At 38.1% G+C, this 57,671-nt stretch carries 63 protein-coding genes, 1 other RNA gene, 1 pseudogene and 2 other annotated features (1 of these 67 running past the window's edge); of the genes and pseudogenes, 24 read left to right on the top strand and 41 right to left on the bottom strand.

All coding sequences use genetic code 11. The features are described from left to right. On the top strand, positions 1-114 hold the 3' portion of the coding sequence (locus PZE06_RS12330; protein WP_150915872.1) for a hypothetical protein. It extends 180 nt beyond the left edge of the window; only the last 114 of its 294 coding nucleotides appear in the window; the start codon falls outside the window, past its left edge; its stop codon occupies positions 112-114. 172 nt (positions 115-286) lie between these two features. On the opposite strand, the gene PZE06_RS12325 is transcribed toward PZE06_RS12330, so the two are convergent. Then, positions 287-1,306, bottom strand: a complete 1,020-nt coding sequence (locus PZE06_RS12325) for a DUF3231 family protein (RefSeq protein ID WP_150915873.1) — start codon at positions 1,304-1,306, stop codon at positions 287-289. A gap of 305 nt (positions 1,307-1,611) precedes the next feature. On the opposite strand from PZE06_RS12325, the gene PZE06_RS29545 reads away from it, so the two are divergent. Continuing rightward, positions 1,612-2,748 (top strand): hypothetical protein, encoded by a 1,137-nt coding sequence (locus tag PZE06_RS29545; protein ID WP_306421199.1) that lies wholly within the window; start codon positions 1,612-1,614, stop codon positions 2,746-2,748. 403 nt (positions 2,749-3,151) lie between these two features. On the opposite strand, the gene PZE06_RS12310 is transcribed toward PZE06_RS29545, so the two are convergent. Then, positions 3,152-3,898, bottom strand: coding sequence for a MerR family DNA-binding transcriptional regulator (locus tag PZE06_RS12310; RefSeq protein ID WP_150915874.1), 747 nt, complete (start codon positions 3,896-3,898; stop codon positions 3,152-3,154). Between the two features lie 389 nt (positions 3,899-4,287). Here PZE06_RS12310 and uvrA point away from each other — a divergent pair, with 389 nt between their 5' ends. Beyond that, positions 4,288-6,711 (top strand): excinuclease ABC subunit UvrA, encoded by a 2,424-nt coding sequence (gene uvrA / locus PZE06_RS12305; protein ID WP_150915875.1) that lies wholly within the window; start codon positions 4,288-4,290, stop codon positions 6,709-6,711. A 296-nt stretch (positions 6,712-7,007) separates the two neighbouring features. Here the strand turns inward: uvrA and PZE06_RS12300 are convergent, their stop codons facing one another. The 6 genes from PZE06_RS12300 to PZE06_RS12275 form a co-directional block, all read right to left on the bottom strand. Further along, a complete protein-coding gene (locus PZE06_RS12300) occupies positions 7,008-7,619 on the bottom strand; it encodes a response regulator transcription factor (RefSeq protein ID WP_150915876.1) in 612 nt (203 codons plus the stop codon). Continuing rightward, positions 7,616-8,707 (bottom strand): sensor histidine kinase, encoded by a 1,092-nt coding sequence (locus PZE06_RS12295; RefSeq protein ID WP_191963703.1) that lies wholly within the window; start codon positions 8,705-8,707, stop codon positions 7,616-7,618. Before PZE06_RS12295 ends, PZE06_RS12300 begins: the two co-directional genes overlap by 4 nt. 14 nt (positions 8,708-8,721) lie before the next feature. Next, a complete protein-coding gene (locus tag PZE06_RS12290) occupies positions 8,722-9,408 on the bottom strand; it encodes an ABC transporter permease (protein ID WP_150915878.1) in 687 nt (228 codons plus the stop codon). Continuing rightward, positions 9,405-10,136, bottom strand: coding sequence for an ABC transporter permease (locus PZE06_RS12285; RefSeq protein ID WP_150915879.1), 732 nt, complete (start codon positions 10,134-10,136; stop codon positions 9,405-9,407). The genes PZE06_RS12290 and PZE06_RS12285 overlap by 4 nt, the downstream gene beginning before the upstream one ends. Continuing rightward, the gene (locus PZE06_RS12280) at positions 10,133-11,080 is read right to left on the bottom strand and encodes an ABC transporter ATP-binding protein (protein ID WP_150915880.1); all 948 of its coding nucleotides are present in this window, start codon (positions 11,078-11,080) and stop codon (positions 10,133-10,135) included. The genes PZE06_RS12285 and PZE06_RS12280 overlap by 4 nt, the downstream gene beginning before the upstream one ends. A 742-nt stretch (positions 11,081-11,822) precedes the next feature. Beyond that, positions 11,823-12,452, bottom strand: coding sequence for a phosphatase PAP2 family protein (locus PZE06_RS12275; RefSeq protein ID WP_150915881.1), 630 nt, complete (start codon positions 12,450-12,452; stop codon positions 11,823-11,825). A 98-nt stretch (positions 12,453-12,550) separates the two neighbouring features. On the opposite strand from PZE06_RS12275, the pseudogene PZE06_RS12270 reads away from it, so the two are divergent. Beyond that, positions 12,551-12,837, top strand: a pseudogene (locus tag PZE06_RS12270) (transposase). A gap of 548 nt (positions 12,838-13,385) precedes the next feature. On the opposite strand, the gene PZE06_RS12265 reads toward PZE06_RS12270, so the two are convergent. The 3 genes from PZE06_RS12265 to PZE06_RS12255 form a co-directional block, all read right to left on the bottom strand. Continuing rightward, entirely contained in the window at positions 13,386-14,033 is a 648-nt protein-coding gene (locus PZE06_RS12265; protein WP_137743930.1) for an ABC transporter ATP-binding protein, read from the bottom strand. Beyond that, positions 14,034-16,547, bottom strand: coding sequence for an ABC transporter permease (locus PZE06_RS12260; RefSeq protein ID WP_150915882.1), 2,514 nt, complete (start codon positions 16,545-16,547; stop codon positions 14,034-14,036). Between the two features lie 76 nt (positions 16,548-16,623). Then, the gene (locus PZE06_RS12255) at positions 16,624-17,043 is read right to left on the bottom strand and encodes a hypothetical protein (protein WP_150915883.1); all 420 of its coding nucleotides are present in this window, start codon (positions 17,041-17,043) and stop codon (positions 16,624-16,626) included. Between the two features lie 357 nt (positions 17,044-17,400). Here PZE06_RS12255 and PZE06_RS29855 point away from each other — a divergent pair, with 357 nt between their 5' ends. The 3 genes from PZE06_RS29855 (at position 17,401) to PZE06_RS12245 (ending at position 19,322) form a co-directional block, all read left to right on the top strand. After that, entirely contained in the window at positions 17,401-17,487 is an 87-nt protein-coding gene (locus PZE06_RS29855) for a hypothetical protein (RefSeq protein ID WP_225315198.1), read from the top strand. A 303-nt stretch (positions 17,488-17,790) separates the two neighbouring features. Beyond that, complete coding sequence (locus PZE06_RS12250) at positions 17,791-18,453, top strand: MOSC domain-containing protein (RefSeq protein WP_150915884.1); 663 nt, start codon at positions 17,791-17,793, stop codon at positions 18,451-18,453. 73 nt (positions 18,454-18,526) lie between these two features. Further along, positions 18,527-18,747 (top strand) — a binding site (T-box leader). A 50-nt stretch (positions 18,748-18,797) separates the two neighbouring features. Continuing rightward, a complete protein-coding gene (locus PZE06_RS12245) occupies positions 18,798-19,322 on the top strand; it encodes a GNAT family N-acetyltransferase (protein WP_306421198.1) in 525 nt (174 codons plus the stop codon). A gap of 367 nt (positions 19,323-19,689) precedes the next feature. Here the strand turns inward: PZE06_RS12245 and tyrS are convergent, their stop codons facing one another. The 4 genes from tyrS to PZE06_RS12225 form a co-directional block, all read right to left on the bottom strand. After that, complete coding sequence (gene tyrS, locus PZE06_RS12240) at positions 19,690-20,904, bottom strand: tyrosine--tRNA ligase (protein WP_150915885.1); 1,215 nt, start codon at positions 20,902-20,904, stop codon at positions 19,690-19,692. Between the two features lie 86 nt (positions 20,905-20,990). Beyond that, positions 20,991-21,246 (bottom strand) — a binding site (T-box leader). A 138-nt stretch (positions 21,247-21,384) separates the two neighbouring features. Beyond that, on the bottom strand, positions 21,385-21,603 hold the full coding sequence (locus tag PZE06_RS12235; protein ID WP_150915886.1) for a hypothetical protein: 219 nt from the start codon (positions 21,601-21,603) through the stop codon (positions 21,385-21,387). A 481-nt stretch (positions 21,604-22,084) separates the two neighbouring features. Further along, positions 22,085-22,483: a DUF2500 domain-containing protein gene (locus PZE06_RS12230; RefSeq protein ID WP_095310864.1), complete on the bottom strand. Its 399-nt coding sequence runs from the start codon at positions 22,481-22,483 to the stop codon at positions 22,085-22,087. A 414-nt stretch (positions 22,484-22,897) separates the two neighbouring features. Further along, on the bottom strand, positions 22,898-23,740 hold the full coding sequence (locus PZE06_RS12225) for a hypothetical protein (protein ID WP_095310865.1): 843 nt from the start codon (positions 23,738-23,740) through the stop codon (positions 22,898-22,900). 130 nt (positions 23,741-23,870) lie between these two features. On the opposite strand from PZE06_RS12225, the gene PZE06_RS12220 reads away from it, so the two are divergent. Further along, complete coding sequence (locus PZE06_RS12220; RefSeq protein ID WP_225315199.1) at positions 23,871-24,812, top strand: zinc-binding dehydrogenase; 942 nt, start codon at positions 23,871-23,873, stop codon at positions 24,810-24,812. Positions 24,813-24,824: 12 nt separating this feature from the next. After that, the gene (locus PZE06_RS30095; RefSeq protein WP_170943604.1) at positions 24,825-25,064 is read left to right on the top strand and encodes a nucleotide-binding domain-containing protein; all 240 of its coding nucleotides are present in this window, start codon (positions 24,825-24,827) and stop codon (positions 25,062-25,064) included. A gap of 240 nt (positions 25,065-25,304) precedes the next feature. Here PZE06_RS30095 and PZE06_RS12215 read toward each other — a convergent pair whose 3' ends face one another. Then, positions 25,305-25,868 (bottom strand): dihydrofolate reductase family protein, encoded by a 564-nt coding sequence (locus PZE06_RS12215; RefSeq protein WP_150915888.1) that lies wholly within the window; start codon positions 25,866-25,868, stop codon positions 25,305-25,307. Positions 25,869-25,987: 119 nt separating this feature from the next. On the opposite strand from PZE06_RS12215, the gene PZE06_RS12210 reads away from it, so the two are divergent. Then, positions 25,988-26,929: a helix-turn-helix transcriptional regulator gene (locus tag PZE06_RS12210; RefSeq protein WP_225315193.1), complete on the top strand. Its 942-nt coding sequence runs from the start codon at positions 25,988-25,990 to the stop codon at positions 26,927-26,929. 420 nt (positions 26,930-27,349) lie between these two features. Here PZE06_RS12210 and ssrA read toward each other — a convergent pair. The 4 genes from ssrA to PZE06_RS12190 form a co-directional block, all read right to left on the bottom strand. After that, positions 27,350-27,709, bottom strand: a transfer-messenger RNA (tmRNA) gene (gene ssrA, locus PZE06_RS12205). Between the two features lie 267 nt (positions 27,710-27,976). Further along, positions 27,977-28,444, bottom strand: coding sequence for an SsrA-binding protein SmpB (gene smpB, locus PZE06_RS12200; RefSeq protein WP_095310152.1), 468 nt, complete (start codon positions 28,442-28,444; stop codon positions 27,977-27,979). Positions 28,445-28,679: 235 nt separating this feature from the next. Next, the gene (gene rnr / locus PZE06_RS12195; RefSeq protein ID WP_150915890.1) at positions 28,680-30,980 is read right to left on the bottom strand and encodes a ribonuclease R; all 2,301 of its coding nucleotides are present in this window, start codon (positions 30,978-30,980) and stop codon (positions 28,680-28,682) included. Between the two features lie 19 nt (positions 30,981-30,999). Continuing rightward, positions 31,000-31,746 carry an alpha/beta hydrolase gene (locus PZE06_RS12190; protein WP_137744339.1) on the bottom strand — a complete coding sequence of 249 codons (747 nt, stop codon included), beginning with the start codon at positions 31,744-31,746 and terminating at the stop codon, positions 31,000-31,002. Positions 31,747-31,976: 230 nt separating this feature from the next. On the opposite strand from PZE06_RS12190, the gene sigY reads away from it, so the two are divergent. Genes sigY through PZE06_RS12160 form a run of 6 tightly spaced genes read left to right on the top strand, consistent with a single transcriptional unit; the run spans position 31,977 to position 34,890 of the window. Then, the gene (gene sigY, locus PZE06_RS12185) at positions 31,977-32,510 is read left to right on the top strand and encodes an RNA polymerase sigma factor SigY (RefSeq protein WP_095310160.1); all 534 of its coding nucleotides are present in this window, start codon (positions 31,977-31,979) and stop codon (positions 32,508-32,510) included. Next, entirely contained in the window at positions 32,507-32,824 is a 318-nt protein-coding gene (locus PZE06_RS12180) for a YxlC family protein (protein ID WP_095310162.1), read from the top strand. Before sigY ends, PZE06_RS12180 begins: the two co-directional genes overlap by 4 nt. Then, positions 32,817-33,023 carry a transcriptional regulator gene (locus tag PZE06_RS12175; protein WP_137744341.1) on the top strand — a complete coding sequence of 69 codons (207 nt, stop codon included), beginning with the start codon at positions 32,817-32,819 and terminating at the stop codon, positions 33,021-33,023. Before PZE06_RS12180 ends, PZE06_RS12175 begins: the two co-directional genes overlap by 8 nt. Before the next feature lies 1 nt (position 33,024). Further along, complete coding sequence (locus tag PZE06_RS12170; RefSeq protein WP_137744342.1) at positions 33,025-33,216, top strand: PLD nuclease N-terminal domain-containing protein; 192 nt, start codon at positions 33,025-33,027, stop codon at positions 33,214-33,216. A gap of 16 nt (positions 33,217-33,232) precedes the next feature. Beyond that, entirely contained in the window at positions 33,233-34,117 is an 885-nt protein-coding gene (locus tag PZE06_RS12165) for an ABC transporter ATP-binding protein (RefSeq protein ID WP_150915891.1), read from the top strand. Continuing rightward, positions 34,114-34,890 (top strand): ABC transporter permease, encoded by a 777-nt coding sequence (locus PZE06_RS12160; protein ID WP_150915892.1) that lies wholly within the window; start codon positions 34,114-34,116, stop codon positions 34,888-34,890. Before PZE06_RS12165 ends, PZE06_RS12160 begins: the two co-directional genes overlap by 4 nt. 202 nt (positions 34,891-35,092) lie before the next feature. Here the strand turns inward: PZE06_RS12160 and secG are convergent, their stop codons facing one another. Then, positions 35,093-35,326 carry a preprotein translocase subunit SecG gene (secG, locus tag PZE06_RS12155; protein WP_095310171.1) on the bottom strand — a complete coding sequence of 78 codons (234 nt, stop codon included), beginning with the start codon at positions 35,324-35,326 and terminating at the stop codon, positions 35,093-35,095. Between the two features lie 122 nt (positions 35,327-35,448). Between secG and PZE06_RS12150 the strand changes: the two genes are divergently transcribed. Next, a complete protein-coding gene (locus PZE06_RS12150; protein ID WP_150915893.1) occupies positions 35,449-36,405 on the top strand; it encodes a nuclease-related domain-containing protein in 957 nt (318 codons plus the stop codon). A 199-nt stretch (positions 36,406-36,604) separates the two neighbouring features. Here PZE06_RS12150 and eno read toward each other — a convergent pair whose 3' ends face one another. The 10 genes from eno to PZE06_RS29850 all read right to left on the bottom strand — a co-directional run bounded on the left by eno (position 36,605) and on the right by PZE06_RS29850 (position 47,240). Beyond that, positions 36,605-37,900: a phosphopyruvate hydratase gene (gene eno / locus PZE06_RS12145; RefSeq protein WP_095310188.1), complete on the bottom strand. Its 1,296-nt coding sequence runs from the start codon at positions 37,898-37,900 to the stop codon at positions 36,605-36,607. Between the two features lie 19 nt (positions 37,901-37,919). After that, positions 37,920-39,455: a 2,3-bisphosphoglycerate-independent phosphoglycerate mutase gene (gene gpmI / locus PZE06_RS12140; RefSeq protein ID WP_150915894.1), complete on the bottom strand. Its 1,536-nt coding sequence runs from the start codon at positions 39,453-39,455 to the stop codon at positions 37,920-37,922. Beyond that, the gene (tpiA, locus tag PZE06_RS12135; RefSeq protein WP_095310191.1) at positions 39,448-40,209 is read right to left on the bottom strand and encodes a triose-phosphate isomerase; all 762 of its coding nucleotides are present in this window, start codon (positions 40,207-40,209) and stop codon (positions 39,448-39,450) included. The genes gpmI and tpiA overlap by 8 nt, the downstream gene beginning before the upstream one ends. Before the next feature lie 134 nt (positions 40,210-40,343). Next, entirely contained in the window at positions 40,344-41,528 is a 1,185-nt protein-coding gene (locus PZE06_RS12130; protein WP_150915895.1) for a phosphoglycerate kinase, read from the bottom strand. Positions 41,529-41,736: 208 nt separating this feature from the next. Continuing rightward, a complete protein-coding gene (gene gap / locus PZE06_RS12125) occupies positions 41,737-42,744 on the bottom strand; it encodes a type I glyceraldehyde-3-phosphate dehydrogenase (RefSeq protein ID WP_095310195.1) in 1,008 nt (335 codons plus the stop codon). Positions 42,745-42,817: 73 nt separating this feature from the next. Continuing rightward, on the bottom strand, positions 42,818-43,840 hold the full coding sequence (locus tag PZE06_RS12120) for a sugar-binding transcriptional regulator (RefSeq protein WP_095310197.1): 1,023 nt from the start codon (positions 43,838-43,840) through the stop codon (positions 42,818-42,820). A 118-nt stretch (positions 43,841-43,958) separates the two neighbouring features. Further along, the gene (locus PZE06_RS12115) at positions 43,959-44,219 is read right to left on the bottom strand and encodes a glutaredoxin family protein (protein ID WP_150915896.1); all 261 of its coding nucleotides are present in this window, start codon (positions 44,217-44,219) and stop codon (positions 43,959-43,961) included. 25 nt (positions 44,220-44,244) lie between these two features. Then, a complete protein-coding gene (rpoN, locus tag PZE06_RS12110; protein ID WP_150915897.1) occupies positions 44,245-45,579 on the bottom strand; it encodes an RNA polymerase factor sigma-54 in 1,335 nt (444 codons plus the stop codon). Between the two features lie 93 nt (positions 45,580-45,672). After that, a complete protein-coding gene (locus tag PZE06_RS12105; RefSeq protein ID WP_150915898.1) occupies positions 45,673-46,356 on the bottom strand; it encodes a DUF554 domain-containing protein in 684 nt (227 codons plus the stop codon). Positions 46,357-46,421: 65 nt separating this feature from the next. Next, positions 46,422-47,240 (bottom strand): MerR family transcriptional regulator, encoded by an 819-nt coding sequence (locus PZE06_RS29850; RefSeq protein WP_150915899.1) that lies wholly within the window; start codon positions 47,238-47,240, stop codon positions 46,422-46,424. Positions 47,241-47,499: 259 nt separating this feature from the next. Between PZE06_RS29850 and PZE06_RS12095 the strand changes: the two genes are divergently transcribed. Next, complete coding sequence (locus tag PZE06_RS12095) at positions 47,500-47,955, top strand: ImmA/IrrE family metallo-endopeptidase (RefSeq protein WP_170943579.1); 456 nt, start codon at positions 47,500-47,502, stop codon at positions 47,953-47,955. Positions 47,956-48,071: 116 nt separating this feature from the next. On the opposite strand, the gene PZE06_RS12090 is transcribed toward PZE06_RS12095, so the two are convergent. Both PZE06_RS12090 and PZE06_RS12085 read right to left on the bottom strand, forming a co-directional pair. Further along, complete coding sequence (locus PZE06_RS12090; protein WP_150915900.1) at positions 48,072-49,079, bottom strand: aminoglycoside phosphotransferase family protein; 1,008 nt, start codon at positions 49,077-49,079, stop codon at positions 48,072-48,074. A gap of 324 nt (positions 49,080-49,403) precedes the next feature. After that, on the bottom strand, positions 49,404-49,634 hold the full coding sequence (locus tag PZE06_RS12085; RefSeq protein ID WP_225315194.1) for a DUF3951 domain-containing protein: 231 nt from the start codon (positions 49,632-49,634) through the stop codon (positions 49,404-49,406). Positions 49,635-49,825: 191 nt separating this feature from the next. Here PZE06_RS12085 and PZE06_RS12080 point away from each other — a divergent pair, with 191 nt between their 5' ends. From PZE06_RS12080 to PZE06_RS12060, 5 genes are all read left to right on the top strand, one after another. Continuing rightward, positions 49,826-50,314, top strand: a complete 489-nt coding sequence (locus PZE06_RS12080) for an SRPBCC family protein (RefSeq protein WP_095310210.1) — start codon at positions 49,826-49,828, stop codon at positions 50,312-50,314. Positions 50,315-50,634: 320 nt separating this feature from the next. After that, on the top strand, positions 50,635-50,742 hold the full coding sequence (locus PZE06_RS29845; RefSeq protein ID WP_142946935.1) for a DUF4177 domain-containing protein: 108 nt from the start codon (positions 50,635-50,637) through the stop codon (positions 50,740-50,742). Positions 50,743-51,809: 1,067 nt separating this feature from the next. Beyond that, complete coding sequence (locus PZE06_RS12070; protein ID WP_150914195.1) at positions 51,810-51,998, top strand: hypothetical protein; 189 nt, start codon at positions 51,810-51,812, stop codon at positions 51,996-51,998. Next, the gene (locus PZE06_RS12065; RefSeq protein WP_150915901.1) at positions 51,995-53,110 is read left to right on the top strand and encodes an FtsK/SpoIIIE domain-containing protein; all 1,116 of its coding nucleotides are present in this window, start codon (positions 51,995-51,997) and stop codon (positions 53,108-53,110) included. The genes PZE06_RS12070 and PZE06_RS12065 overlap by 4 nt, the downstream gene beginning before the upstream one ends. A gap of 15 nt (positions 53,111-53,125) precedes the next feature. Next, entirely contained in the window at positions 53,126-53,731 is a 606-nt protein-coding gene (locus PZE06_RS12060) for a hypothetical protein (protein WP_225315195.1), read from the top strand. Between the two features lie 13 nt (positions 53,732-53,744). On the opposite strand, the gene PZE06_RS12055 is transcribed toward PZE06_RS12060, so the two are convergent. Continuing rightward, positions 53,745-53,948 (bottom strand): helix-turn-helix transcriptional regulator, encoded by a 204-nt coding sequence (locus tag PZE06_RS12055; RefSeq protein WP_150915902.1) that lies wholly within the window; start codon positions 53,946-53,948, stop codon positions 53,745-53,747. Positions 53,949-54,074: 126 nt separating this feature from the next. Here PZE06_RS12055 and PZE06_RS12050 point away from each other — a divergent pair, with 126 nt between their 5' ends. Then, positions 54,075-54,650 (top strand): DUF5067 domain-containing protein, encoded by a 576-nt coding sequence (locus PZE06_RS12050; protein ID WP_150915903.1) that lies wholly within the window; start codon positions 54,075-54,077, stop codon positions 54,648-54,650. A 45-nt stretch (positions 54,651-54,695) separates the two neighbouring features. Here PZE06_RS12050 and PZE06_RS12045 read toward each other — a convergent pair whose 3' ends face one another. From PZE06_RS12045 to PZE06_RS12015, 7 genes are all read right to left on the bottom strand, one after another. Then, entirely contained in the window at positions 54,696-54,929 is a 234-nt protein-coding gene (locus tag PZE06_RS12045) for a phage holin (RefSeq protein WP_150915904.1), read from the bottom strand. A 1-nt stretch (position 54,930) separates the two neighbouring features. Beyond that, a complete protein-coding gene (locus PZE06_RS12040; RefSeq protein WP_150915905.1) occupies positions 54,931-55,725 on the bottom strand; it encodes an N-acetylmuramoyl-L-alanine amidase in 795 nt (264 codons plus the stop codon). After that, on the bottom strand, positions 55,725-55,925 hold the full coding sequence (locus PZE06_RS12035; protein ID WP_150915906.1) for a BhlA/UviB family holin-like peptide: 201 nt from the start codon (positions 55,923-55,925) through the stop codon (positions 55,725-55,727). Before PZE06_RS12035 ends, PZE06_RS12040 begins: the two co-directional genes overlap by 1 nt. Before the next feature lie 219 nt (positions 55,926-56,144). After that, positions 56,145-56,300, bottom strand: coding sequence for a hypothetical protein (locus PZE06_RS12030; RefSeq protein WP_191963705.1), 156 nt, complete (start codon positions 56,298-56,300; stop codon positions 56,145-56,147). A 1-nt stretch (position 56,301) separates the two neighbouring features. Continuing rightward, a complete protein-coding gene (locus PZE06_RS12025; protein ID WP_275791690.1) occupies positions 56,302-56,445 on the bottom strand; it encodes a hypothetical protein in 144 nt (47 codons plus the stop codon). Then, on the bottom strand, positions 56,445-56,747 hold the full coding sequence (locus tag PZE06_RS12020; RefSeq protein WP_150915907.1) for a hypothetical protein: 303 nt from the start codon (positions 56,745-56,747) through the stop codon (positions 56,445-56,447). Before PZE06_RS12020 ends, PZE06_RS12025 begins: the two co-directional genes overlap by 1 nt. A 17-nt stretch (positions 56,748-56,764) precedes the next feature. After that, positions 56,765-57,671: hypothetical protein (locus PZE06_RS12015; protein ID WP_275791689.1), on the bottom strand; the 907-nt coding region annotated here is incomplete at its 5' end.

Here is a 57,671-nt window from a genome sequence, read left to right as displayed (position 1 = left end):
GTAGTAGATGAAATGGTCGAAGCAGTTCCAAATGAACAATTATTCTCTCATTCCGCAGGTTTTCTCTACGGGGTCTTGATAAGGTCCATGTGGAGTTTGGAATTGTGGCATTAGCCCACAATATACTGAAAGTAGCTGGCATCCGCCAGCTACTTTCAGGGAATGATCCATATAATACAAAAGCAAGTGGAGAAAAACGAGCTGCTTTTCTCCACTTGCTTTATTTTAGGGACTTATCGGACAGCCCCTCGTATCATACCTATTAATAATGCTTCTCACAAATCAACTAATGATTATTGTTGCGAATCAACATCTCTCTATTTGTCACAAGCGGGGGTTGTTCCATCCACTCCCTCTCGACGACAATATCAAATGTTTCTTTGGCGTAAAGCATGACCTCAGCAATAATTTTACTATATTGAGCTGTAAGGTCTGTTCTCATTGTTACTGACATCGCATGTGAAATTAAGCTAATATCTACGGAATTTAAAATATTAATCATTGAAAAAATGAGCTTGTCTGAGAATGGTGACAAAGTGGAATCGGTCACTTCCATACTTACAGTCACCGTTCCAAGAAGCTCTTCTTGCATAAGCAACTGATTGAAAAATGAGATTTGTTTTTCACTAACATCTTTTCCCTTGAGAATATGTTTTTTCAAATGTTTGTCTTTTACTACTTGAGCAAAACCAAGCATGATGAGAACGGAAAAGTAATTACGCTCAATATTAAAGAATATTTCAGATAGTTCAATGGCATTTAAAGGGCGCTTATCTCCCATAATGCCCGAAAGAAAGGACTCCTTTTTCACAAACTCAATTTCTTTCGGGTAGTTCATTTTAGGTGGCCGATCATAAATACCTTTCGACAGCATCATCTTAACCGCTTTACCAAACAGTTCTGTTGATGTATGTATACACTCCGTAAAAAAGTCAAGGACATCGAGGCGCACATTGTTTGAAGCAGTATAACTAAAATTAATCATTCCTAACCGATTCATCATATAAACATAGCTTAAGACGAAGATATCATGAAATAATGGAGGTGCAGCCAAATTCAAATCTCCCTCTGAAAAAGCGGCGGGTATCGGGAAATTTTCTGCAAGGAAGATTTCTTTTATTTTTTCTAAGCGAGTTTGTGAAACTTGTAATGCTTCTTTTGCTAACGGAATAATCTCCTCATCTTGAAGATGATGCAAAAAATAGGTAAGAAAACAAGAACTCATGCTTTCTTGAAAATAAACACCCCAGAGACCACCGATTTCCGTACAAGATAATTCAATATTTGCTTGTTTTTCCGATTCCAAGTTCAATTGCCCTCCTAAATTTTCTTAAATGTAGTATGACATAAACATTTAAGATTAATTCTTTATGATCAATAAAACAGCTGCGCTTAATCACCTAAGTTTTTTCATTTTTTCACTAAGTTGCATCTGTGAAGGATAAACTTTACACAAACAGGAAAATACTACCGATATAGAAGTTTATTGGAGGAAGGGCATGAATAATTTCCAAAATACCAATAAAGCTAGACGCTACAAAGCTCATGTAAGTATTTTTGGAACTACACAAATCCATAAGAGAAACCCTTGGACGATCGCAATGTGGTCTGTTGCATTTTCCAGGATTTGGACACTTTCTCTTAAACAAATATTTTAGAGGCCTTTCTTTATTTGTTTGGGAAATTTATATTAACCAAACAACAAAGCTTAATCAAGCTATGGTTTATTCATTCACAGGAAACTTTGATGCTGCAAAAGAAATATTAGATTTAAAAATGGTTCTAATGTATATCCCTGTTTATCTTTTTGCCATATGGGACAGCTATCGCACTACTGTTGACCTGAATAATATTCATACCCTTGCGAAAAGAGAAGATGCTCCATTTAATTCATTCTCCATAGGCTCTTTTGAAATTAATTATTTGGATAAGCGAAATCCAATCATGGCGATTCTTTGGTCTCTTACCATTCCTAGTGTAGGTCAGCTTTATGCTCATAGAATTATCCTCGCTGGCTTTACACTCATCTGGACTGCAATCTTTATGTATAATTCACATTTCCTTGAAGCACTCATCTACTTAGTAAATGGAAATCTTAATAAATCAAATGCGGTCTTGGATGCACAATGGCTTTTATACTTACCTTCTTTTTACTTTTTTACGATTTTTGATTCCTATACGAGCACAGTTGAGAACAATAAATTGTTTGAAGAGGAGCAAAGGAAATATTTAAGGAGCCATTATCAAAATTTTAACTTTAGCTTAAAGAAAGAAAGCAAGGTGAATAATATGTTAATTTTGGCCACTTTTGAACATACTACCTATCTTGAATTAGCGATGACAGAATTAGAAGAGTATGGTGTCAAAAACATTTTAGCCGTTCCTTTAAACAACCGAACAGAGGAGCGAAAAATTTTCGATAATCTTCATCAATCTGATGGCGTTTCTCTCATATCAAAAGGAATGATCCTAGCTTTTCTCTTTTCAACAGTGGGGGCGAGTCGAGGGTTTGAAATGGAATGGGGACCTATTATATGGGGACTAATCGGTGCCGGTGGCGGATTTATAATCGGGTTCATCATTGATTTGTTTATGAAAAAGGTTATGAAAAGTAAACAGCGATTACTGAAAGGAAAAAATTCAGAAGTTGTACTCATCGTCGAGTGTGACCAACTTTTAAAGGAACGTGTAGAAAACACACTATGGAAGCAACTTGCCCTTGGAGTAGCAGAATTAAAACAAAATTAAACTTACTAGCGACAGGTGTTAGCCTGAAGAGAACTTGCAGATGGTTGTTCTTATAAGATGCTGCTCCATACTCTCATTTTGTTTATGTAAACTGAACACCTCTATAGCTTACTCCTTCTTAGTTCTAACACGGAGTAACAGATCCAGTAGCAGCATACAGAATGAGAAGTCGCTGTTTTCGGTACTGTTGATATACCAACTCGGTTTCTTTAAAAAAGCTTTTATTGTATACTACACTCTCTTTTGCACCAATACTTTTTCTCATGAAAAAATAGGGTTTTTCTGCTTAATTGCACAGCAATTTCTTTTTTATGAGAGAGCGCGTCCCAGATTAACCGGATTAACTTATTTGAATAATCCCTCGCTCGCATTTGGATTATCAGCATGGATAATGCAACGTCTCTTAAAAAAGCTTATCCATATATCCTCTTGGCTCCTCATTCCATATATCGCTTTCATTCGTAATGAGATCCAATAACTCGGTTAATGCTTTGAAAGCTTTCATACGAGCAATCAATTTTTGATCAATATATTTTAATGACTGGAGAGCCATTTCTTTTGCCCGTTTTATATGTTGATTTTCTGTTTCAGATAATACTTCCCTAACAATATCCAACGACCATGCCGCTCGAGAAACAGTCCGAATTATAAGGACACGCCTGACATCTTCCGGTGAATAGAGGCGATACCCGCTCTCATCATGACGAATAGGAGTAATCAATTCCTCCTTTTCCCAATGCCGAATTGCAGAAGGGGCGATACCGGCAATTTCTGCAACTTCCCCAATTGTATAGTATGCTTTTTTCTTGCGACTTCGCTCAAACCATTCTACTTCCTCAACTTCTAGCATCTCTACAACTTGTTCCGCTTGACGCCTTTCCTTTTGTAACACAGTTTGTGCCTCGTTAATTCTCCATAAAACTTGGATCGTCTCTCCATTTTGGAGCATTGGCATAACCTCTCGAACAAACTTCATCCCGAACCCAATATTCATCTTCACGATACATTGAAAATACGCTGCATGAATGTTTGAGTATTCCCGATAACCATTATTAGATCTAGGAACTTCCGGGACGAGGCCCCATTCTTCATAATGCTTTAATGTGCTAGTTGACACATGGCAAAGTCTTGCTATATCAATCCCTTTCATCTGCTACATCGACCTCCTATCCCTTATTATCCCCCGCTCATCCTTAAAGTACAACATTAAAGAACATGCTAAACTTTTTAAAATCCCTCTCCCATTAGAGCAAGCATTATTTCTTTCAAGTAGGGGGCTTGCATCAAAGTTGTAAGATAGAAGGGCAAGTCGAAAGTTGATAAAGCACCAATACAGCAGGTATGTGTTCAACTTACTCTTTCGAAAGGCAATTTTGGCTCATTTCTCTCTGCTGGGAAATTTTTGTTCCTCACACATGGAAATCAAATGACCTTTTTAGCATCATTGAAAGAAGTGGGAAAACTTAATTTCACACGAAATGAGCGATCAACCATCTTGTTTAGCAAAGCTTTTAAAAAATAAAAAAGGAGGAAATTTGAATGTTAGACACCATTCGCATTGAAGGAGCACAAGAGAATAACTTAAAAAATATCAGCTTAGACATTCCGAGAAATCAATTAGTGGTCATTACTGGGCCATCCGGTTCTGGAAAATCAACTCTTGCTTTTGACATCCTCGAACGTGAATGTAATCGACAATTTTTAGAATCAAGCGGGTTAGCACCAGATGTGTTTGAACGGCCAAAGGTTGAGCGAATCAGCGGGCTCTCTCCTTCCATTGCCATTAACCAACATGTAACCAATCGAAATCCTCGCTCAACAGTTGGAACCGTAACCGATCTCTATACGTATTTACGAAAACTCTTTGAACAAAAAGGAGAACGACCATGCTCAAATTGTGGCGAAACTCTTCATTCATTACCAACTGGGACAAACGAAGAAGTAGTGATATGCAACAACTGTCAGAAAACCCACGAACGGTTGACCCGTGCTGATTTTTCCTTTAATAAACCTTCCGGCGCCTGCCCAACTTGTTCAGGACTAGGTGTTGCGAAGGAGCTCGACTTAAAACGACTCTTTAATCCAGAGAAACCTTTAAATAATGAGGGAGTAAGCATTTGGTCTGGCTCTTGGGGAGAATACAATACAAATGTCGTCTTAGCTGGAAGTAAGCATTATCACTTATCGATTACTGCAGACAAACCGATTAAAGACTTTTCAGACATCGAGTTAGATTTTCTTTATTACGGAGCAGAAGACGAACGCTTTACACGCCACTTCCCCCATATTAAACCGCCAAGGACGGTTGCAGAAGGAAAATTCGCTGGCGTCTTAAATGCACTGTGGCGTTCCTATAAAGAAAATGGGGAGCATTCACAAGTGGCCGAACTTTTCAAATCAGAAGTGTGTCCAGACTGTCACGGTGAACGATTGCGTGCAGAAGTCCGCTCCGTTCATGTGAACGAAAAAAGGTTGCCTGAGCTTTCCCTTCTCCCTTTGAATGAGCTCTTACATTGGGTAAATAACACCACTGAACAATTCGCCCATGAGGAGGATGACATTTTAGCCACTGTTTTAAATGATTTGCACGAACGACTTGAACGAGTATTACAAGTGGGCTTAGGTTATTTAACTCTTGATCGACAAGCCATTACTTTATCAGGAGGAGAAGCGCAAAGATTACGTCTTGCCTCTATCTTAGGCTCTGGATTAACAGGTGTCCTTTATATTTTAGATGAGCCTACTGCTGGCTTGCACCCCCGGGATACAGATGGACTCATAGCTGTTATGAAGAGTTTATGCGATTTAGGAAATACGGTTCTAGTAATTGAGCACGACGAAGCCGTTATGGAGGCAGCCGATCATTTAATTGATATTGGTCCAGGGGCTGGGCGACTTGGTGGTGAGATTATCGGAATGGGAACAGCTTTTGATCTCATGAAAAATCCTAACTCTATCACGGGGCGCACGCTTGGAAAGGATATTACCCTCCCTTCTAAAGGCCGCAGAGGCAATGGAAAATCTATCACGATTCACAATGCTACAAAACATAACTTAAAACAAGTTTCTGTAGACATTCCGCTTGGAACTCTCACAGCTGTAACAGGCGTTTCCGGTTCAGGAAAGTCAACACTTATTTTCGATGTTTTAGCCACCCAAGAAGGCTGCGAATATATTTCTGGAATGGAAGAAATCGACTCCATGATAAATATTGGACAAAGTCCATTAGTTCGGATGGCACGTTCAAATGTCGCTACTTATATTGATGTCTACACCGATCTGCGCAAACTCTTTGCGGAGCAAGAACGTGCAAAGGAGCTGGGACTTACAGCAAAATTTTTCTCTTTCAACACAACTGGGGGCCGCTGTGATCGTTGTGAAGGAATGGGAAAAGTAGACGTCGATCTCCATTTTCTTTCCAATACACAAGTAACTTGCCCAACATGTAAAGGCAAACGATTTAAAGAGAATGTGCTTGAGGTAAAAGTTCAAGGATTTACGATCTCAGACTTTTTAGAAATGAATGTAGAAGACGCACAAAAACTTGTTTCTGGGAAAAAAGCACAAACAAGATTAAACCTACTCGTCGATGTTGGATTAGGATACCTTACTTTAGGACAGCAACTGACCACGTTATCTGGCGGAGAGGGGCAACGCTTGAAATTGGCAAAAGAATTAAGCGGTTCTCAAAAAGGGCATACACTCTATTTACTAGATGAGCCTACAAGCGGGCTCCACACTTCAGATATTACACACCTTCACGAATTGCTGAATCGCTTAGTAGATGCGGGAAACACCGTCATTATCGTCGAACATAATGTTCCCATGATTTCTTCAAGCGATTATATGATTGACATGGGTCCAAATGGCGGAGTTGAAGGTGGACAAGTTATTGCAACGGGAACTCCAAAAGAATTAAAAGAAAATATCCAATCTGTTACGGGAAAGTATATCTTTATCTAAATAAAAGTGTGAAACCTTCTGAAAAAAACAAACGTCTTTTATGGTTTAACGAATGCCACTGTGATTCTTTGTCTAAATAGACTCCATTTATAATAAACTGAAAGCCTTAGGAAAGAGACTGGCTCGAGGATATCATTAAACCTTGAGAAGGTCTCTTTTTTTATTCCAAATCACAACATATGATTGTTTTTTAACTTCATGTATCAAAAATAACCCTTTACCACTGAAGATCTTATCCCACTATCATCATTTAATCGTGTTAACACCTCTATCATCTATCGATTTTCCTTCATTTTTCACTCTTGTTTCCTTTGCCAATAATAAATTGCTAACTGTGTTCTATCACGAAATTCTAATTTATCTAAAATAACCGATAGCATATTTCGGACAGTTCCAACACTCAAAAAAAGCTGTTCAGCTATTTCCTTATTCGAAAATCCCTGCGCTATTAACTCTACGATATCCGCCTCTCGCTCCGTTAAACCTTCCAAGGCTGCTTTGTCTGGTTCCGTAATTGTTTTTAAAACATCTGCATCTAATATTGTTGAGCCTGCTTTTAATGCCCTAATTTGCTGGGCCATATTTTCAATTGATGCCGATTTTAGTAAGTATCCTGCCGCTCCCGCGTTCAATGCCAATCTAATATTTTTCTCATCCCGAAACGTCGTTAACATCATAATTTGGATAGAAGGCCATTGTTCTTTTATTCTTTTTGTACTTTCAATTCCATTGACAACTGGCATTTGTATATCCATTAAAATCACATCCGGTTGTTCATTTTGGCATAATTCCATCGCTTCTTGTCCATTCATTGCTATATTAATGACTTGCAAATCATGCTCCTTTCCAAGCAGTAACTGTAAGCTTTGACAAACAAGCAGATCGTCATCTACAATCAAAACCTTCATCCATTCAACACCTCCTTATCTAAAGGAATCACACAAACGACTAAAAAACCATTTTCTTGACTAATTGATAAGCTGCCTCCCATGGAGCGGGAGCGCATTTGCAAACTTCTTAACCCACTTCCTGTATGGTCCAGTTTTTTAACTGTACCATTATCTTGGATTGATAGACGTACAATCGATTCTGTCACCTGTAAATCCACCTCAACCTTTGTAGCATTACTATGTTTGGCAGCATTCGTTAAAGTTTCCTTCACACACGATTCTAACAAACTCCATTTATGGGCCGGAACCAAGAGCATATTTCCAGACTTTTTGAACTCCATTTCCTTTTGTTGAAAACTTTGCACAATACTCTCTAAGCTTTCAACACCGATTCGTGTCATTGGTGTCATATTATGGACAGTGTCTCTTAAGCTTTTCGTGCTACGCTCTAAACGATTTTTAACCTCCTGCAGAATTTTCTCTGCTTCTTCAGGTTCTTGAACATATTCATATGCTTGTAAGGCAAGTGTTGCACCTGTTAAATCATGTCCTAAATGATCATGAAGATCTCTTGAAATCCGATATCTTTCCATTAGTTCCGCCTGATGGGAAACCGATTGATTCGCTTCCAGTAAATCTATTATGATTCGTTCCAATTCATAGCGAACTTTTCGTTGCTCATCTACGTCTAATCTATACATTTCTTGATTTTTTATGGAAACAAATGAAAAGGCGCCAAAGAAGAGAGCCTGGAAGAAAAACCAAAATAAGAAGGATGAAGATGCCTGTGCAAAAAATACACCGGCGCATAGGAAAAGAGAAAAAAGGCCTTTTCCTTTTAAAGCAAGTTCAAAAATAGGCAATGCGAAACCGTAATAAGCCATATCCGTATATGGAACATAGAAAAAACAAATAAGAATATCAACTAGTACAAACCAAACTGGCAATGTAAAGCGCCAACGTAGACAAGTCAGAAGCAGTAACAGGAGGATAAGGATAAATGAGCTGGTTTGTGAGTCATCTATCACCCATAAATGAATAAAGACACCCATCATTAAAAAACGCCAGCCATTTATAAATAGAAGCGGTTCCATTCGCTTTTTCATCCTTATCAACCTCTTTAATTTATTTTTCTCGTACTTCCAATAATGACGAATACAATGGTATAAAGCCATAGTCCCCCATTAATCAATAAAAAATCGAGAAGATCTTCTCCAAAAACAACCCAATTAAGGCCTTCTGCTAGCCAATAGGTTGGGAATATGACCGCTACTCGTTTTAACAAATCAGGGAAGATCTCAATTGGAATCAGCAATCCACCAAGAACAACAATAATAAAGATTAATGACATATAAACCAGAAAGGAGGCATCTTTGTTACGATAAATAGAAATCCATGCTAATGCAATCGCTAATGAAGCAAAACTAAAAGATCCATATAGAATGAAGAGCCAACCGGGTTGATAAAGCTCTTGCCCAAAAAGCACACCACCATAAACGACAATGGCACATTGTAGAATAAGAATAACCGAAAAGGCTAGTAGATTTTGACTTAAATATTGAAAATGGCTAATTGGGGCAACGGCTAAACGTTTAACCACTCCTTTTGCTCGATCTTCAAGAATAATCGTTGCTAATCGTATGCCGACAAACAAAATTAAAATACCAAAATACTGATAACCATACGGTAGAAAAGGCCATTCTTCTCCATTTGGCAAAAAGATACAAGCGATCGGGAAAAGGGTAAGAAAAATTAAATTAGTTGTGTTACTGAAACTTCTTTTTAAAGCAAATTTAAAAATGGTCACCCTATTTTCCGCCTCCCTAAAATGAGCATCACAATAAATAAGATGATAATTGCTCCTAAGAGAATATTCGCTTGAAACCAAGCCCCTTCAGGATTAGATAGCCCCATCTGGCGAACTGAATCTATTGATAAAGTCAGCGGATTTCCATATGATCCGAAAAAATCGAAAAAACCATTCTCGGGCATCGGAAAAAATAACCCAGCTAAGACTATAAAACTAATCCCATACACTTCACTTAATCGTTCAGCAATTTTAAAATTTTTGACAGAAAACGTAAAAATCAAGCAAACAATGACCGATAAAACCGCCATCAAGGAAATAATATAAATCATCCACAACCAATTCTGCCAAACTACACCTAGAACAAATTGAGAATACACCATTAATACAACGCCTAGTAGAATGGAAAATAAAGCACCGCACATCATAATCGAAAAAGCATACATCGTTTGCTTAAAGGGTAAAGCATACATTCTCATTCTATTTTCTGTAAATAGATCATTGTAGATGAGGGACATGACAATTGAACCACCAAACAACTGAAAAACAAATATCTGGGACATTGAAGTTTCGTTAATATATGGGACTCCTGATTCTGTGACAGCCCCTGAAAGGATAAAAGAAAATACTGTAAGTAAAATGATGGGAACGACAAGCAGGAGCAGTAAAACGATGTAGTTTCTCAGCATTCTTAATGCTGTATACTTCACTGTTGAAAGAACTCTCATGATTCGTCCCCCCCATCTCTTAGCTGCTTACCTGTTAACGTAAGAAAGACGTCTTCTAGATTAGGTTTATCAGCCTGAATTCCTAGTACTCCTGCATATTCCTTCACAATGGAGAGGATTCGGTCTAAATTACCCGAATGAACAGCTGAAATAACGGTGATTTGGCTTCCAGATACGACAACCTTTTTAACTCCAGCTATCTTCTCTAAACTTTTAATGGGGACTCTTTCAGGATCCGTCACATCCATTTTCACTTTTTCTTCGTGCTGCACCGTTTGAATGAGTTCATTTACTGTACCTTCCTTAATAATTTGACCTTGGTCCATAATCACCACTCTAGTAGCAATGGATTGAACTTCCTCCATATAGTGGGTTGTATATAAAATCGTCGTACCACTATCTCTCAATTTTTTTACCGCTTCTAAAATATAATTTCTTGACTGGGGATCAATTCCGACCGTTGGTTCATCCATAATCAATAGTTTTGGTCGATGTGTCAGGGCACAAGCAATATTTAATCTACGCTTCATTCCACCAGAAAACTTTGTTGGCATCTTTCCTCCCTTATCTGCCAAACCAACAAATTCCAATGCCTCTGCTACTCTTTTTTTCTTTTCTTCTCCTTTTAACCCATAAACCCCTGCAAAAAATTGCAAGTTCTCCTTTGCTGTTAATTCTTCAAATACCGTAATTTCCTGCGTAACTAAACCTATTTTTTCCTTATTTTGATTGGAAAACGGATTTTCTGTTTGTCCAAAAAGCTCCACTTTCCCCCGTTCAAAAGCAGTAATTCCGGTCAACGTCTGAATTAATGTTGTTTTTCCCGCTCCGTTCGGACCAAGCAAACCGATAATTTCTCCTTCTTGAATATCTAAATCTATATAATCCAACACAAGCTGTGATTCATACCTTTTCACAACACCTTGCATAGAAGCAATCATCATATTGTTCATCCTTTCTTAACTTATTACCTCCATTATTCCAAAGTCCATTCACCCTCGATAGTTACATTTGTCATTAAATAAAGCCGGACAAACATTCCATGTCAATAATAAGCAGTGGTAATCTCAGTAATAATCCTATCAAGGATAATTCCTTTCATCGGCGACGATCAAAATACACGACCAATAGCCCCGCAAAATGACTGCAAATACATTTATGGCTCACAAGTTAACGACTCTAACACAATCCAAATGTAATATAAACTCCACTGCTGCAAATTCACATTGCCAAAAAAATGTTCAACGTTAACTGAATTTATAGCTTAAAGCCATTCTACTGCTCATTTTGAAGCATTATAATTGAACTTAAGCACGTTCTCCCGGTCTAGTAGCAAACATTATTGAAAAATATATCCGATTGAACGAGGGTAAACTTCATGGATCTAAAGTGGGAAACGAAGTATGTAATCTTTCACAACAGAATTTTCGCTGACTTCTTGAAGAGTATTTAAAAATGAATCTCACTTTTATTCCACAATTAAAACCACCAGTTCATTTTGAACTAGTGGTTTTAATTTACTGGAATCCATGATTCTACTTCGGTGTTAAGACGATTCCCATTCGGTAATACTTCTCCCTGAAATTCATTTTTTAGTTAAGGTTTCATTACTCACGGTGATCGAAAGCTAAACAAGATCATCCTCTTTTTTCTGACTAAACTAAGGAGTTCGCCTGGAAAAAACACTCAATCTTTTCCCTTTACTTGAATAAATCCCCATATTGTGAAAAGAAGCCAGCATCCACTTATTAAATAGGCACCGACAATATCACTTGGATAGTGCACCCCTAAGTAAATACGACTTATTCCAATAAGGGTGATAAATAAAGTACTAGTGCAGAGCAACATGATTCGGCCGCTTTCCTTAGGAATATGTCTCCATAACAAAAAGGTAATAATGCCATACAAGGATAGTGCTGCCATTGCATGTCCGCTAGGAAAACTGTACCCATCTTGAACAATCATTCTATAAAAGTTAGGTCGTTCTCTTTGAAAAAAAAATTTAAGTAGCACATTTAAAATCGCGGAACCAACTAGGACTATAATAAAGAGAATGATTTCAATTCGTTGATGAAATACCTTATATAAAATCAATACGATAATAATTGAAATCACAATTACTCGAACTTTATCACCGATATAGCTAAAAAACTTCATGATATAAGTGAATGTTGGATGTTCTAACCCTTGAATACTCTTTATTAGTTGTAGATCAATATTTTCTACGAAATCAGAATCATATACCATTGCTAAAAAGATAAAAAAAGCCAAACTAAAGAAACATAATAAAAGTAAATGATTGTATTTTGTTCTCAATGATTTATCCCACCAACTCATATGACTTTACATTTGTGTAAAAATAATTCACTCATTTTCTTTATCTTCCCCAGTATTTCCTTATTTAATATGCTTTTATGTCACAAGACGCCCACTCTACCTTCTTAGCCTATACTGGCAACATCAAACGAGTGGAAGAAACTGGTCTACCAAAAATAAGTAGGGCGATACAAACCTTTAGGAACTGGCAGACTGAAATCCTAAATAGTTTTGTCTATAACTATTTAAATGGATTTTTAGAAAGGATCAATAACCTGACAAAAGTCATAAAGCGAAATGCTTTTGGTTATAGATGCTTTGAGAGATTTCCGCAAAAATACTACTAACACATAAGTATAAAAGAATAGGAGTTCATATCGGATAGTGGAGGATAGCAAATATCCTTTTCATATGATGATGGATGCTACATCCATCATCATATGAAAGGCAACCAAGCGAAGCGAGGTAGCCTTAACTCCAACCATTGACGTTAAACCTTCCTTTTTCAATATGCAACATTATTTTTTCAAAATTCACTCATAATAGTTAATGTTTGTTCACCAAGTTGACCTTTACCTATAACCCTGCCATCAGATTTATTTCATTGGCTTTTTTTTATTTACTAGAGCAAGTTCATCCCAAAACACTAAACACAAAACCTGTAATGCTTTAAAAATTATTAGTCCTTATCATTACTACTTAATTTGACCAAATATAGCTGTGCTAAGTTCCGTAAAACAAAAGCAGGTATAAATTTACATTTTCATTATAAAAAAGCGAATCCTCCTCTGAAAAGGCAGGCATAACAAAAGCAACAGAACACGATCAAGGTCAGCTTGAAATCAGGGTAGAGGAACAAGGACTACATGTATGTGTTTGACCGTAGCAATCTCGGTTACGAGCGCTTTGATCGCATGATAGTACGTTCTTTTCTCAATTCAATTCTAATATTTGTTGTCCCAAATTCATTAATTCTCGATCATGTGTTACTAAAACGACACTTGTACCATCTTTATTCAAATCTACTATGAGTTGAATGACTTCATCTCGACTTCGTTCATCTAGATTACCAGTCGGTTCATCGCAAATTAATAGTTTCGGGTCGTTTATAAGCGCTCTTGCAATTGCTATTCTTTGTTTCTCACCTCCTGAAAGTTGTGATGGAAAATGTTCTAATCGATCAGATAAATTTACTTTTTCAAGAAGATGAAGAGCCTTTTCTTTCACTTTATTCTTGTTCTCAAAAGGAAGCAAAGGTAGCATGACGTTCAATAAGCAATTAAATTGAGGAAATAATTTAAAATCTTGATAGATAAACCCTAAATATTTTTGTCTATAATTTTGCAGTTCATCTTCATTTGCTTCACTTATGGATATATTACTAAATTGTATCTGGCTCCCTTCATCCGGGGGGAGGAGACCTGCCAAACATTGTAGTAATGTCGTTTTACCTGAGCCCGATCTACCTAAAATGGTGATCCACTCACCTTCTTCCAGATTAAATGTAATATCTTTTAATATTTGAATTTCTCCGCTTGCTGTTTTATACGTTTTATTTAGATTCACCACATTTAATTGCATTTAGCGCACCTTCTTATATCCAAGATTAATTGACTTATGGAGGACATTGGACAATACGAACAAAGAAACTAATAAAATTATGGTGAAAAGCATGACCGCAATTCCTCCGACCCATATTAGTGAATCTTCGATCCTACCAAATAATATTTGATAGCTAATTACACTTATAAGGACACCTATAAAAACAGATATTCCTGACCATAACGCTACTTCTTTTAAATAAAAACTGTACAATTGTTTTTTATTCCATCCAATATGATGGAAAGTGTTTATTTCATCTGAGCGTTGTTGCCATAGGGAAAGCAATGATTCTATCAAGGTTAAAATGGTTAGCGAATAAAGAAAAATTAGCAAGGCACTATAAAACCACTCCATTTGTCCATGGACATATATACCTAACGTCGTTTGCGTAGTTTGCTTTTCTTGCAGTACCATTACTAATGTTAAAAATATTGAGACAATTGTCATTATACAGGTTTGAAACATGGAAAAAGTAATATGACTGCGATAATACCAAGTGTTTTTCCAAGTAATTGTCCCGTTTCTCGCAGGAGAGTACTCCTGTTTGACATTTAATTTGTGAACTTTTTCAATTAGAAACATAGATAAGCAAACGATAATGAAAACAATAACTAAACTAATAATTAATAAGGTTTCTTTCATAATAAAACTAGCCACTAACATCATAATAAAAGCTAACATAAAAGGGATGCCTAATATCAGAGACCACTCATTAAAGCGCAGTCTTTTAATGTGCTCTTTCTTCCATCCAAAGCTCATTAGAAGTAATTCATCATTTCGACGAGACTTTATTAAGTTCGAGAAACTAAAAATGATATAGACAAGACTAACCATCATAAAAAAAGTAACTAGAATAATTTTGCTAATATCCCAGCTTTTTAGAATTGTATCTGCTGCGCCCAAGGTTGTCCAAGGTTGAATAACCTCACCAATTCCTTCTACATTAATGGTCAATGATTGATTGGATGCACCTGCAACAATATCAACTGTGAATCCCTCAGATTCAAATTCCGCAGCCATATTTTTAATTTTATCGGCTGCAGATTTATCGTATCCAGAAATATCAGCTACTCTGACTCTAATGGCATCAATAGGCGTATCTGTTTTCAATCGTTCTGCCCATTTTATAGAGATGAGCCCATGTGCCGGAGTTGTAATAAAACTTCCTGGCAATGATGTAGGTTGTAAAACCGTCTCTTTATCTTTAGCTAAATAGGTATGATGAATTCCATATATACCTAGTGGGGATGCGGCTAATTTCTCTTCATGTTGATCTACTTCAAAATATCCGACATGTTTAAAGTAAAGTCCCTCACCCTCTATCACATTTGGACCTTCAGTAACAAAATTGATTTCTTTTTGTATATCACGATAAAGAGGAATATCTGATTTCTCATCTTTTCCAATTTGTTTAATGGATATTTCATTACCTAAAAATTGATAATTAACAGGACCAACACTATAATAAGTCTTTTGACTGTCAGAACCAATGGTACCCCACATTTCTTCCTCTGATGGATGCTCCTCATAATTCAACAAATGGTAATCCTTATCCGCATACAAATAATTATCATAGAATGGAGATATTGCTTTCGAAAAATCAAGTTCATATATTTCTGTCGAGATTGATGTTTTTTCAGCCATTTCTTTCATTAACTGGGTATGTAATTCTTTATCCCGATATGACAATGCCTCAAAGCCAACACCATTATCTGAATCAATTTTATATTTATGCTTAAGTTTCCGTATATCATCCTCACTAAGGTCAATGTTTTCAATCTGTATTGAAGCTTTTAATGGAACATTGGCATCTTTTAATCCGAGGATTGGAATTTCATCAAAATCGGGGTTTAACCCTGAAGAACTCACTTCTAGCTTCGAATAATCCTCGCCGGTCAATTTTTTCTCTTCTTCTACATCTATTGCTACAACTTGATGATAAGTTAGTGGAAAAAGAAATGACGGATACTCTCCCCAAAATACATTGACTAGTGAATGATCGGTTATAGTAGAGTAATCAGAAAACCGATTAGGATCTGGAAATGAGTAAGCCGTATATGTCTCTCCTAAATCATAAGTATTGACTCCATCTGTCGTCGAATATTTTACTGTATATCGGACCGAGTCGCCTCTTTCAGGTAAAGAATAGTTAATGGCACTGGCGGTATAAAGTCCAATTGCCGCAACTGGTGCTGCTACTTCAACGTCATCTCGATTCTTTACACTCTCCCATTGTTCAATAGAAATCCCACCATTGCCAACACCTAAATAATTTTCTTCCACTAGCCCTAATTTTTTCTCAATCGGAGTTTGGCTATTCTCCGGGCGTAGCAAAATATCGTAATCGCCTCTTGAGAAATCATATATATCCTGTTGTATAGTTTTATTTGCAGAATTTAATGACAACATCGAGCAAGATAATAGTATAAAAATAATCAATAATAGAAGAATCAATTGAATTATTTTCCTTTTTTTAGAAAGGGTGATTTTCATGGACGTTCACCTCCATATAAAATAATACTCTGATTCGATAAGAACCAGAGTAAAAAATATTAGCAGTTCTCCATTTTTACCATGCTTTTACGGTGATGCTCTTACTAACTACACGTGAGATATTTAACTGATCTTGTGTTTGAGCACTTGCAGTATAAGACTTTTGGTACTGATAGCCTGGATAGCTATGGTAAAAAGTTCTACTTTGTTCATTTCCTCTACCATCATAACGCTGTCTTATAGTGCTATCACCTGGAGCAAAATAAAATACATGCGGCCCATTGGTCGATGTTGTTCCAACTTTAAAATCATATCTTACACCAGCAGTAAGCGCACCACGAGGCACAGTAAAAACACATGTAGGAACAGCAGTAGCTACGACATTCTCTGTACTATTATTTGAATCACTTTCATCTTGGTTGGCAAATACACTAACACTAAACACTAAACATAGACCAAGTACAGCTGCTAAACTACTAAACAATTTTTTCTTCACTAATAATACCTCCTTTTTTTTACTCAAAATCCAAATTTAACCTTTCGAATGTCATTATAACAGATTTCAATATATTGTAAATTCTAAATCAAATAATTTTGAATTTTGTAATCATTTTAACAACACTTCTATTTAACAAAACCATTTTCTATTATAATAAGCGGTAATATTTAAGAAATAATGCATAAAATTGTGGGAAATCCACATTTTTATGCCTATTTTGGAGGGACAGCCTTTGGTAAACTATAAATACAGGAAATAAATTTTCATGCAGGTTGCAGGTGAAAATGGAAAGGGATCATTCTATTTTCTTAGTCAAGGATCCTGTCAAAACAATAGAGTACGATATTTTAATCAATTACCCAAAAGGTTTTAACCGATCAGTTAAAACCATTAGAAAAAAATTGCCTTGTAAAAAGAGTGATATTTAATAAGACCTCCTAAAGTAGAATGATAAGAGATCATATATCCCTGTATTAAGTGCGATATGTGAATGGGGAAATCGATAGCTCCCCATCAAAGAGCTCGTAATAATATGGTGAAACAATTAAGGAGCTGAACTAATCTGATGCACAGCTTTTTTCATTCCAGCAGTTTTTAATTTTACTCTTCAATACTAGAGATCATGGGTAACAAAAAGAAAGCAAAGGTTCATTCTCGCCTTTGTACGAACGTAAGTTAGTTCAGCATAAGCTTATCGTCTTTCCAACAAAACGATAACATTATTAAGAAAGGTGACACAAATGTATGCAAACACAAACTATCCAACTTATTAACCTTGCCATTGGAAAACCAAAAGAGATGCGTTACGGTTCAGAGGAGAAGATATTGAACACGGCCATTCAAAAGGAAATAGTAAAAGAAGCTTATTTAATGAAGGAAGGATTTATCGGTGATGGTGTGGCAGATTTAGTTAACCACGGTGGCCTTGATCGTGCCGTTTGCTTTTATCCTGCTGAGCACTATTCCTTTTGGGAAGCTGATTATGGGAAAACTCTAGACTCAGCCGCATTTGGTGAAAACATAACGATTTCCGGATTAGATGAACGTACCATCTGTATTGGTGATATCCTTCAAATCGGTGAAGCGACTGTCCAAATTACAGAAGGTCGCGTGCCGTGTAAAACCATTGACAGAAGAACTGGCATGGAAAAGCAGTTCAAAAAAATGATAGAAACTGGTTATACTGGGTATTTTGGTAAAGTTCTTAAAGAAGGAAAAGTGCGTTTCGACGACAGCATCAGCATCATTTCCAGACATGAAGATGCGGTAACCGTATATCAAGCACATCAAATCTATTTTCGGCAAATCGTTGATGAAGAGACACTTCAGCAATTAATCACTAATCCATCGCTTTCCGATAATTGGCTTCAACATTTGAAACGTTTATTGAAAGGCGCTGAATCATGACCTTTTTCATTTAATTCTACTTAATTGACAAAATAATTCTAATTTTGTTACTATAAATAAAAAATTTTCATAACATAACACAATGATTAGGAGTTGTAAGGAAGGTGAATTGTCCAGAAAACTGCCGGTTGCTGAAAGGCAGTCAATGAGCTTCCCCAACTCGCCTAGGAGTGGTTAGACTGACATGCAGGTCTAAACGGAGCAAATCCGTTATAAATTGATGAGAAGGTTTACTTTTGTTTTGGCAAACGAAAAAGAGTGGTACCACGTTAGGTAAGGCCTATCGTCTCTTTAGAGGCGACAGGCCTTTTGTGTTTTTTTATCCTAAAAAGAGAGGGGTTTTTATGATGATCATTCGGGAAGCAGCATTGTCCGATGCTGAAGGCATAGCGAAAGTGCATGTTGATAGCTGGAGAACCACTTACAAAGGAATCGTCTCCGATGTCTTTCTTGAACAACTGTCTTATAAAAAAAGAACTAAATCTTGGATCGAAAATATACAACGACTGGATAATTATGTAGTAGTAGCAGAAAATGATGATGGCCAAATAGTAGGATTTGCTGACGGAGGAAAAAGAGAATCCAATCTTATTGAGCATTCAGGGGATTTGACCGCCATCTACATTCTCGAAGAATACCAAGGCAAAGGGATTGGAAAAAAGCTTGTTGGCAAATTATCTGAGCACTTCAAAAAACTTGGCTACAAAAAAATATTTGTAGAGGTATTGGAAGACAATAAATCCCGATTGTTTTATGAAAAATTAGGTGCTCAATATTGCGAAACAACGAAGATTACGATTCAAGGTGACGAATTGAATCTAGCGATTTACAAATGGGAGAATATAAATTCGCTCCTTACTCCTCGTTAGTCCACGTACCCTTTTGAAATTCGGCGTCACCTCAGACGTTAATGGTTCAGGCAGCTTGAGAAGTAGCATGCCCTGTACACAATAAGGCGCTCACTTAAAAAGTGAGCACCTTACTATTATCAGTAAAATTCCAGCGTAACCGTTCCGGCTAATTATTTGAGTGGTGTGTGAACTACTATTTGGGTGAAAATTTACTTTAACTGCGAACGTAATCGCTTATTTAAAAAAAGTTGAATTTTGCGTTTTACCCTTTTGTAAAAAGGTTAGAGCAATTCAGTCAGTCTTTTCTCACAAATGCAGCCGATTGTATTGTTCATACAAATAAGAAGTTGTGTTATTCCATTTTTGCTCTTAAAAGAATTTTATCTTATTTAATGAAACGAATAAATCGCTTTTTACCAATTTGCAATACGTCTTCGTTCATTAATACAATGTCTAAATCGTCTTCATTTATTTTTTCATAATTGAGCTTTACGCCCTTTTGTTTAACTAAACGTATAAATTCGCTTTTACTTTTTACGAATCCTTTTTCAATGAGCTGTGGAATGACAGCTTCAACTGTTTCCGCACCAATTTCAATTAATAGTTTGGGAATATCAGCTGGTACTTCCTTTTTGCTAAAAGCCGTTTCAAAATAAGTTAACGCTCTTTTTGTTTCCTCTTCTCCCCAGTATAAATTTGTGATGATTTTAGCTAGTTTAAATTTAATGTCTCTTGGATTAATTCCTTTTTCAAGAAGTTGTTTAATGTTTTCTATTTCATCTGGATGTTCATCCGTTGCCAACTCAAAGTATTTAATGATTAGGCTATCTGGTACTTCCATTACCTTTTTAAACATTACTTCTGCTGGTTCATTTACTCCGATATAATTTCCAAGACTTTTGCTCATCTTTTCTATACCATCAAGACCTTCAAGTAAGGGCATGAAAATGGCAATTTGCTTTTCTAATCCCCAATGTTTTTGAAGTGTACGGCCCATTAGAATGTTAAATGTTTGATCTGTACCACCTAATTCAATATCCGCTTGTATCTCTACCGAATCATATGCTTGCATTAGTGGGTAGAAAAATTCGTGTATTCCGATTGGCACTTGATTTTTATATCTGTTTTGGAAATCATCACGTTCTAATATTCTTGCCACTGATGTTGTTGCTGCTAATTTGATGACTTCCTCGAATGTCAATTTTGAAAGCCACTCACTGTTAAAGCGGACCGTTGTCTTTTCTGAATCTAAAACCTTAAAGATTTGTTCAAAGTATGTTTTGGCATTTGCTTTAACCTGTTCATCACTTAAAGCTACCCGGCCTTTTGCCTTTCCTGTTGGATCTCCAATACGGCCCGTAAAATCACCAATAACAATAATTGCTTTATGACCTAGATCTTGCATCTGCTTTATTTTTCTTAAAACAACGGCATGACCTAAGTGTATATCAGGTGCAGAAGGGTCAAGCCCCAACTTAATCGTAAGCGGAGTCTTTAACGCGTATGACTTCTCTAATTTAGCCAATAATTCTCCTTCGTTTACTACTTCTTGAACACCCTTCATAATCATTTTTAATTGTTCTTCAGGTTTTACAAACATACTAACATCTCCTTGTAATATTATTTCTAATATTGCAAGTTCTATAAGAAACAAAGAATAATAAAAAAACGCCCTCTTGGATTGACCAAAAGGACGATTCATCTCGTGTTACCACCTTTAATTCATAAGCAACTCACATTGCTTATCTTAATAAGTACAGTCGTTAGACGACGATACCTTAGCACATGATTACGGGTGCTAAACCGGTATAGCCTACTAAGGATTTCCTGTTCGGTATACAGCTCCAAGATGTATTCACAATCGTTCAACATGCACCTCTCATCAACCGGTCACTTTCTGTCTGTTTACATGATTGCTACTCTTTCTTATCATAGCCTTTGTTCTTATACTCGAAATGTTTTAAACAAATCTTCGTTATGCAGATATTAATTGTTACTGATTCTAACTATGTTATTTAAATTTGTCAATACGGTAGATTCCTATTTTTGAAAAATCAAAGAATATTGAAGCCGGCATCCCTTACCTCTTTGTAAATACCCACATAAATAATATTGATAAAATAATGGCAATTACAATCACAAATGATTTCAGAACAGCCAGCATGCCTAAAATCATGAACACCACTATCATACCGGTTAAAATTACGATAAATAAAGAAGTCCTTGCTTTCCTTTTTTTCGCCAAGGAAAATTGCCATATACAAACAATCATTCCAAGTACAATCAATAAATTAAACATAACCTTTCACCTCTTATTTATCTTAACTTTAGCGTCTTACAATTGCATCTACTGACACTATATTTCCTCCTTTACCGGTGGACTAAAGGTTACAATCCATTGATGATGAAAAAAGTATAGAGAGTCTACACTGAACATCAGATTTTGACCAACTATCATTAAGTAATAACTTGAAATAGAAATGATTGAAGCAAATATTATTTGAGGAAATCCCATTTCGATTCTAGAAACAATCATTATGAAAACAGCGTAAAATAAAAAAACATCTCCCACTAAAATGATGACGAGATGTTTTTAAATCACATATTTATATAAACCTTTGAAACTGGAATAACAAAGAACTGTTTGCTAAATAATAGCCAAATTACTAAAATTTAAAATTCGTTTTAAAAAATTTCCAGCTACATTAAAGCACCAGCGTTCCCTAACGCTGGTCTAATTTTTCATAAAAAACATACGAGATTTCGTTATATTAAAATCCTCATTTTTCCCTCTCGAAGCCTAAATATCGAGTGCCTTGAAAGTTTAATATCCCAATATCCCCTTCAGAAAGTAAACCATACTCTTTACCAGAAACACGGAACTCCGAACGATCACCACTTTCGAACTCGAAAGTAACGAAATATGTCGTATGTGTGTTTGATGAATGAATGTGGTGATCTTGATGAAGATGCATATTTGAACTACCGGAAACATCCGCTCTTTTTGATTTAACTAGAGCTTGCACGTTTAGCTTTGGAGACTGTTCATTTTTTTGCCACTGTCCTATCCCTTTGAAAACGGAAAACAAAATTCCACCGATAACGATTACAAAAATAACTGCTATAAAAATAGGGACGATTTGAAACATCGTATCACCCATATAAAATGGATCTGACATATAAAACACTCCCTCCGTTTCTATTTTATCATCATATACGATTAAAAGTTGTGCAAAGTTTCATAAAGGAAATACTGCTAATTATGTTATTAGCTTCTCAACTTTGTTGTTCGAGAAAGAAAAATGCCTTGCCATTATTGAAGCAAAGCACTTATTTCTAATCGAAATAACGTTGTTCAGTTTTATTCCAGTTGTTAAAATATCCACTAAAAGAACCAAAAAATGATTAATTCCCTATTTGTATGCCATGAGATATGGCAATAGGATCAACAATAGAATTTTCTAAAAAAATAAAGCATAAAGTTTCCACCCTTAGGGTCACTTTAGTTTAATGGAACTATTCAGACCATTGTCACTTCATTATCTTTTTATGTAAATGATATTACAGAAATTTTATCGTTTATTCTGTTATGTTCAGTTGATAGGTACATACGAAATAATTTCTGGGTACATGTTGTTACCAAATGAGGTCCGGATCTCTTGATAGCGTACCGGAACCAATGTTCCAGATAAATCTGTCTTAAACAGGCCTATTCGTGTTTCTGGTTCATTCCAATTTTTATTATCTATACAATTTTCTGCTTGTTTATAGTAGTAACCAACATCGTAAAGTCCCTCATATTTTTCCCTCACCATTTCCAGTAAATCTCCCTCCTGATAAATCAAGGAACGTTGCTTCAGTTTCAGTATTCCCTCAATAGCATGATTCTCCCAACCCTTTAAAGCTTCTTTATTAAAGGTAGAGCGCTCTCTAATATTGAATTCAGAGCTAAAATGCAAATCGACTAGACTTATATCTTTTTGTTCTAATATTTTTTCAGGAATATCAAATTGAAAGTGGTATGACGAGTTCATTTCATATACTTTCAACTGCTGCGATATAACAATGGATGGAAAAGGAAAGGTTTTTACAATTGATTTTGCTCGGTCTATTCGTGCTTGATATTCCTTTTCAGAAACATTTTCTTCAAAAATAGGGAGATATTTTCCGGACAATAGTAGTCGATTACGTTCTTCATAATTACACTCCAGATACTCCGCAATGCGCAATAGAGTTTCACGATTAGGAATGCGTGAGGAACGGCCAATAAGCAAATTTTTATAAGTAGGAAAAACCTCATCCGTTAGCTCTTGCTGAGAAAAACGCTTCATTTCTGGATGTTGGGTATTAGCATATTCACTTTGACGTTTTTTACGTAAAGATTCAATTTCATTAAGAACATCATGAAGGATATTGCTTTGAGAAATTGATTTCATTCATTTCACCTCTTATCTAGAAATCTTTCAAGTGTAGTTTTACTCTTGGTGAAAGATTATTTTTCAGTATACTCTTTATACAAATGGAACACAAAAGTAATTAGAAAAAAACGAGGAGGTATAAACATTGGTGCGTGCAGTTGTAACAGATCATACAACAGAAGAGTTCTTAAAAATTAAGAATAACAAACAAGTACTAGCTGTCCAACCATGGGAGGCAGTCATTGAGGTAAAAGCCTTCTCATTAAATCGAGGAGATATAACGGGAGCGTTAGAGAAACCAAATGGTTATTTCCCTGGATGGGACTTTTCCGGAATTGTCATAGAACCAGCGAAAACTGGAGAAGGACCTTCAAAAGGAAGTCGGGTAGTAGGCCTATTACCGGCAGGCTCTTGGGCTGAACGAATTGCAGTCCCAAGCAGTTTCTTATCAGTGATACCAGATTCATTAAATTATTCTGAAGCAGCTACTTTACCTGTTGCTGGACTAACAGCACTATATGCATTACGAAGAGGTGGTAATTTATTAGGAAAGCGAGTATTAATTACCGGATCAACCGGAGGAGTAGGCTTAATAACTCACCAATTAGCTGCTTTGGGTGGAGCGTACACAATCGGGGTTGTACGTAATGAATCAAAAATTAGGCAAGTAAGAGAAGCTGGAGCAAATCATGTAATGATGGCAAATATGGATTCTAAGGAATGGGATAAGCTAGAACCTTTCGATCTAGTGATTGATTCGGTTGGTGGAGAAAATTTAAGTAATCTTTTATTAAAACTAAAACCAGAAGGAAGTATTATATCAATCGGATATTCTGATTCAGAAATAGTAACAATAAATTTCAGAAATATGCTTCATACTGGTGGTCAAATGTTGTACCGCTTTTATCTCGGTACAGAAATTCACAAGCACAATGTCACAGTCGATTTGCAATATCTGGCGCAGTTAGTAATCGATGGAAAGATAAATACCAATATTGAAGTTAACACTTCATGGAAAAATATTGCTGAAGTTAGCCAAGGTTTATTAAACAGAACTTTTTCTGGAAAAGCTGTTTTAATTATTGATTAATGTTAAATAAATGTGCTAAAACTAAAATCCGATTATTACCAAACCAAATCTACCAAACTTACTTATAGAACTAATAGAAAAAACGAACGGCTTAGTCCGAAAAGATGTAGTTTATTATTTGAAGCTGTTCATAATGTTCCTGCTCCGTATGAAATTGTGTGGAAGGTTAACAACAAGGGTAACAAGGCTCAAGATATTAACGACTTAGGGCATTCAACCAAATACCAATATTACGAAGGTAACTTCCATTGAGAAGGAACTGCATATAAAGGAACCCACTCAATGACTGTTAATATCATAAAAAACAGAAATGTTGTAGCTAAAAAAGAGGTACTTGTTACTATCATCTAAAAGGCAAAGTATATTTAGAACACGAAAACGCTTAGGGTATTCAAACACCTAAGCGTTTAACTTTATATGTTGGTTTTCTTCAACTAAAGTACCCTTTAGTTGAACAAAGTGACAATAAACTCATTGAAATGTACCTTTTGTTTAATTCAATCTATAAGTTAATTGAACAACGCCAGAAGAAAACTTTTTGGTTTCAACTATTTGCAGATTTATTCTCTTGTTTATATCTATAAATAAAGGTTTTCCTTCTCCCAAAATAATTGGATGAACAGATAATCTAAATTCATCAACAAGTCCCAAATTGATAAAAGTTGTAATAAGACTTGATCCACCATATAGCCAGATGTCCCTACCGGGCTTTTTCTTTAATTTATTAACTTCTTCAACAATGTTATCATTTATTAATATCGCACGATTATCAGTTTCCTTTTGTGTTCTGGAAAACACATACTTCTCTTTGCTATGAACCAATCTCCACATTTCTTTATCGGTATCCGAGTCTTCATTTTTTGGAATATATTGCCCCCATATATCGTAGCTTTTTCTACCATATAGTATAGTATCAATTTGATTCAAAAATTTATTAAAATCCATATCAGGGTCCATAATGCACCAGTCAACTTCTCCATTCGGCCCTTCAATAAATCCATCTAAAGTAACTGCTAAATCTAAAATCACTCTTCTTCCTCTCTCGTTAATTGTCATATTTTTATCTCCTTTTATCTTATAGAATGTCCCCTAATTGCTAAAATCATAAGGTATAAACTATACTATACGTAAAACATGACAAGTAATGACATGATTAAATGAAAAGGGTGAAAAAAGTGTCAAAAGCCAAGCGTCTGTTAGATATTCTTATGTTTGTTACGACTAAGAAAAAGTTTACTGCACAAGAAATAGCTGATGAATTTCATATATCCATTCGTACTGTACACAGATACATATTAGATTTATCTGATATGGGATTGCCCATTTACTCAGAACAAGGACGCAATGGTGGGTATACAGTATTAACGAGTAGATTTCTTCCTCCAATTTTATTTACAGAAGAAGAAGCTGTTTCTATTTTCTATGCTTTTCAATCTCTAAATTACTATCGAAACTTGCCATTTGATACTGAAATTACCTCGGTCGAACATAAATTATATAGTTCACTCCAGAGTGAAGCTAAAATGAAAATAGATAAAATTCGGTCTTATATTGCTTTTTGGAACCCCAAAAGAACGATTGATACCCCCCTTTTAAACGATGTTTTAAAGTATTCTATTGAGAATAGAAATTTACACATTCAATATCAATCTAAATCAGGTATAAGGAATAAACACATCCGTCCTATCGGTGTATATGCCCATGATGGATTATGGTATTTGCCTGCTTACGATTATCATAAGAAAAAAATATTACTGTATCGTGTAGATCGTATTCTTTCCATTTTATCAACTGAAGAAAACGAAGATGAATTCATGAATTTAAAAGAATGGTTCAACTTTATTGAAATAAAAAACCCAATTCGACTGCATGTGCATTTAACTATGGAAGGTATCCGTCAATGTAAAAGTGTTCCTTATTTTGAGGGCTTTGTAGTCACGCAAGAAGATGGAACTGGATATATAGATACAATCATAGATAGAGGTGAACTTAATTTTATAACATCACTATTTTTAAGACTTGGAAGTCACGCACGAATTTTAGAACCAAAGGAATTAATCGTGGGATTACGTAAACAAGCGGAAGAAATTTTAACTATGTATCAAGATGATAATTAAAATATTTATTTTTTTACTAATCCACTATTAAAATCAGGAGCAACTGTTTTAATATTCACCTTATTTAACTTTTCTGCCCGTTAACGGAAGTACATTTCTTCATTATTATAATTTTCCAAATGAAAAATCATCTCCCTTCAAAATATCATTTAAGGAGAGATGATTAATTTGCAATACTCATTTTATGGTAGTGATATTCATTAAAAATATACATTGCAATTACAAAAAAGGTAATACTTATATCTATAATATAAAGAAAGTAAATACTCTTGTTACTTTTTTAAAGCTTAAGTTTGTCACCTTTGCTTTAAGCGACACTACAGTTATTCCGAAAACTTTATCTTTATTGAAGCATATCGTTGCCAAAACGGCAAAAATATACTTTAATTCACAAAAATAAAAAACCACCAAATATGTATTTGGTGGAGACGGTGGGAGTCGAACCCACGTCCAAAGATATCGGCACTTAAGCATCTACGAGTGTAGTCGATATATTCGTGTTTCGCTGAGCCATCTGCCTATCGACTGGCGCCCGGTCAGCTAGTCTGGTTATTCTCTTTCTTCTCCCTCAGACGGTGGGATCCGGCGTAGCCCACTAAAGTTGAGTCCGCTACCCTACCACATGGGCGATGGAGGGGCGAACCGCTATGCGCTAATTAAGCAGCAAAAGCGAAGTTGTTTTGTTGTTTGCCAGTTATTGGCTTTGACGTTGGTACGCGGCCGATCCCCGCGACTCGCAACCTAAGCTCGAACTACCCCTGTCGAATCCGTAGCGTCCCCATGTTAGAGAAGCGGAAGGCTCCCTTTCTCGGCACATGCACCGCCATGAAGGCTTGTTGTTAAACCTTCGGACGGATTGTTCCTGAGCCTGCGCTAAACATTAAATGTCTGCTTATGGTCTTTCACACAAACAAGACGATGGAATGAAACGGAATGCTCGAAATAGATGAGCTATCAGTTTGCGTCACTCTTGGTGACAGTTATTATTATATCACAAACATGCTCTAAATCAATTGTAAGGTTCTGTAAAAAATGTTTTGATTAACCTTACATCTTTTGTCTTTCGCGGAACGCACGCTCAATATCACGTTTGGCTTCCTTCTTCTTTAAGTCCTCACGTTTATCAAACTTTTTCTTACCCTTAGCAAGACCAATTAATACTTTCGCATAACCATTTTTTAAATAAAGTTTAACGGGAACAATCGAGTACCCAGCTTCCTTCGTTTCCCCGATTAGCTTATTAATTTCCTTTTTATGAAGAAGTAGCTTTCGCGTGCGAAGCGGATCGTGATTATAACGATTGCCTTGCTCGTATGGGCTGATATGCATTCCCATTAAAAACATTTCTCCGTTTTTAATTTGAGCGTAGGAGTCTTTCAGATTGACTCTCCCTGCACGAATCGACTTAATTTCTGTGCCCTGCAAAACAATTCCTGCTTCAAACGTTTCTTCGATAAAATAGTCGTGATACGCTTTTTTATTTTGGGCAATAACCTTACCAGCGCCTTTAGGCATATGATTTCCCCCTAACATACTGCTCTTTATTTTAACAAAAAAAAGGCACAGTCTCAAATTGGAAGCTGAAAGATGGATTTCGCTGATATAATCGTTTTTTCGCCGATAAAACACGGTTTTCGCCGATATATTGCAAAAATCGCCGATAAATCTCATTTTTCGCCGATATAATAAAAAAATCGCCGATATCCACAAAATCAACCGGAAAAGGAGCCAATCAATTGGCTCCTTCCCCTTACTTTTTCTTTTTCCGCTTGGCTTTTGGCGCATTTTCGTAATGCTTTTTCTTCTTTCTTTGTCCATCTGGTTTTCCAGAGCCCTTGCGTGGTTTCTTTTCAGAGCTTCCTGTTTTGAAAACTTTGCGAGCGCCTTCTTCTGGACGTCTTGGTCGAGTTCCTTTCATACCGACTATTTCAAAATCGATCGAACGCTCATCCTTGTCCACTTTGACAACACGAACGGTAATTTCATCACCAATGCGGTATACGTTGCCGGTTTTTTCTCCAATCATCGCATAATGACGCTCATCATAACGATAATAATCATCGGTCATATAGCTAACATGGACAAGTCCCTCAATCGTGTTCGGGAGCTCGACAAACATGCCAAAATTGGTGACGGAGCTGATAATTCCGTCATATTCTTGTCCAATTTTATCTTCCATGTACTCCGCTTTTTTCAGCTCGTCTGTTTCCCGCTCCGCATCCACTGCTCGGCGTTCCATTTTCGACGTATGCTCAGCGATTTCTGGCAGCTGTGAATCCCACTTTTCGCGGGTTGCCTGATCCATTTTTCCTTCGATTAAATAGGTACGAATCAAACGGTGGACAATCGTATCAGGATAGCGGCGAATCGGCGATGTGAAGTGCGTATAGAATTCAGTCGACAAGCCATAATGACCTAAGCTCTCCGGATCATATTTTGCCTTTTGCATTGAACGTAGCATCACGGTAGAGACAACCATTTCCTCCGGTTTCCCTTGCACCTCTTCAATGATTTCCTGCAATGCGCGAGGATGGACCGAATTAGCCGTTCCCTTGACAATGTAGCCAAAATTCGTAATAAACTCAAAGAATCTTCTCAGCTTATCCTCTTTCGGGTCCTCATGAACGCGATAAATAAATGGAACATCGAGCCAGTGGAAATGCTCGGCCACCGTTTCGTTTGCACAAAGCATGAATTCTTCAATAAGGCGTTCAGCAACGGAACGTTCACGCAGAACGACATCTGTTGGCTTCCCATCCTCATCGACAAGAACCTTTGCTTCTTTAAAATCGAAGTCGATCGCTCCACGATGCATCCTTTTATCGCGTAAAATTTGTGCCAATTCCTCCATAAGCTCAAACATTGGCACTAACGGCTTGTAGCGTTCGATCAGTTCTTCATCTTTGTCTGTTAAAATTTTGTTCACATCACTATACGTCATCCGTTCCGTCGTCTTAATGACACTTTGAAAAATCTCATGATTCACGACTTGACCATCAGGCGATATTTCCATTTCACATGATAGTGTCAACCGATCCACTTTTGGGTTGAGAGAACAAATTCCATTTGATAGACGGTGCGGAATCATCGGAATGACGCGGTCTACTAAATAGACACTTGTCCCACGATCAGCTGCCTCCCTATCAATCGGGGAACCCTCTTCCACATAATAGCTAACATCGGCAATATGAACGCCAAGCTTGAAGTTTCCGTTATCCAACTTTGTCACAGTTACGGCATCATCTAAATCCTTTGCATCTGCACCATCAATTGTGACGATCATTTCGTCTCGCAAGTCGCGACGATTTTTTATCTCTTCTTCATCGATAGAGTCAGGAGTTTCATTTGCTTGCTCGATGACATCATCTGGAAATGGCCCGGGAAGCCCGTGCTTATGGATGACGGAAAGAATATCGACTCCTGGATCATTTTTATGACCAAGAATTTCAATTACTTCTCCTTCCGCACTTTTTCTTCCTTCGGGATACGTCGTTATTTTGACGACCACTTTATGGCCTTCTACTGCTCCCTTCGAAGCAGCCTTCGGGATGAAGACATCACTGGCAAATTTTTGATCATCGGGGATGACAAAGCCAAAATGCTTGCTCTCGGTATATGTACCAACAATTTGTTTAATCCCACGCTCAATGATTCGCACGATCGTTCCTTCACGTCTTTGACCGGAGGTTTCTGTTGATACTCTTGCCAAAACAGTATCACCGTGAACAGCGTTATTCGTCTCATTCGGTGGAATAAAAATATCATCCAGTCCTGGTTCATCAGGAATAACAAAGGCAAATCCCTTCGCATGGCCTGTCAGCTTTCCACGGATCAAGTTCATCTTTCCAGGAAGACCGTAGCGATTGCTGCGCGTCCGTACGACCAGACCCTTTTCTTCCATAATCACAAGGGCTTTGACAAATTCTTTAAACTCAGTAGAATCGGCAATTCCAAACGCAGATTCCAACTCCTGAACGGTCAGTGGCTTATACGCTTCATCCTCCATATAATGAAGAAGCTTGTCTATATGCTGCTTTATCGGATCATCCATTATATCCCTCCTCTTATCATTATTCTTCCCAATCTAGTGATTCTAGAAACCTGAACACATCCTCATGAAGCTGATCCTTCTCTTTATCAAAGGTAATAACATGACCAGACTCTTCATACCACTTGATTTCTTTTTCTGGCGATTCAATTTCGTTATAGATAATATTAGCACTTTCCGTGTTGATCATTTTGTCATGGCGCGCTTGGACAACAAAGGTCGGTGCGTAGATCATATCGATGTTCTTTCTGACTTCAGCAATCAATTCTTGCAGCGCCTTTAACGTCTTCATTGGCGTCTTTTGGAATTGTTCCATCTCTTCCTCGATTTGTTGCGCTGATTTTCCTTCCCGCTCTTTATACTCGCGGGCGTATTCTAGAACTCCTTTGTACATGACTTCTTCACTCTTAAGAAACATCGGTGCACACATCGGTACAATTCCTTTAATATGCTCAGTGTAACCCAATTTCAAAGAAAATACGCCACCTAGTGAAAGCCCCACAACGGCCATTTCATTGTAGCCTTTATTTTTTAAAAAATGATATCCTTCCATGACGTCCTGCCACCAATCATCTGGTCCAGTATGGACAAGTTCTTCTGGCGGAACACCATGCCCCTTATATTGCGGTCCATAACAAGTATAACCTTTTTTTTCAAGGAAACGAGCCATCATACGGCAATCAGCACTATTTCCGGTAAAACCATGTAAAAATAAAACTGCTCTTTTTCCTCTTTCAAATAGAAAGGGCTTTGGTTGAGAAATTTTCATATGTGTATACTCCTTTATCACAAACATTCCTCTCTTAGTTTAAACAATCGAAGTCGGTTCAATCCACTGAAAGGACTCAGGTTTAGCATGGTGACTCGTTCTTATTAGCGCAAAGCAAGATTCGTTTTTTGGGTGAATCTATGCCATGATGAAATAAATTTGAAAAAAAAATGAACGCAAGAGAAGAATCCATCGTCTTATAGATGTGCAGACAGAAAGGAGGCATCTACGTGGAGCAAGATGATGATATATCCCTCATACACAAAGCAAAGCTGGGAAACGACGAGGCATTCGCCCTTCTTTTTCATCGGCATTATTCTTTTTTATTTAAATACTTACTAAAGCTTACCTTAAACGAAGAAGCAAGCAAAGAACTGGCTCAAGAAACGATGATTAAATGTTATACCAATCTTTCTTCCTTTAAAGGGAAAGCAAAATTTTCAACATGGTTGATTTCGATTGCATCCCGTCTCTACATTGATGCTATCCGCAAGCAAGAAAGAGAACGGAAAAAGATAGACCGTATCGAACGAAGCCTCTCACGTCAGTTAAGCTGGGTCGCCAATTCTAGAGCTGTTGAGTGGAGTGACACTTTTACAGATTTCAACCAACTCGATGCGGATGTGAGAACACCTATCTTACTTCACCATTACTATGGCTATACCTATGAAGAGATTGGCAGGATGCTTGGCATTCGTACAGGCACCGTCAAATCAAGGGTCCACATTGGAATACAACGTTTACGAAAGGAGTGGGAACGATGAATGAAAAAGAACGCTTCACACAGTTAAAAGAAGACTGGGAGCAGCTCGATAAACTTAGCAACCATTCGACTCCGTCCACTCATGAGCTTAAAGAACAGCTGATCATCGCCAAAATGGAACAAAGGAGAGCATTCCGCAAAGAACTAAGTCTCTTTATTTTGACTGCACTGTTTATTTTGAGCATCTTCACGGTGGCTGTACTTAAAGCACCTGTCATTTTTATTCTGACACAAATTGTTGCACTCATCGGGGCCCCCATACTTTTCTTCTTTTTAAAAAAGGCCCTTCGGAAGGAAGAATTTTATCATGAATGAACAAACATTATTCATCTTGTTATTACTCTTACCTTTCGTTTTAGCACAAAGCATTCTGCTCTTTATTGACGCCAAAAAAAGAAGAAGCTATCCATGGTTTTGGGGAATATGGGGGCTCATCCAAATCCCGATGCCAACCGTGTTCTATTTCTTATTCGTCATCCTTCCTAACAAAAGAAAACAAAATAGGAGTGATTAAAATGGGAGAAATCAACTGGGCTATTGTGACGCCCTTGCTAATTTTACAAGCGATCCTTGCAATTGCAGCTTTAGTGAACTGTCTCAAACAGGAGGAAACGACCGGGCCGAAATGGATGTGGTGTATGATCATTGTCTCCATTAGCATCTTTGGACCGATACTCTATTTCATTATAGGACCAAAAAAAGAATAGAATAGGAGCCAAAATCATGCTAGTTAATATTCAGAACTTAACGAAAACATATAAACAACATCAGGCAGTTAAAGGAATCTCTTTTCAAATCGAAAGAGGGACATGTGTAGCACTACTCGGTCCAAATGGAGCCGGTAAAACAACGACCTTGCAAATGCTAGCGGGATTACTAGCTCCCACTTCTGGGAAAATCCAATTTGCTAAAGCTGCATCTACCGATTTCAGACAGCGAATTGGCTTTCTTCCTCAGCATCCTACTTTTTTTCCATGGATGACTGCCAAAGAATTTTTACAATTTGCCGGAAAGCTATCACAGCTCTCAAAATTAAAGCTTGAAGACAAAATTACGGAGACGCTAGAATTCGTCAGTTTAAAAGATGTTCGAAACAAAAGGATCGGTGGTTTTTCAGGTGGGATGAAGCAAAGGCTTGGACTTGCTCAGGCACTCTTGCATGAGCCAGATCTTTTAATTTTGGATGAACCCGTATCCGCTCTAGATCCCAATGGCAGACGAGATGTTCTTGAAATCTTAACCAAATTAAAGCGCGAAATGACCATTCTTTTTTCAACCCATGTTCTTCATGACGCCGAGCAAGTTTGCGACTCGGTCATAATCTTGAAAGAAGGAAGCATTATGTGGAACGGAAGCTTGGACTCGCTTAAAAATAGTCAGGCCTCCTCGGCCGTTCAAATTAAAACAGCAGAAAGCTTAGAAAATGTATTCGAGGATCTTGTCATGGTTGAGTATATTGACACAAACACGGTAACCCTTTTTCCAAACCCTGCTTTTGACACCAATCTACTCTTGCAAAGACTTATGGAAAAGAAGCGCACGCTTGTACATTTTGAACGTTTGCAGGATTCCCTAGAGGACGCTTATATGAAGGTGATGAACCAATGAGAACATTTATAACACTACTACAGAAAGAATTAATGGAAAACTTCCGAAACGGGAAATGGATTTGGCTCCCGATTGCTTTTATGATTATCGGCATCTCACAGCCAATCACGACCTATTATATGCCACAAATTTTGGAAAGTGCAGGAAATCTACCTGAAGGCACCGTGATCGAAATTCCTACTCCTCCGGGCTCAGAAGTTTTAGCAGCTACTTTAAGTCAATTCGGAACGGTCGGCTCATTGCTATTCGTTCTTGCAGCTATGGGTGTGATCGCAAATGAACGCCAAAGCAGAGCGTTAACACTCGTTATGGTTCGCCCAGTTTCTGCCTTTCAATATATAGCTAGCAAATGGACAGGTCAGATATTGATTGCTCTTATTGCGTTTGTATTAAGCTACGGACTTACCTTTTATTACACAAACCTGTTATTTGAGCCAGTCAGATGGGAATTCCTCTTCTCTAGCTTTCTCATCTATTGTCTTTGGATCATTTTTATCATCTCTGTAACGATTTTAGCTGGTACGCTGCTCAAGTCTGCAAGCGGAATTGCAGCTGTTAGTGTTTTGACCGTAGGCGGGCTATCCGTAGTAAGTAACCTTTTCAGCAAATTTACCGCGTGGAGTCCGACCAATCTCAGGACACATGCTGTCGCCATCCTAATGGACGGAAAGCTGTTAGAGAATAGCATGACCGTCATTTTAACAACAATTGCTTTAACAGTATTATGCCTATTCCTGGCAACAATGCGCTTTCAACGATTTGAGCAATACTAAACAGAAAGATTACATCGTCTCCGGAATGCTTCACAAATCGCCTATAAAAGTCGTCGAAGGCTTTGTCTGCTTGGCTAGTAATTTAGGCTATTTATTGCCAAACGAAGCGTGATAACTTTAATCCCAGCAGTTGACGTTGAACCTTTTTTCTAAACCACGAAAAAACCTGACCATCAACAAGTTGGTCAGGTTTTAAATATTTCTAAACTCCTAAATAAGCGACAACAAACGTTAAAACGAAAAATAACACAGATAAAACGATGGTAGCGCGGTGGAGAATTAAATCAAGTCCACGTGCCTTTTGCTTTCCAAAAAGCTGCTCCGCTCCACCAGAGATGGCACCTGAAAGGCCTGCACTTTTTCCAGATTGTAAAAGTACGACAGCAATTAAAGCAATTGATACAATTACTAATAATGTAATAAATAGAGTATGCATGAAGTCCACCTCCTGAAACGAACATTTCACAGTATCTTATATTTTATCACACTTTAATTTTTTGAACAATAGAGGAGTTTGAATCTAGTTGGCGAATACTTTAACGAAAAGGAGTGTTGCTATTGCAGATTAAGAAATTGATGATCCCCGTTAAAGTTGTTGCTCTTGAATGTTTGCTTCGACGGCTACACGAATCCCACCCAAAATATTCCGAAATTGAAGCAGACTATGCCCGTTTCTTAAAAGGGTACCGAGGAGAAAAAGCTGTCGCCTATTACCTTAATTTTTTACCAGATAAAAAGTATTATCTGTTTCATTCTCTCCGTCTCCCTAGTGGAAAGTCCCATTTTCAAATGGATCACCTTCTCCTCACGACGCGCTTCGCCCTCATCCTCGAATGTAAAAACTTTTTCGGAACGCTTTTCTTTGATGACACCTTCAATCAAATGATCCGCATCGCAAAAGAAAAAGAAGAAGGCTTTCAAGATCCCATCTCTCAAGCAAAATGGCATCAGCAGCAATTAAAAAGTTTTTTCCACTCCCGTAACGTTTCTCTACCTATCGATTACTTTGTTGTCATTAGTAATCCCTCCACGATCGTGAAAACAAATCCACAGAACCGCCAAGTTTTAAAAAAAGTCATTCATGGACATAGTTTATTGGATAAAATAGCTGAAGTAGATCGCATTTTCCAAACTGAATTATTTGATCCAAAAGAGGTACGAAAATTAAGCAAACAGCTATTAAAAAGTCATGTGGAAGAGGAATTTGATGCACTAGAGAAGTACGGGCTGAGAAAGAGTGAAATTTTAACTGGAGTCAGGTGTCCACAATGCGGACGAATACCTATGATAAGGAAAAACAGAACGTGGTTTTGCCAAGAGTGTGGAACAAAAGACAAAAATGCGCATGTTATTGCTATAGAGGATTACTTCCATTTGTTCGGTGCATCCATAACCAATAAACAATTTCGGGATTTTGTGCATTTGCAGTCCGAGGATACTGCAAAAAGACTATTAAAATCTTTGAACCTACCAACAAAAGGAGCTAATAAAGGTAGAAAGTATCTCAAACCTTGAAACTAAAGACGGCGTAAATAGATATATCGGCGATTATTTAAATATATCGGCGAAAAATAAGTTTTATCGGCGAAAATCGGAATATATCGGCGAAAAATAAGTTTTATCGGCGAAAATCGGAATATATCGGCGAAACTTCTAAATAGCACGAAAACTCACCAAAAAGGCGGTCCCTCCAAAGGGACCGCCTCATCAAATTTTACTTCTTCAAGTTATAAAAGCTCTTCAACCCATCATAGATAGCTAAATCGCCAAGCTCGTCTTCGATGCGTAGTAATTGGTTGTATTTCGCGATACGGTCTGTACGAGACATGGAACCAGTCTTGATTTGACCAGCATTTGTCGCAACAGCAATGTCAGCGATTGTTGCGTCTTCTGTTTCACCAGAACGGTGAGATACTACAGCTGTGTAACCAGCGCGCTTCGCCATTTCGATGGCATCAAATGTTTCAGTAAGGGTACCGATTTGGTTAACCTTGATAAGGATAGAGTTACCTACGCCTTGTTCAATCCCTTGAGCAAGCTTCTTCGTGTTCGTTACGAATAAGTCATCTCCAACTAATTGAACTTTGCCGCCGATGCGCTCAGTTAATAGTTTGTGTCCTTCCCAGTCGTTTTCATCTAAACCGTCTTCGATCGAGATGATTGGGAATTCATTTACTAGCTCTTCATAGAAGGAAACCATTTCAGCTGAAGTTAAGCCTGTGCGGCCTTCACCAGCTAGATCATATTTCTTCGTTTCTTTGTTGAAGAATTCAGAAGAAGCAACGTCCATACCAAGGTAGATATCTTTTCCTGGCTCATAGCCAGCAGCTTTGATTGCTTCGATGATAACTTCAAGTGCCTCACGGTTAGAACCAAGGTTTGGCGCGAATCCACCTTCATCACCAACAGCAGTATTTAAACCTTTGCTAGATAAAACTTTTTTCAATGCGTGGAATACTTCAGCACCCATGCGGATTGCTTCTTTGAAAGTTGGCGCACCAACAGGTAAAATCATGAACTCTTGGAAATCAACGTTGTTATCAGCATGAGAACCACCGTTGATGATGTTCATCATTGGAGTTGGTAATTGCTTCGCATTGAAGCCGCCTAGGTAGCGATATAATGGAAGACCTACGAAATCTGCTGCTGCATGAGCACAAGCCATAGATACGCCAAGAATAGCGTTTGCTCCTAGCTTTCCTTTATTTTCAGTACCATCTAATTCGATCATTAAACGGTCAATGCCCACTTGGTCTGTTACATCTAAACCAATTAATTCCTCCGCAATAATGTTGTTCACATTATCCACTGCTTTTTGTACTCCCTTGCCAAGGTAGCGTGACTTGTCACCGTCACGAAGCTCAACAGCTTCGTATTCACCAGTTGAAGCACCAGATGGTACTAAAGCGCGGCCAAACGCACCAGATTCAGTTAATACTTCTACTTCTACAGTTGGATTACCACGGCTATCTAGCACTTCACGTGCATATACATGTTGGATATAAGGCATGTTCATCTCTCCTAAAAAGTTATTTTTTAATTAAGCTCGTACCAGTCATTTCGGCTGGTTTTTGCAAATTCAATAAATCAAGCATTGTTGGAGCTAAGTCTCCAAGAATACCGTCGTTACGAAGCTCTAACCCTTCCTTCGTTACAATTACCGGAACGGGGTTAGTCGTATGGGCAGTCATCGGGTTGCCTTCCATCGTAATGACTTCATCGGCATTTCCGTGGTCAGCTGTAATAATCGCGGCCCCACCCTTTTGTAAAATTAAATCCATGATGCGACCAAGACACTCATCAACTGTTTCCACAGCCTTAATCGTTGGCTCAAGCATTCCAGAATGCCCTACCATGTCAGGGTTCGCAAAGTTTAAAATAATCGCATCAACACTGTCAGCTTCAATTTCAGCCAATAAAGCATCTGTTACTTCATACGCGCTCATTTCTGGCTTCAAATCATATGTAGCAACCTTCGGTGAATCGATTAAGATGCGTTTTTCACCCGGAAATTCTGCTTCACGTCCTCCACTCATAAAGAAGGTCACATGCGGATATTTCTCTGTTTCCGCAATACGAAGCTGCTTCAGCCCATTTTGCGATAACACTTCTCCAAGAGTATTATCTAAGTTTGTTGGTTTAAATGCAACATAACCATCAACTGTTTCACTAAAATGTGTCAAGCAAACAAAATGAAGATTATGCGGATGCTTCGGTCCACGATCAAAAGAACGGAAATCCTTGTTCGTGAACGTATTGGAAATTTGAATCGCACGGTCAGGACGGAAATTATAGAAAATTACAGCGTCATTATCCTCAATCGTTGCAACTGGCTCGCCATTTTCCTTTGTGATTACAGAAGGAAGAACGAATTCGTCGTGGATTCCCTTTTCATACGAATCCTCGATTAATTGTAATGGGTCCGTATAGCTTGGACCTTCACCATACACCATGGCTCGGTAGGATTTTTCAACCCGTTCCCAGCGCTTATCGCGGTCCATAGAGTAGTAACGACCAGAAATCGTTGCGAACTCACCGACTCCATACTCTTTCATTTTTTCCAGAGCTTCCTTAATGTATGTAGGTGCCGTTTGTGGTCCAACATCACGACCATCTAAAAAGCCGTGAACATACACTTTTTCCACTCCCTTATCTGCTGCTAACTTTAGCAAAGCATACATATGCTGAATATGACTGTGCACTCCGCCGTCAGAAAGCAACCCGAAAAGATGAAGACTTGTGCCATTTTTTTTCACATGGTTAATCGCATCGTTAAAGGTTTCATTTTCTCCAAATTCTCCGTTGCGAATGGCCAAATTCACTCGAGTTAAGCTTTGATAGACGATTCGTCCAGCACCTATGTTTAAGTGCCCTACTTCTGAGTTCCCCATTTGCCCATCTGGCAAACCAACAGCCTCACCAGAAGCCGTTAAATGAGAATGGGGGAATTGTTTCCAAAGTCGATCAAAATTGGACTTGTTTGCTTGAGCAACGGCATTCCCTTTTACCTCATCACGACAAGCAAACCCGTCCAAAATGATTAACGCTACAGGTGCCTTACTCATATTGGCCTGCCTCCAATAATTGAAGGAATGAGCTTGCTTCTAAGCTTGCTCCGCCAACGAGGGCTCCATCAATATCAGGCTGTGCCATATACTCTTTAATATTAGCAGGCTTTACGCTACCGCCGTATTGAATGCGGACAGCATTCGCCACATCTTGAGAAAATTGTTCAGCGACAACGGTGCGGATATGCGCACATACTTCGTTGGCATCCTCAGCAGTCGAAGATTTACCTGTTCCGATTGCCCAAATTGGCTCATAGGCGATAACCGTTTGCTTCACTTGCTCTTCCGTTAACCCAACTAGCGCTTGTTTCACTTGATTCCCAACAAGCTCATTTGTTTGCCCATTTTCACGCTCTTCTAGCGTTTCGCCACAGCAAACAATCGGTGTTAACTGATGCTTGAACGCAGCTAATGTTTTCTTGTTTACAGCATCATCCGTTTCATTGAACATTTCACGACGTTCTGAATGCCCAAGAATGACATATTTTACGCCAAGATCAGCTAGCGCAACAGGACTAATTTCGCCTGTATAAGCACCGCTTTCTTCAAAGTGCATGTTTTGAGCACCAATTTCCACATCATATTCCTTCGAAAGTTCAACTAAACTATCTAAAAATAGCGCAGGTGCACAAATAACAGAGTCCACTTTTTCTTTTGCTGGCACTAAGCCTTTTACTTCCTCCAAAAAGCTTTTCGCTTCTGAGAGTGTTTTATGCATTTTCCAGTTTCCTGCAATAATTGGTTTACGCAAAAGAATTCACCCTTTCTACTTTTTGGCTACTTTCATAAACACTCAATAGCCGATTTTACCGCTAAAAATTGATTTGAAGCTCTCGCTAGCTCTTTACTCTCCAGATCCTAAATCGCAACAAGAAAAGAGCCCTCTTATTTATCATTAAGAGCAACAACACCCGGCAGCTCTTTTCCTTCCATAAATTCTAAGGAAGCGCCACCGCCTGTAGAAATATGGCTCATGCGATCAGCAAGATGGAATTTTTCAACTGCAGCTGCAGAGTCGCCTCCACCAATTACAGAATATGTATCGTTTGCTTCAGCTAAGCTTTCCGCTACCGCTCTTGTACCACCAGCGAATTTATTCAATTCAAATACACCCATCGGTCCATTCCAAATGACAAGCTTTGAGTCTTCAATCACTTTTGCATAAAGTTCACTTGTCTTTGGTCCAATATCAAGCGCTTCCCAGTCGGCAGGAATCTCTTCAATTGGAACAACCTTCGTATTAGCATCCTCAGAAAAGTCATCTGCTACGATCACATCAACTGGCATGAAAAATTTAACGCCCTTTTCTTCAGCCTTTTTCATGAACTCTTTCGCTAGCTCAATCTTATCCTCTTCTAAAAGGGATTTCCCAACCTCATGGCCTTGAGCCTTTACAAATGTGTAAGCAAGCCCTCCGCCAATAATTAAGTTATCCACTTTTTCTAAAAGATTATCAATGACACCGATTTTGTCTTTAACCTTCGCTCCACCAATAATCGCTGTAAAAGGTCTTTCAGGATTAGACAACGCCTTACCAAGTACGTCTAATTCTTTTTCCATTAGGAGGCCGGAAACCGCTGGCAAATGGTGTGCGATTCCTTCGGTAGAAGCATGAGCACGGTGAGCAGCACCAAATGCATCATTGACATACACATCTGCTAGCTCAGCAAAGCTTTTCGCTAATTCCGGATCATTTTTTTCTTCACCAGGATAGAAGCGAACATTTTCAAGAAGAAGAACATCGCCATCGTTCAACTTTGCTACTTCAGCTTGAACTGCTTCACCATAAGCTTCGTCCGTTTTCTTTACTTCTGTGCCAAGCAATTCAGACAAACGCTTCGCTACTGGAGTTAAACGCAGCTCTTCGACAACTTGACCTTTTGGACGGCCTAGATGACTCGCTAACAGGACCTTCGCACCTGCATTGACCAAGTACTGAATCGTCGGAAGCGCTGCTATAATACGAGTTTCATCGGTAATTTGCCCATCTTTCATCGGCACGTTAAAATCCACTCGACAAAAAACGCGTTTCCCTTTTAAATCAATATCCTTAACACTCTTCTTGTTCATTTTGAGACCTCCTTGTTATCGGGGATTACATAGAAAAAGGAGAGGGGGAATCTTCCCCGCTCCCCGCTTTTTCGTTATTCGACTATTAACACTTTATAGCAATGCACAAATGGTGGAAAATTTATGCACTCTTTCCCTTTACCATTATAGACTACAAATGTTAATATCCAAGTAATTTTGACAAGAACTTTATGAAAAAATGGTTAAATTATAGACCTTTTTGTGCAAGGTAATCTACTAGGTCTACGACACGGTGAGAGTAACCAGACTCGTTGTCATACCAAGAGATCACTTTTACCATGCTGCCTTCCATTACCATTGTAGAAAGAGCGTCGATTGTTGAAGAATTAGGGTTACCGTTGTAGTCACCAGATACTAGTGGCTCTTCGCTGTAACCAAGAATTCCTTTTAATTCACCTTCAGCAGCTTCTTTAAGCTTAGCATTTACTTCCTCAACCGTTACGTCTTTATCAAGCTCAGCAACTAAGTCTACTAAAGAAACGTTTGGAGTTGGAACACGCATTGCTCCACCGTTTAATTTACCTTTTAATTCAGGTAATACTAAAGATACAGCTTTTGCAGCACCAGTTGTTGTAGGAATGATGTTTTCAGCAGCTGCACGTGCGCGACGGTAATCTTTATGTGGTAAATCAAGAATTTGTTGGTCGTTTGTGTATGAGTGAACAGTTGTCATCATACCACGCTTAATGCCGAAGTTATCGTTAAGAACCTTAGCGAATGGAGCTAAACAGTTTGTTGTACAAGATGCGTTAGAGATAACATGATGGTTTGCTGCATCATACTTATCATGGTTAACACCCATAACGATTGTAATATCTTCATCAGATGCTGGAGCAGAGATAACTACTTTCTTTGCACCTGCTTCTAAATGCTTAGCAGCGTCTGCACGCTTTGTGAAACGACCAGTAGATTCAACAACAACTTCAACACCTAGGTCTCCCCAACCAAGTTGAGCCGGATCGCGTTCAGCAAGAACTTTAATCTTGTGGCCGCCTACTACTAAAGAATCTCCATCAACAGAAACTTCTTCATTAAGAATTCCGTGTACAGAATCATATTTTAAAAGGTGTGCAAGCATGTTTGCATCAGTTAAGTCATTAACTGCTACAATCTCAACATTAGGATTTTTTAAAGCTGCACGTAATACGTTACGACCTATTCTACCAAAACCATTAATACCAACTTTTACTGCCATTATTTTTTCCTCCTCAAATTTATAAATTAGGCTAAAATTTTAGCCTGATTAAGTAAAATTCACATTGTGAAATTTACATATTCAACAATTCCTTTGCTGCGCCCTCATCCGTTATTAAAATCGTATTAGGCCGCACTTGCTTCATGTAGGAGCGAATCGCTTTAGCCTTCGAAGCTCCTCCAGCTACTGCAATGACATGTTCAACATTTGCTAAATCGTCCAGCTGCATCCCAATTGTATGGACTTTATGAACGATTTCCCCCGCTTCATTAAAGTAATAACCGAATGCCTCACTAACTGCTTTGCGCTCAAGAAGCTTCGCCAGATCCTCAGGACTTGTCTTTCGACGTTCCGCCATTGTAATAGCATCTCCAATCCCATGCAAAACAATATTAGCTGATTTAATTAAGGTTAGTACGTCATGAATAAGCGGTTCTTTCACAATCGTTTGATACATTTCACTGCTTACCTGATCAGGAACATAGAGAACACGATGTTTGGCCTGTGTTCTTTCAGCCATCTTCGCACAAATGGTATTAGCTTGATTTTGTACATCTTCGCCAATCCCACCTCTTGCAGGGACAAAAACCATTTCCTTGCTTAATTCTGGAGTTAACATTTCTGCAACAGCAGCCATGGTCGTACCCCCAGTAACAGCAATAATATTTTCTCCTGCAAGTATCCCTTTCATACAAATAGCACATGCCCTGCCCAATTCACTTTTGACCCAAGGAGAATCATCGCTATTTCCTGATACAATGATGACTTTTCCTACACCAAGGCTTTTCTGCACTTGAATCTCCAATGAATTCAAACCTTTAAGCTCTCTCATCGTATTCGTGAGTCCCTCTAATACCTTTTGTCCTTCAGTAGTTAAGCTCATCCCCACATTAGCGATACGAATAAGATTCTGCTCTTTCAGCAGCGAAACCTCAGCCCGAAGAATTCTTTCTGTTATCCCTAAGCTTACGGATAAACTCCTTCTCCCAACCGGCTCCATCAAACTTATGTACTGCAAGATGTCAAATCTTCTTTGCATAACAGGAAGTAAATCAGGTAATAATCTTTTTTGAATGTCAATCAATGAGTATTTCATGATTTGCTCCTTTTTTCGAGTGGTCTTTTTTTGTCCCCTATGGACATATGATGTCCCGCTTAAGTCAAAAAAAATCACCCTTGCCACGATTTCATTTTAGCAGAGGTGATCTGAGATTTCAACTTAAATAGCTTGAATTATTTTCCCTTAATACCTGTTCAACTAAAAGTTCATCAATTTGCCCAAACTGGACCTCTTCTCCATTAATTTCTACTACTGGTATCATCATTCCGTACTTTTCGGTTAACTCATCACTTTTGTCAATATCGGCTTCAATATAATGAAAATCATATCTCTCTTTCAATTTTAAAAGAATCGCCTTCGCTTTTTCACAAAGGTGACAGCCATTTCTTGTGTATAGTTTTACAATTGTTTTCACCTTAATCCCCTTATTTTCATAATTTTTATATTTCATAGCGCTTTCTTTTTGAAGAAGAAGGAATGCCCAATTGATCGCGATATTTTGCAATCGTTCTCCTAGAGACGACTATTCCATGCTTACTGCTGAGCTCTTTGACAATTTCTTGATCGGACAATGGCTTTTGCTTATTTTCTTCGGCGACGAGCTTCGAGATAATGTCCTTCACTTGTTGTGACGAGGCATTTTCACTGGAAGTTGTTTGAATCGTGCTGGAAAAGAAATACTTCAATTCACATAAGCCAAATGGAGTTTGCGCATACTTTTCCCTTACAGCGCGGCTGACCGTTGATTCGTGGACGCCGATCTCCTCGGCTACATCCTTCATCGTCATCGGCTTTAAATAGGCTGGTCCTTTCATAAAAAAGTCATGCTGCTTTTCTACAATTTTTATCGCTACTTTTGTGAGCGTTTCTTTTCGCTGTTCCAACGCCTTGACAATCCAAAAATAATCCTGCTGCTTTTCTTGCAAAAAGCGATTAACCTGCTTGTCTTTATAGGAAGAAAACTGTTTATAATACTCTTCATTAAAGCTTATTTTAGGTAAAACTTCATCAAAAATACTAATCGTGAACGCCTCACCCTCACGCTTAACGACCACATCCGGCGTTATATAAATCGCTTTATCATTCTGAAAAGCAAGCGCTGGTCGCGGAATCAATGTTTGAATAAAATCAAACACTTGCTGAATCTCTCCGGGTGTAACCGCTAAAAGCTTTCCGAGTTCCTTCCACTTTTTTTCAGCAAAAAGCGCAAAATGCTCCTTCACGATGGTTTCTGCCAATTCATATCTCTTTTCAAGTCTTTGCAATTGCAGCAACAAGCATTCCTTTAAATCCCTTGCCCCAATTCCAGCCGGCTCTAAACTTTGTATAATACTTAAACACGCTGCTACTTCCTCATTTGTACTGCGCAAATCTTCCGCAATCTCATCAACCGTCGCACAAAGATAGCCATTTGCATCAATGTAAAAAATCATTTCTTGGATTATAAGTCTTTTTCGTTCATCGACTTGCTTCATATTTATTTGCGACAATAAATACGTGTCCAATGATTTATTATCCGTTCCAATCTGTTCGATCCAACTTTGCTTATCCTTCTCCACCTTCATCGTCTTTCTCTTAGAACGATCCTTCCGTGGATCCATCGTCCGAACATGTTCAGATTCAATTTTTAACAGGGGATTCTCATTCGCCTTTTCTTCCAAAAAAGAAGTCAGCTCTTGTGTGGAATATTGTAATAAGGCAATCGCCTGAGATAATTCTTGCGTCATCGTCAACTTCAAAGTTTGCTGTTGCCATAAACCAGGCTTCAAATCCATCTCATATCCCCCCTTACTGTTATTTTACCTTAAATTGTGGGGATTGGTGAATTGAAATATTATTTTGTTGAGATGTGAGATTGATTCAAAAAATTAAAAATGGAGCAATTGAATAATCATAAAGAAAATTGGAGGAACCAATATGGACGGCAAAAGATTAAAAGTATTAAATTTCTTAATCCCAAGAATACCTAAACCAGACGCTATAATTAAAATCCCTCCAACTATCGTCAATTCGTTTAGAAGATCACTGTTTATGGAGTTTTCCATAAACAAAGCCATCAAATAAATAGAACCTTGCCAAAAAAATAAGATCACTCCAGAAAACATAATACCGATACCAAATGTAGAGGCTAACACAATCGAAGTAATTCCATCTAGCATCCCATTTGCAAGCAAATACGTATAATCTTTTTTCAATGCTGCCTCTATCGGACCAATAATCGACAGTGTCCCCATGCAAAATAATAAAATAGCCGTCGCCAAGCCTTCAGCTAAATGGCCGTTGGAATATTTACTCACTATGAAGGTAAACCTTTCTTCCAAATTCATCCATTTCCCAAACAATCCTCCCGCAGCTAAGCTTACGATAAAAAGGACAGGATATTTACTAGAGGGCAAATGGTGTACGAGTGCATTAATCCCTAATCCTAACGCGACCAATCCCATAGCCTGCATCAATATATTATGATACGCCTCTTTTATCCCCCGTTTTAAGAAACTTCCGACCATGCAACCGATTACTACCATGAGCGTATTAAAGATGGTTCCAAACATCATTACTTCCCCTTTGCTCTTATATTTCCATACAAAAAAATATAGACCCTCCTGCAAGAGGAGGGTCAACACTTTATTGGTATTTGTATTTCCGTTAAATAGTCTTTTTTATTACCAGAAATATAATGATCAATAATTGTCCTTTCAATGGAATCTCCGCTAACTTCGAAACCATTATCATGAATATATTTTAGTAGGTATCTATAATATGCCGGAGAATCGCTATGATTTCCGTTATAAAAAATGCAGGCATACATCCCTTCTGCAAGGGTTGTCACAAAAGAACTCTGAATGTCCTCTTTTTCCAATATATTAAAGATCGAGTTATATTCATCGAACTTGTGGTTGACGATATCGTCTATTCCCACCGTTAAACCTACTCCCCCAATAAATATTGAAGAATTTTTATTCGCCTGGTTCTCTAATCGTCGCAAGGATACTTCCAATTCTGGTTCTGAACTAATTGTATCCATTAATCTCACGATTCTTCTCTCGGCTAACTTTTTTATAAACGGGAAGCCAACCTCTTTAACTTCTCTTGCAAGTTTAATATCCTTGATTCGATTTTGAAATCTGTCCTTAATTCGTGTTAGTTCTTTAATTTTTTCTTCAGTTATTCGTTTTTGCTCTTCTAACAACTTTAAAAAATCATCGATATTTCTTTGTTCCAAATGTCTTTTAATATCCTTTAATGCAAAGCCTAACTCCTTTAAATATTGAATCGTATTTAAATGCTCGAATTGTTCTGTTGAATAATATCGATAGCCGTTATCTCTATTCGTATAAATAGGCTTCAATAAGTCTATTTCATCATAATAACGCAGAGTTTTTATTGTCGTATTATGAAGCTTGGCCATTTCTCCAATTGAAAATTTATTCTTCACTTAAATCTTCCTTTTGAAAAATTTATATTATCAAAATATCACTGTCTTCCACTATGTTTTTTTAATAAATGAAACTTTTTCTATTCCTAATCGATATATATTAACTTTGATACGGCGATCGCTTCATCGTTTTTTTGAAAAAGTGAGCGAGAGAAAATCATCCATTTATTAACCCTTTAATAAGGTGCTTTCCCACTTTAATTATCAGAGTCCCGATGAAATCGACATATATGATATTTGCTGGAGACACGGTGTCTCAGTGAAACCTTTAAGTTCTGAATTTTTGGAGCCGCAAATAGACTTTGATGCGATTAAACATCTGAGAGCCTTTTCCATTCCGAAGCCAAAGGCAAGAAGAGGGATTATTTATATAAGCTCAGAGTTAGACGCTGTCGAGAAAAAAATACTGCTCGCTGAGGAATTTTGCCACTGCTATTCACATTATGCTTCACAATTAAATTTGGACAAGCATTCTATCTCAAAAATGGAAAACCAAGCAAAAAGAATGGCCGCTTATTTGCTCATGCCTGCCATTTTTTTAAAGCAAGTGTATGCAGCAGCTGTTAGTGAACCCGTATTGATCTCCGATATTGCTGACCATTTTGTCGTTACCGAGGAGTTTGCCAGCTACCGATTAGAGCTCACTCACAAGCATAAAGTCGATGGATTTGCACTGCTGAAGGAACGACTGGGAAGCATCGAGTGGTTTTTGTAATAGTTTGATAGCGCACATTTGGGGCTGTCGAAAAGCCCCTTTTGTTTACTTATTTTCTTTTCAAGTCAATAAGATAACATTCATGTGCATTTATTCGATTACAGGGCATCTATTCATTATTCTACGATATTTTCAATCAAATCCGTATATGTTTTGACCCACATAAAAAATGGTAAATCATCATCCCACGTCACCATTTTCGTCGCTTTTGCGCTCCCCCAATCTAATAACCTTTGATGAAGCATATGTACTTTTAATCTTTTAATTATATCTTCCCTATTTTCCACCTTATTAAAATACGTGTCCACTAAATGTTTTGCTAGTTCCTCTTCATCGTTATCTGTATAATAGGTTATCATTTTGATTAGATCTGAAATAGGGTCTGCAAAATAAGAATTCGTAAAATCAAAAACACCACTTACTTTCCAGTCATCCACACCATCTACTAAAAAATTCCCTGGTTTAAAGTCCCCCATTACGAATGTAGGGCTGGAAAATGCCTTAAAGTTTTCCTCAGAATCAACTAATAATTTTTCCACCCAAGCTATATCTTGATTGGAAATTTTTGAGTACTTTTTCGCATCGTCTAACCAGTAGCGAATTCTATTAAAAAGCCATTTTGGATAAGAACCTCTAAACGGAGTAATAGTAAAATCTTGAACATTTAGTTCTCCACATTCATTAACCCTCCACTCGTGAAATGAACGTAGTGTTTCAGCTATTGATTCAGCTATCTTTAATTTATCTTCTTTTTTTAGACTATTTTTCAATATTTCGGAATTTAAATGCTCTCCCTTTAATTTTGGCATAATCGCATAACTCCAGCCGAAAATCTCATTCGAGTCATCAATGATGTAAGGGGCTGGAACAACGGTATCAGTTCGCTTATCCATTTCTTCAATAAAGTATCTTTCCTCTATCAATTGGCCTTCATAAAGTGGATTCCCTTTAAAAACATAATTTCCTTTATTCGATGTTACAAACAGTGTTTGCCCCATTGCTCCATGGTCAGTTTTTTTAAAAGAAACAAGCTTCCCCAAATTGAACTTACTTAGCATATCCTGTATTTGTTGATCTTCTAATGTACCTAGTTTATTGGATGCAAAGATAATTTTTGAAGTCATATCATTCCCTCTTTCGATTTAAGGTCCTTTTCTAAATATGTCACCAAATACCATATTCTATTTATGTACTAAAACCCCTTTTTTAAAGTTTAAATACTAAATGAAATGGACAATTCCCAAATTAAAAAACTCTGTTTTATCCTGTAAATAACAGCCCTATGTGGGAATCTATTAAGAACCGCTTAAGGACACTGAAAGGCGTATAGCTTCACACAAAATATGCCAAAAATCATTCTATCAGCAATTCTGTTTAACAAAGCCAAAATAAAAAGTACCATTTATTTTTGTGAGGATATTTTTTATTAATTTCTATTTTTTTGTTACTTAATATTTATGGATATTCTTATCGTTGTCGTCACCTATTTCATCATTCTCCTCTTTTTCCTCTTCTTTTTCTTCATGAAATTCACTCGGGACTTGTGATGTTATATAATCAAAAGGTGTATAGATATTTTCAGGAACAGATTTCTTTTTAATTATTTTATAAGCAATCAAGATAACTACTAAGACTAATGAAATTGAAAATACTAAAACGCACATCAATAATATCTTCACATTTTCCCTCCTACTTATGCTCTACTATACGTTTGAAAAGGAATACTATTTCCATCCTTGTTTATTTCTTTATTGTTCTGGTCGTAAACTGACTCGTTAACTACCCTACCTTTTATTTAAAAAATAGTTCTTTTTTTATTTTCTTAATAATGATACTATTTTTATGTAAAATATCCATAAGGAGTGATTCTTTGACATCGATCGCAAATGATAAGGCTATTATGAAAGAAGTAACAATTAACGCACCAATAAGTTTAGTTTGGCATGCTTGGACAATCCCAGAAAGAGTATCGGAATGGTTCGCACCTGAAACCGAAATAGAAGCTAAAGTAGGCGGCGCATACGAACTTTATTTTGTACCTGGAAACAAAACAGGTATGAATACAAAGGGATGTAAAATAACTAAACTAACTTGGGAAAATGAGCTACAATTTACTTGGAAAGGACCAGACCAATTTGATACATTAATGAACCATGAAACTAAATTGACTACTGTTAATGTAAGCTTCACATCAATAAATGAAGATTCTACAAAGGTGATCATTAAACACTTGGGATTTCAGGATAATGATGACTGGGGCGAAGCTATCAACTGGCACGAAATGGCATGGTCCAGTGTCCTAAATAGCTTAAAATCTGCTATAGAAAAAGGAGAAGGCAATTTGTGTTGCCAACCCTGAAAAGATAATATCTCAAAAAACATTTTTTATTAAAATTAGATGGTTTTTTATCCGATTCATTTTGCATCACTAGATTATCTCGATACAACATAAGAAATATGTTTAATCTCCCTTTCCATTTATAATAAGGGTTAAAAGGAGATGTATTGTGATGAGAAATTTACTGTAATTAAAAAACATGTATCTAACTATCCTGACCATTCCTTACTTTTGCATTTATTTTTCATTGCATCTCATATTCGAATGAACTTCAAAAGGTTCACATACGTTGCCTTCCTTCTGGTAAACTTATTAATAAAAATTCGTAAGGAGTGATTTTTGTGTACGAATATAAATTTGTTACAATACCTGTCGGTGCGTTAAATGGCAAGCCGAAGGAGGATTACCAAGCAATTAACCATAACCATGCAAAAGAAGGATGGAGCTAAAACAACTTATAAGTCTTCCTTTTGCTGCAGGTGGTCAAGCTCTGACGATGGAAATAATTTTCGAAAGACAAGTTTAATTTCGCCATTGTTGTGCATAACCCAAAATAACTGACCATTTTTCGATAGCACCCAACATCGGGTGTTATTAATCTTTACAGGATTTTCTGTAAACAGGCTTGAACATATAGTACTTTAACCTCAATAAATTCATAAAATTAATTAGCTATCAGATATTTAGAGGTGACTGCTTGTGGTTTTTGTTCATCCTTTACACCACCATTTCATGCAATGGTGCTGCGACACTTGTTATGACGAACTCGGTAGAGCAAGACTCTGTAACTGTAGACCTGATTGTTATGCCTATTATGCAAATCAACCTTATTACTTGTTTTATTAATGGATAGAGGTGATTCCTCTATTTTTTTATTTCATAATTCTTTGCAAACACCATCAAATATATAAGCAGTGGAATAAATACTGGATGTATTGTTCACCCCGAACAACTAATCGAAACCTAAAAATCAAATGGGAAAAATGCAAAAAAATGCAAAATGAATTCGAAAACTCTTGTTTTCATTAGGATTTCACAAAAAACAAAAAAGCGCCAATCCCTTGATACTATTGGAATTGACGCTTTTTAATCTAACTCTCTAAAACATACAGTACGCCCTCGGAGGGAATCGAACCCCCATTTTAAGAACCGGAATCTTACGTGCTATCCGTTGCACCACTAACGGATGTATCAGCTAATAAACGTTGTCGTGACGCCTTTCCTCGAGGTTTCCACCGTAACCACTACGCGCTATTTCATCAAAAACCGAAGCCTAACGTTACCTATATAATATCGTAATTTGTCGGATAAAGCAAACGCAGAGGCATCGCAAACTCATACCGTTGTCCTCCCGCATCTTATAATTTCGTATAATTTTATTATAAAGACAGGCAATTTTAACGCGGTCGCAACATAAGTATTTACCGAGTAGCTAATCAGTAGGCTTACCGCGGTTCAGCCGTCGTGAACCCTGCAGCTACGCGAAAATACTGACGTGTTAAAAGGAGGAAACAAAATGTTATTTACACCGACACTACTGGTCGCCGGAGGCGCGACGGTTGCGCTCGCCTGTCTCGACAAGACGCTCGATTCATACGGATTCCATGCGCTAGGCACGGCGCTAAGAATCGCCCTACCACTGGCGGCTTTGCTTGCCGGCGTCTACTTTATCGAAACAAACGCATTGCTCGGGTGGTTACGATGACCCTACGCGATACACTTACGAAACTTAAATACCGCAAACGACTCATCAACGTATTTAAATCGGCGGGTCTTTTTCTCGGCGATGCCGAACGTCCTTTCTTTCCGAAAATACACTCCGTCAAATTATTCCCGCAATTTACTTCGATTATCTTTACGCTACCCAACGGACTAGACCCGAAATTAATCACGAAAAACGCCTATATATTCCGGCAATATTTCGGCAAATCAATCGAACTGGAAGGAGACATCAAGCGATTTAGGTTAACCGTTTTTACTACGACAATACCCGTAAAATTAGCGTATAAAATCGACGCTGTACTACCGGTCGTCGCCGACCATAAACTCGGCATCATTTGCGGCAAAGACCGCACGGGGCAATACGTATCGTTCGACCTTACGACACAGCCGCATATTTTGATTGCCGGCGAAACAGGTTCAGGCAAGTCAACGCAGTTACGGTCGATTCTTACGACGCTTATCCTCACGAAAAAGCCGAGCGACTTGCGGCTGTATCTCGGCGATTGCAAAAAGTCGGAGTTTCACTTGTTCCGTAACGTTGAACACGTTCAGTGCGTGTTAAGTAGTCCGCATGACATTCGCGAAATGCTCTGCGAAATCAAAACCGAACTCGACCGACGAAGCGACTTAACGGAAGTGTTTGGCGTCAGTCATATTGACGAGTTGCCGGCGGAACATCGCGTACCGTACCTCGTAGTTGCCATCGATGAATTCGTCATGCTGCGGAAGGACGCCGATATTATGGACATATTAACGGAAGTGGTCGCGATTGGTCGCACGCTCGGAGTGTTCGCCATCCTTTCGATGCAACGCCCTAACGCAAAAGTTCTCGACACGACTATTCGCGCAAACCTTACCGTTAGCATGGGCTTTAAATTACGCGACATAACTGAATCACGAATCGTTAATACGCCGGGCGCAAACGAAATAGAAACGCAAGGACGGTTTATTATGAATAGCGATAAATTGTACGAAATCCAAGCTCCTTATTTAACGATGGAGCAAGCGCGCGAATTGCTAAATCCGTTTGTGATTGCGAAAGGAAAGGTCAAGAAAGTCGCGCCACTAACAGAAAAGGACGTTTTTAACGACTAGACGGGAGGGATTACGTTGTTGACTAAACGCGATAAAGCGATAATTGCCGATTTAAACCGGTTTCGCGTAATGGACCGCGACAGCATAGCCGAATTGCACTTCGCCAACCTTAAACGTCCAATAAACGCCACAAATTCGGTGCTGTTGCGCCTGCTACGCGACGGACATATACAGCGCTCTACGCACGTGCAACCTTACGTATATTATGGCGCAGACTTACGCATCAAACGTAATAGCGCAAAGATTCACCATTGGCTGTCGATACTCGACGTTTACAAAGAAATGCGCAAGCTTGGCGCTCTTGAGTCGTTTCGTGTTGAGCCGAAATTCGGGCGCAAAGGTGTTGCCGAGCCGGACGTATTCGCGAGGTTTCGCAAGACCGACTTTTTTATCGAGGTGCAACGCACGATTTATACGGAAAAGCAAATGCGTGAAAAAATCGACCGGTACATCGACTTGTGCCGCAGCGACTTACTGCCGAAGCCGTTTCCGCATTTGCTCATACTATCGGAGCATATCTACGAATTAAAAACCGCGCCGTTTCGCGTGTTTCAAGCGCAAAGCTTTACGGAATTTGTAGAGTCATTGAAACCACGTCCGATAAAAATCGCCATTACCTAAAGTCAAACAAGGATCATTCACACGATAGATAGAATATATCATTAACCGGACGACGTGTCTTTTCCGAAATTTGCAACGCCACTTCCAACGAGGGCTGTCGCACTCCTTTTTCATATCGGTTATATGAATACACACTCAAATTAAGAAATTCGGCAAATTCTTTCTGATTCATACGATGGTCGTGGCGTATGTTTTTAAGATTATTTTTAATTGACATAAAACTATCACCTCGATACTAAATTCGCCAAAAATATAATTATTCCTTTGAATAATGTTTTGTTGATGTTTTTAGTAAATAATGCTAAATTAGTATTGTTATAATTTAAGTAAAGGGGGAAATACTATGAAAAAAGTTTTCGTAAGCGTTTTTATTATTTTGTTAGTTGGATTTCTAGCAGCATGCGGAGAAAATGAGGCGGCAAAACAAGATGATAACGAGGTTAAGCAAGAAGAAAATACTGCTAATGAGACGGAAGTAAATACCGATGAGGGTAACGAAGATGAGGAAGTTTATTTTAAAGATAACGAAGTTAAATTAATAGATTTAAAAATTAAAATAACTGATACTAAAGTTATACAACCGGGCGAAACAGGAAATGAATATGGAGAAAAACCTGTTTTTGCAATTTGGTACGATACTACCAATTTAAGTGGTAAAGATATTAACCCCGGAACTGCTTGGATTGCTGTATTTGAAGCGATTCAAGACAACGACCCTAATGCAGTAAACACCCTTGATGTGGGGTCGCTTCCAGACGAACAATTTCTTGATAGTCAGATGCAAACTATTAAGAAAGACGGCACTGTTAAGAATGCGATAGCTTATGAACTAGACGACCTCGAAACTCCGGTAACATTAGTTGCGTCTCAAGGTGTTATGGGAGAAAAATTAGGAGAACAAACTTTCAATTTAAAATAAAGAAAAAGAGCCCCTACTCCGCGAAGAGTAAGGGCTTTTATTAAATTATTCGCCTTTGCTGCGCGCCTTCTCCGTTACATCATTATCTTTCCAGTACGCCCACAACGACGCACCGCCGAGAAACGCCAGCGAAATAAACGTGCTAACGCCTTCCTCGTTGACCGGTATCACGCTATACCCCGCCATTTCCAGCCCGCTATTAACGAGCGCCAATGCGAGCAACACAAAGCGCGACACTGTTCCCGCTGTAATCGGCTTAACTTCGTTTTTCTTCGACATTCTACTTCGCCCCCTTTTCGCCTTGAATCAAACCTTGTTCGAGCGCCCGATAAATCAACCCGATTGCGTCGCTATCCGTCAACTCGCCCGCAAGTAACTTCGCCCGCCATGACGGGTCGAGCGCTTTGTCGCCGTGTACGTCAGCGTTTGATAAACGGTTAAGCACGACGGATGTTGCGTTTGTTAATGCCTTTACGGATGGTTTATACAAATTGTCCGCCTCCTTCGGTTTAGTGGCGCTATTTGCCGCCTGCTTTTGCGCTAACTTGAAAGCTTTCGCAATGCCTGCGACGTGTCCTTGCGCCAGTTGTTCGATAAATGACGCCTGTTTTAGTTTTGCGGCGTCGCTTGCGTTGTCGATAAATAAGCATTCCGTTAGCACCGCCGGCATTTTTGATTCGCGCAGCACGGCGTAGTTTGCCTCTTTCTTGCCACGGTCTTTTACGCCAGGAATACTCGCCATAATTTCGCTGTGTAGCGCGTCTTGAATCGCTACCGAGCGTGCGCTTGCCGACGTGTGTACGAAATCCTCGTAGCCCGTGCCGCCGCCTGCGTTGATATGAACGGATAGGAAAAAGTCGGCGCCCCAAGCGTTGGCTGCGTCCGTGCGCTGCTTGAGCGTTAACGACTGGTCGCCCGTGCGACTGAGCCGTACAGTTACCCCGCTGTAATTTGCGAGCAACAGCGCTTCGATGCGCTTGGCGATGGTTAGCGTTAAATCCTTTTCGCGGAGTCCGTTGCCGACTGCGCCGGGGTCGGAACCGCCGTGTCCTGCGTCGATAAAAACCTTGACCATTATTGACCGCCTCCCATGCGATTTTTAATTTCGCGTAGTTCGTCGATAACGACGTCGTACTTTTCGCTGAATTTGTCGAGTAAGTCGTGTAGACGTCCCTCGCGCTCCTTGTTCGTTTTCATGACGTAAATAAGGAGCCATACGAACAATATCGCGAATGGCCCCTGCGTTAGAAAATATTTAGTAGTTTCCGCATCCATCGATGCACCTCCGATTAGTTGTCATTGATTCAATAATGTATTAAACACAAAATAGTACGATATAATAAATAAAGCAAAACAAAACCAAATTGAGGAAAAAACAAGGATGGGATTTCGTGTTCTTCGGTATACTACAATCCCTACGAGAGTATATACTATCAATAAAATCAATAATGAAAGTATTACGCCCCCTATACCCATATACACACCTCCAATAAATTAATCCTCATTTTCAATATCGTATCCCATTTCGATGAGTTTTTTCGCTACTTCTTCTCGTAAGTTTGAAAGGTTTGGTACGTCTCTGTACTTATAAACTCCGCTCATTACCGCCGTAAACCACGTTTTTACAATGATACTGTTTTCGTTAAACATCCTATTCAACCTCCTTATTAATATCCAAAATACTACCCACAACATCGCGCAAATTAAAAAGAGCCGGAACATCATTAAATGTCACCGCCCCTTGTTTGATTTGTCTTATCCATGCCTGTACTGTGATTGACTTATCGCTAAACACTATTTGTCACCTTCCTGTTGTAACACCATTAATAAAGTTAACTCAATTATTGCGCTGTCTAAATCTTTCCTTACCGCTTCTATTTTTTCATCAACGGTTGGTCGAGTATCGAGGTATTTGTAATATATTTTCGACCCATCCCACATCCTTATAAACTCTCTCCCTTCTTCGGGCTGCGGCATTTGGTCAATTAAAAACCCTTCTAGCAACAGTTCGTGTTCTGTTTTTCCTCCTGCAAACGGAAAGTAATCAACAAAGTAGACCTCACCCAAATCATTGACCTTTATAAATATTCGCCCCACATTTTTCACAACCTTTCTTATTGCGATGTTGGATACACAAAATAAACGTTATACAATGGGTCGTCGTTATTCCTGGAAGAATAAAGTATGTTTGATAGGTCATTTAAATCAACAATCTCAATATACGCTACGATTCTACTACTGTTAGACGATTGAAAATACGCAAGTCGATAATCATCCAATAATGCGCACCCAGCATAAACAGATCCACCGGCGCTTGTACCATAAGTAAAAGCAGGGGATCGGTTGTATAACGGTGATGTAGTTCCGTTTTCTATATCAACAGACCTTACATAAATAGTTAAAGTGCCTCGATGTTCAGTTTGTCCCGTTGGTAGTGTAATCGTTTGGGACACCCTTACCATTTTAGTTAAATCATCTGTGATATTAGCGTAAACAAAATCGTTATACGATCCTGTTGATTCGTGTATTATACGATTTAAATTGGTATCGTATAAAGCGATATAATTTGATAGAGACGTGTATTGAACTAAAAAACAAAGATACTTATCTTTAATTACTCTTATCGGCAATAAATTTGCACTCGAAAGTGCCGTAGTCGCTATAATATCACCCGTCTCCCCATTGACTTTAGCCATTTGGCTAGTGCTAATATTATTAAACCATAAATCCTCTTTTTCAAAATATAGACCATGTTTGTTTCTTTCGGTTGAAGGTAGTTCAGTTAAGTCGCTACCGTCCGGATTAATTGTGTATGTCGTAGTTCTGTATCTAACGTGGATTTTATTTCTTCGGCTGTCGTATCCAATAGATATGATTGAGGTTGGCTGAGGGGCATCTGTACCGATGCGCTGGTCCCACAGTTGAGTACCTAAAACCATATCAAATGCAGCAATTCTTGATGAATCAATCTGAAATACCACTATTCCTTTGGATTTAATGACACAAAACACGGAATTACGC

The organism is Robertmurraya sp. DFI.2.37 (assembly GCF_029211245.1).
GTDB lineage: Bacteria > Bacillota > Bacilli > Bacillales > Cytobacillaceae > Robertmurraya > Robertmurraya methanolica_A.
The sequence above is the reverse complement of the archived record's forward strand: the minus strand, read 5'-3'. Positions and strand labels throughout refer to the sequence as shown.

What these genes read in the sequence shown, in the direction of transcription:
- PZE06_RS12310 (WP_150915874.1), bottom strand. Translation starts at nt 3,898, where the DNA reads ATGAAAGGGATTGATATAGCAAGACTTTGCCATGTGTCAACTAGCACA.
- uvrA (WP_150915875.1), top strand. Translation starts at nt 4,288, where the DNA reads ATGTTAGACACCATTCGCATTGAAGGAGCACAAGAGAATAACTTAAAA.
- PZE06_RS12300 (WP_150915876.1), bottom strand. Translation starts at nt 7,619, where the DNA reads ATGAAGGTTTTGATTGTAGATGACGATCTGCTTGTTTGTCAAAGCTTA.
- PZE06_RS12295 (WP_191963703.1), bottom strand. Translation starts at nt 8,707, where the DNA reads ATGAAAAAGCGAATGGAACCGCTTCTATTTATAAATGGCTGGCGTTTT.
- PZE06_RS12285 (WP_150915879.1), bottom strand. Translation starts at nt 10,136, where the DNA reads ATGAGAGTTCTTTCAACAGTGAAGTATACAGCATTAAGAATGCTGAGA.
- PZE06_RS12280 (WP_150915880.1), bottom strand. Translation starts at nt 11,080, where the DNA reads ATGATGATTGCTTCTATGCAAGGTGTTGTGAAAAGGTATGAATCACAG.
- PZE06_RS12265 (WP_137743930.1), bottom strand. Translation starts at nt 14,033, where the DNA reads ATGCAATTAAATGTGGTGAATCTAAATAAAACGTATAAAACAGCAAGC.
- PZE06_RS12260 (WP_150915882.1), bottom strand. Translation starts at nt 16,547, where the DNA reads ATGAAAATCACCCTTTCTAAAAAAAGGAAAATAATTCAATTGATTCTT.
- PZE06_RS12250 (WP_150915884.1), top strand. Translation starts at nt 17,791, where the DNA reads ATGCAAACACAAACTATCCAACTTATTAACCTTGCCATTGGAAAACCA.
- PZE06_RS12245 (WP_306421198.1), top strand. Translation starts at nt 18,798, where the DNA reads ATGATGATCATTCGGGAAGCAGCATTGTCCGATGCTGAAGGCATAGCG.
- tyrS (WP_150915885.1), bottom strand. Translation starts at nt 20,904, where the DNA reads ATGTTTGTAAAACCTGAAGAACAATTAAAAATGATTATGAAGGGTGTT.
- PZE06_RS12235 (WP_150915886.1), bottom strand. Translation starts at nt 21,603, where the DNA reads ATGTTTAATTTATTGATTGTACTTGGAATGATTGTTTGTATATGGCAA.
- PZE06_RS12230 (WP_095310864.1), bottom strand. Translation starts at nt 22,483, where the DNA reads ATGTCAGATCCATTTTATATGGGTGATACGATGTTTCAAATCGTCCCT.
- PZE06_RS12225 (WP_095310865.1), bottom strand. Translation starts at nt 23,740, where the DNA reads ATGAAATCAATTTCTCAAAGCAATATCCTTCATGATGTTCTTAATGAA.
- PZE06_RS12215 (WP_150915888.1), bottom strand. Translation starts at nt 25,868, where the DNA reads ATGACAATTAACGAGAGAGGAAGAAGAGTGATTTTAGATTTAGCAGTT.
- smpB (WP_095310152.1), bottom strand. Translation starts at nt 28,444, where the DNA reads ATGCCTAAAGGCGCTGGTAAGGTTATTGCCCAAAATAAAAAAGCGTAT.
- rnr (WP_150915890.1), bottom strand. Translation starts at nt 30,980, where the DNA reads ATGGATGATCCGATAAAGCAGCATATAGACAAGCTTCTTCATTATATG.
- PZE06_RS12190 (WP_137744339.1), bottom strand. Translation starts at nt 31,746, where the DNA reads ATGAAAATTTCTCAACCAAAGCCCTTTCTATTTGAAAGAGGAAAAAGA.
- PZE06_RS12180 (WP_095310162.1), top strand. Translation starts at nt 32,507, where the DNA reads ATGAATGAAAAAGAACGCTTCACACAGTTAAAAGAAGACTGGGAGCAG.
- PZE06_RS12175 (WP_137744341.1), top strand. Translation starts at nt 32,817, where the DNA reads ATGAATGAACAAACATTATTCATCTTGTTATTACTCTTACCTTTCGTT.
- PZE06_RS12170 (WP_137744342.1), top strand. Translation starts at nt 33,025, where the DNA reads ATGGGAGAAATCAACTGGGCTATTGTGACGCCCTTGCTAATTTTACAA.
- PZE06_RS12165 (WP_150915891.1), top strand. Translation starts at nt 33,233, where the DNA reads ATGCTAGTTAATATTCAGAACTTAACGAAAACATATAAACAACATCAG.
- PZE06_RS12160 (WP_150915892.1), top strand. Translation starts at nt 34,114, where the DNA reads ATGAGAACATTTATAACACTACTACAGAAAGAATTAATGGAAAACTTC.
- secG (WP_095310171.1), bottom strand. Translation starts at nt 35,326, where the DNA reads ATGCATACTCTATTTATTACATTATTAGTAATTGTATCAATTGCTTTA.
- eno (WP_095310188.1), bottom strand. Translation starts at nt 37,900, where the DNA reads ATGCCTTATATCCAACATGTATATGCACGTGAAGTGCTAGATAGCCGT.
- gpmI (WP_150915894.1), bottom strand. Translation starts at nt 39,455, where the DNA reads ATGAGTAAGGCACCTGTAGCGTTAATCATTTTGGACGGGTTTGCTTGT.
- PZE06_RS12130 (WP_150915895.1), bottom strand. Translation starts at nt 41,528, where the DNA reads ATGAACAAGAAGAGTGTTAAGGATATTGATTTAAAAGGGAAACGCGTT.
- gap (WP_095310195.1), bottom strand. Translation starts at nt 42,744, where the DNA reads ATGGCAGTAAAAGTTGGTATTAATGGTTTTGGTAGAATAGGTCGTAAC.
- PZE06_RS12120 (WP_095310197.1), bottom strand. Translation starts at nt 43,840, where the DNA reads ATGAAATACTCATTGATTGACATTCAAAAAAGATTATTACCTGATTTA.
- rpoN (WP_150915897.1), bottom strand. Translation starts at nt 45,579, where the DNA reads ATGGATTTGAAGCCTGGTTTATGGCAACAGCAAACTTTGAAGTTGACG.
- PZE06_RS12105 (WP_150915898.1), bottom strand. Translation starts at nt 46,356, where the DNA reads ATGTTTGGAACCATCTTTAATACGCTCATGGTAGTAATCGGTTGCATG.
- PZE06_RS12090 (WP_150915900.1), bottom strand. Translation starts at nt 49,079, where the DNA reads ATGACTTCAAAAATTATCTTTGCATCCAATAAACTAGGTACATTAGAA.
- PZE06_RS12070 (WP_150914195.1), top strand. Translation starts at nt 51,810, where the DNA reads ATGTTATTTACACCGACACTACTGGTCGCCGGAGGCGCGACGGTTGCG.
- PZE06_RS12065 (WP_150915901.1), top strand. Translation starts at nt 51,995, where the DNA reads ATGACCCTACGCGATACACTTACGAAACTTAAATACCGCAAACGACTC.
- PZE06_RS12055 (WP_150915902.1), bottom strand. Translation starts at nt 53,948, where the DNA reads ATGTCAATTAAAAATAATCTTAAAAACATACGCCACGACCATCGTATG.
- PZE06_RS12050 (WP_150915903.1), top strand. Translation starts at nt 54,075, where the DNA reads ATGAAAAAAGTTTTCGTAAGCGTTTTTATTATTTTGTTAGTTGGATTT.
- PZE06_RS12045 (WP_150915904.1), bottom strand. Translation starts at nt 54,929, where the DNA reads ATGTCGAAGAAAAACGAAGTTAAGCCGATTACAGCGGGAACAGTGTCG.
- PZE06_RS12040 (WP_150915905.1), bottom strand. Translation starts at nt 55,725, where the DNA reads ATGGTCAAGGTTTTTATCGACGCAGGACACGGCGGTTCCGACCCCGGC.
- PZE06_RS12035 (WP_150915906.1), bottom strand. Translation starts at nt 55,925, where the DNA reads ATGGATGCGGAAACTACTAAATATTTTCTAACGCAGGGGCCATTCGCG.
- PZE06_RS12030 (WP_191963705.1), bottom strand. Translation starts at nt 56,300, where the DNA reads ATGTTTAACGAAAACAGTATCATTGTAAAAACGTGGTTTACGGCGGTA.